Genomic DNA, 57,671 nt, shown 5'->3' with positions numbered 1-57,671 from the left:
AAGGTATTTGAAGCCCGCACCGACCTGGTTTCGGGCTGGCTGCCTGCCGGCATCACGTCAACAAACTGCTCGTTGGCGTAGCGACTTTCGTACAGGGCCTGGAAATCGGTATCCAGCGCGTCATCCTTGATTGTGACGTAAATGGTCGATAGCATGCCGCGAATCATGGGCACCAGGTGGGGAACGAAGGTAAGTTTGACCGCTTCGCCTGCCAGCGCAGTGAGCTGCTCGGTAATTTCCGGATGATGCCTGTGTCCGGCAACCCCGTATGCCTTGAAATTGTCGCCCGCTTCGGAAAACAGCGTGCTCACTTCGGCCTTGCGTCCGGCGCCCGAAACACCAGATTTGCAATCGGCAATAATATTGCTGGTATGCACCAGTTTTTTCTCAAGCAACGGCGCCAGACCCAGGATAACCGTGGTGGGATAGCAACCCGGGTTACCAATGACCTGCGCGCCGGCGATATTTTCCCGGTTCAATTCAACCAGCCCGTAAGCACTTTCGCGCAAGATATCGGGGCAGCTGTGCGGCATTTTGTACCACTTTTCAAATACGGCCGTATCCTGCAGACGAAAATCCGCAGCCAGATCAATGACCTTGACGCCGGCATCAATGAGTTCGCGCGCCTGCGCCATGGCCACACCGTGGGGCGTTGCGAAAAAAACTACGTCACATTCGGTCAGCGCAGCGTTTTCAGGCGTTGAAAAAGCCAGGTCTACATGACCGCGCAGATTGGGGAACATGGTGGAAACCGGCATGCCTTCCTCTTTGCGTGAGGTGATGGCGTGCAACCGAACATTCGGGTGAGCGGACAGCAGACGCAACAGCTCTACCCCGGTGTAACCTGTACCACCAACAATACCGACTTTGACAGTTGAAGAGGAAGAAGCCATTGTGTTTGCATCCATTGAATAATTAAGCGCAGAAAACCATTATAAAGAATTCAAAAGAAAAAGGCCGCAAAAGCGGCCTTTTCGACATGTCGCGAAACAAATTAGCGTTTGCTGAACTGCTTCCGACGACGCGCCTTGTGGAAACCCACTTTCTTACGTTCAACTTCACGGGCGTCACGTGTTACCAAGCCGGCTTTTGACAGCGCGGGCTTAAGTGTGGCGTCGTAGTCGATGAGCGCACGGGTAATACCGTGACGCACAGCGCCAGCCTGACCGCTTTCGCCGCCACCGTGTACATTGATGTGAAAATCAAAAGATTCAACCATCTCTGTGAGTACCAGGGGCTGGCGAACAACCATGCGACCTGTTTCACGAGCAAAATATTGGTCAACAGGTTTACCGTTGACAACAATATTACCTGTACCTTTTTTCAGAAACACACGGGCAACTGACGTTTTACGACGGCCCGTTCCATAATTCCAATTACCGATCATGATTTATCCTTAAAATTCCAGCGTTTTAGGCTGCTGGGCAGTATGAGGATGCTCGGCACCCGCGTACACCTTGAGCTTCTTGATCATGGCGTAACCCAGGGGACCTTTTGGCAGCATGCCCTTAACGGCTTTTTCAATCGCACGACCGGGGAAACGCTCTTGCATTTTCCGGAAGTTTGTTTCGTAGATGCCGCCAGGATAGCCAGAGTGACGGAAGTATTTTTTGTCTTCCGATTTGGCGCCTGTTACAACGATATCAGCTGCGTTAATAATGACGATGTAATCGCCTGTGTCAACGTGAGGGGTAAATTCCGGTTTATGTTTACCGCGCAAACGGCGTGCAACTTCGCTGGCTACACGACCAAGGACTTTGCCTTTTGCATCAATAACATACCAGTCACGTTTGACTTCATGGGGCTTGGCCACAAAGGTCTTCATGATGTATTCCTAAAATTTGAGTTTGAAGCGGATCACTACCGGGGGCACACGGGCTCAAAATCCGAAAAACGGATAAAGATGGCGCCGGCGATCGCAATCCGACGGTTTTATCTGATTCGCCTGAACGTTATATACAAGGGGAACAAACAGCAGCACACCAAAAGATGCAATGACTGTAAATTACCCTGCGACAGTGCAAAGACACAGATAAGCCCGTGATATTAACACGCAAAAAACTTTTTTTCAAATAAAACAATGAAATAGAGGCGATCATGGCCCGCCAAGACGTTTTTTTTCGGGATTTGTCTCCTGGCAGCGACAGTCGCCCGGGCACGCCGGTTGTGCACTGGTTTGTTTCACACCGAACCGGCTCAATCACAAAAAACGCTGGTTATGTCAGGCCAGCTTCTGAAATAGTCCCTTAAACAGCCTCCAGGAAGCCGCACCCCAGATTGCCCGTAACCGGGCGTTCTTAATATAGGTGTTGGTAAGACAAGTGTTCGTAATCGGGCGTTATTAGTAGGGCCATGATAGTAGGACCATAAATAATGAAGCCATGCTCTCGGTATAGCGAGAACATGGCTCGATTTGCTGCCTACCCCTATAAACCGCAGGGCGAAGACATCAACTTACTTGCGTGCCTGCGATATGGCATGCGCCACGTAGCGAGTATATGAGCCTTCCACAACATTGAACCAAGGGATCAAGTCGTCGCGATAGGCCATATAGTCGGTCAAGATAGTCTTGAAGGTCTCGTCCTTGTCCGAATATTTCTTGTAAATTTCAGCAGTAGCCGTGAAAGAAGCGTCCATCATCTCTTTCGGGAATTCCTTGAGCACGGCGCCATTGGCGATCAGGCGACGCAATGCGCCCGGATTCATGGAGTCGTACATGGCCATCATTTCAGTATGGGCCCGAATCACGGTAGACTCCAGGATTGCCTGATAATGCTTGGGAAGTTTCTCAAAGGCGTCTTTGTTGAAATAGGCCGAGACCTGCGCGCCGCCCTCCCAGAATCCTGGGTAGTAGTAATATTTGGCCACTTTGTTAAAGCCGAGTTTTTCATCGTCCAGCGGACCGACAAATTCAACCGCGTCCAACGTGCCCTTTTCCAGCGACGGATAGATATCGCCGCCGGCAATCTGCTGGGGAACGACGCCCAGTTTGGCCAGCACTTCGCCCGCCAGACCGGCAGTACGCATTTTCAGGCCCTTGAGGTCTTCCAGAGACTTGATTTCCTTGCGGAACCAGCCGCCCATTTGCGTGCCGGTATTGCCCAAGGGGAAGTTGACGATATTGACCTTGCCAAATAGATCTCGCATTAGCTTTTTGCCGTTGCCCTCGAGCATCCAGGCGTTCAGCTGACGCGCATTCAGACCAAAGGGAACGGCCGTATCAAAACAAAACGACGGATTCTTGCCTAAATAGTAGTAGCCACAAGTGTGTCCGGCCTGGACTGTGCCATTGGACACGGCATCCAATACCTGTAAGGCCGGCACAATTTCACCCGCTGGAAACAGGTCAATCTGCAAATTGCCGTTTGAGGCTTCTTTGACGTATTTGGTAAAACGGTCTGCGGAACCGAACAATGCGACCAGGCTGCGGGGAAAGCTGGACGCCATGCGCCATTTGACCGCAGGATTTTCCTGGGCAATGACCGGGGCGGCAATGACGCCCGTGCCGGCCACAGCACCCAGGCCTGCTTTTTTGAGGAAGGAACGACGTTGCATAATGGCTACTCCGAAGTATTTCGTTGTTCTTGGAAAAAATTTAACCCGCTAAATATACACGCACTATGTCCATTTACATAGCGCGTTACAGCGGATTAAGTACTTTCCCTGTGGTCGGATTACTGCCCGGCAATCGCCATTGAATCAATCAGGATCGAACCTGTGGTTTTCGAACCCCGTGTGATCACATCGCTACCGACACCGACAATGTTCAGGAATATATCCCTGAGATTGCCGGCAATCGTAAATTCGGTGATCGCATGCTGGATTTCGCCATTTTCCACCCAGTAGCCGAAAGCGCCCCGGGAATAGTCACCAGTGACATAGTTCACCCCCTGGCCAATCAGCTCGGTGACCAGGATGCCAGTACCCATTTTTTTGAGCATGGCCGGCAGATCATCTGTGCGACGGGTCAGCGAAGAGCTCAGCAGCAGGTTGTGCGACCCACCGGCGTTACCGGTGGTGCGCATGCCCAGTTTACGTGCCGTATAGGTTGACAGCAGGTAGCCATTGAGTATGCCATCGGTCAGCAACTGGCGCGCGCGCGTCTGAACGCCTTCGTCATCGAAGGCAGAACTGCCCAGCGCACCTTTGATGAAGGGATTTTCACTGATCTGCAGATGGTCGGCCATCACCTGCTTGCCCAGCGAATCGAGCAGAAACGTGGATTTACGATACAGCGCCCCGCCGCTGATGGCCTGCGTCAGTGCCCCCAGCAGGCCCAGTGCGAGCGGCGCCTCGAACAGGACCGGATATTTGCCGGTGCCGATACGGCGCGCCGACAGCCGTGACAGGGCCCGTTGCGCGGCGTACGTCCCGACATCGGTACCTTTGGCCAGCCTCTCGGGGTAGCGATCAGAGGTATACCAATAGTCGCGGTGCATATTGTTGCCTTTACCGGCAATGGCCGTCACCGACATGCCGTGGCGAGAGTATGGATACCCCCCCATGAAGCCGCGCGAGTTGGCCAGCACGAACCGCCCCTGATAGGTGTCGACTCCTGCGCCTTCCGAATTGGTAATCTGCTTGCTATAGTCCAGCGCAGCGGCTTCGGCCTCGATAGCCAGCTCGGCCGCCTCTTCAGATGAAATATTCCAGGGGCGGTGCAACTCCAGATCGGGCTGCTCGACAGCCAGATCTGCTTCGTCGGGCAGGCCGGCGGCTTCGTCGTTTGCCGTGTACTTGGCGATATTCCAGGCAGCCTGGACCGTTTCGCGGATCGCGGCGGCCGACAGGTCAGAGGTCGACGCCGACCCACGCGCGTTGCCGGCGTAGACGGTCACGCCCAGCGAGCGGTCCTGTGTTTTTTCAACGGTTTCAATATTGCCCTTGCGCACCGAGACAGACAAACCGCCTGATTCGGACACTTCGGCAGCGGCATCGCTGGCGCCCTGTTTCTTGGCATGAGACAGCGCCAGTTGAACAAGTTCTTCAAAGTCGGGTTGGGTATGGGGCATGGAGGTTTTCGGTTTCAATCGGGAATTCATTATGACGGCTTCACGTTAGGCGGTTATCATACTGACATATTAACCATTTTATTGACAGCGATGTATGCAGAATGCAGATCAGAGCGATGACGGACCGCTTTATGACCGTCCCAGCAAATCCCAGGTAAAGCGCGAATTGCTTGCCATACTGGAACTGGGCAAGCAAGTGGTAGAGTTGCCAATGGAAAAAGTCAAGCAATTGGATCTGGACGAAAAAACGCTTGAAGCCGTTCGCATGGCGCAAAAAACCACCGGGCGTGAAGGCCGGCGCAGGCAGATTCATTATGTTGGCAAGTTGCTGCGCACCGCCGATACTGCAGCCATTGCAAAAAAAATGGACGAATGGGAACACGGCTCGCGTGAACAGACCGCAAACATGCACCGCATGGAAACGCTGCGCGATCGTTTAATTGACGAAGACGAGGCCCTGACTCGCCTGCTCAATGACTATCCTCAAGCCGATGCGCAAGCCCTGCGCACCCTGATTCGCGGCGCACGCCGCGAACGCGAGCAGAATGCAGCGCTGCCAGCCGGGCACGAACAGCAGCGCAAACACTATCGGGCCCTTTTTCAGGCCATCAAGCTGTTGCTGACCAAGGAATGAATCAAATGGAAGAATTACTGGACTGCGTGCAAATTGAACACGGCAGCGACAAGACAGCTGCGCCCACTCATTCTGTTATCTGGATGCATGGGCTGGGCGCCGATGCCAATGATTTTGTGCCGGTCATCCCTGAACTGCGCCTGCCCGCCGACAAACGCATCCGTTTTGTGTTTCCGAACGCGCCGGTGCGCCCCGTCACCATCAACAACCAGATGCCGATGCGTGCCTGGTATGACATCATCGCGCTGAGCAATGTCAGTCGTGATGTCGACGAATCCGGCCTGCGCACGTCACAGGCCGCCATTGAAGCGTTGATCAGACGGGAAAACGAACGCGGCGTGCCAACTGAAAACATTATTCTTGCCGGTTTTTCCCAAGGCTGCGCGATGGCCTATCAAACCGGCCTGCGCTCGGAAAAGAAACTGGCCGGCCTGATCTGTCTGTCGGGCTATCTGCCCATGGCGGACAAAACCGTTGCTGAACATAACACTGCACATCTGGACATGCCGATTTTCATCGCGCATGGCACCTATGATCCGGTCGTCGATATCAGTTTCGCCCAGCAAACACGCGAGTGGCTGCTGGCAAACAATTACAGCAATACCGAATGGCGTACATACCCCATGGCGCACTCGGTCAATCTGGATGAGATCAACGATATCTCGGCCTTTCTGCAAAAAATCACGCAATAATATTTTTTACCTCGGGCTGCCGCGTATTTTCCTGCAGGAAAAAAAATTGCCGTCAATAAATATCATTGACGGCAATTGACAATACAAATTGGCAATATATATAGCGGCACATCCATTGCCCAACTCCGCTGTCATTTCAATTGTCATGACCGACGTCGCCAATGGCTACCGCCGGCAATAGTTGCCCGTCCCGTTCAGGGCCCGGCGAGCCTGCGGCCTGTGTCTGCCACCGATATCAACATACCAACTTGCCCCCAGGCTGGAGTCAGGCTTGTTCCGCCATGGTCAGCGGCAACCAGACCCGGCGCATCGACGGATCTTCCGCATCTTCTTCGTTGATAAAGCCCAGAGACGTCATCAGATGCAACATGGGTCGATTGCTCGAGAGCACCACACCCTCAAGATAGCTCAGTTGCTGCTGACGGGCAGCCAAGATAAGCGCTTGCATCAGGCTGCTTCCAAGACCGCGTTTTTGCCATTGGTCGCTAATGACCAGGGCATATTCCGCACCTACACCATCGGCATTACGCAGGTAATGCGCCAGGCCGATAATGATCTCTTGCGGTAAACCGCGGTTGGCGGGATTCGGTATTTGCGTAGTAGCCACCAGGGCGAGTTCGCGATGATAGTCCACATACGTGTAGCGAGTGAGCATCTTGGGGGTGAGTTCACGCATCATGGACACAAAACGCATATAGCGTGATCTTTCAGAAAGCCCGCGGATGAACTCCTGCAATGCATCAGCATCTTCGGGACGAATAGGTCGCAACACCCAGGGCGAGCCGTCTGCAAAAACACGATCCTGAACCAAGTGCGTTGGATAAGGATATATCGCCATATGACTGAAGCCGGTTTTCTGCGGGATCTGCGCAGGCAGCGACTTGGCCAGCCGGATGCGGATTTCGCGAACATGCAGGTCCCGATAGCCAAGGATGATCGGATCCAACTGCATTGACTCAATGGCGGGCAGCTCGCTAACCATTTCGCTGATGGTCTCCAGCAGCCCCTGCAACTTGCGCAGGATTTGCGGTTCGACATAAGACTGCAGTTCCTGGCGCCAGACCCGGCTGCGCTCGATCAGCTTGCCGGCCAAATTCAGGTTCAGCGGCGGCAGGTCCACCCCCCGATCCGAGGCCGAAAAGCGAACCAGATGCCCGCCCTCCCCGAACCAGATCCACGGCCCGAAAATCGGATCGCGACTGACACGGATCATGACAGACGGAACGTCATCCAGCGTACTGAAGCGCTCATCATCTTCGTCACGGTCCCAGCGTACGTCCGCATGAAAACAGTTGACCAGCCCAATGCATTGCTCACGGGTAAGCTCGCTCGCAGCAGCACTACTGGCCGTCTCCAGAATCGCGCGCGCCTGCTCAAGTTCAGCCGGCCGCTGCCCGGAATGCACATAACGGGTTTGCTGCAACAGTTGCTGATTATAGTGGTAAGAAGTAAGCGACAAAACGGCACTGAGCGCCGTTTCGGGCGTGCGAAAGGCAGGCATGCCCGCCTGATCAAGCAACCGGCGCAGAGGGCGCATTTTGGCTTCGCCCAGCAGGCAGGTCACGATCGGCTTCTTCGCGCCAGGTGCAAATGCCGCCAGCGCCTTGACCACTTGCTGCATATCGCAGAATTCGTCTGGCGCCAGAATGACCATGACGGCATCGACCTGGCTATCAGCGATCAGGCACTGCAAGCCATCGATCAGGGCTTCGGGCGTCAGGGGCACATACGGAATGACCGGATTATCAACCAGCGTACTGACGCCAAAGATTTCACTCAGGCACTTGACCGTACTCTGCGTGAGCGGGGCCATCGACATGGAACTGTCGGCAGGAATGGCATCCTGCACCAATTGCGCCGAAGCGCGACCATTGGCAAGCATGGCAATTTTGCCGCCGCGCGGTCTTCTGGCATACGACATGGCCTTGATTGCTGCAAACAGCTCAACGAAATAATTCACGCGAATCGCGCCTGCGCGCCTGAGCGCGGCATCGAGCACCACATCGCTGCCGGACAGTTCCGGATCTGCTCGACCGGCACGCAATACAATCACTGGCTTCACACTGGATGCGGCGCGCAAAGCGCTGATCAGTTCCCTGCCCGAGGTGAGTTTGTCCAGGTACAACGCGATACTGTCGGTGCGCGCATCGGTAGCCAGATACTCGACCAGCTCAGGCAGATCGACATCGGTCACTTCTCCCAGCGATACGGCAGCAGACAATCCCAGGTCGACGTCTTCAGCCCAGTCGATAATCGAACGCAACAGCATTCGCGATTGCGATATCACGGCAATCCGGCCTGCACGTGGCTGCATTTGCGCCAGACTCAGGTTCAGATTCAGATGCGGGCGATAAATACCAAAGGCGCGCGGCCCCAGCAGCATGACCCCATGGTCCCTGCACCAATCCTGGACCAGATCGCGGGTATTTTGCGGTGCCTGGTCAACCACCTGGCCGGGCAACAACAGAACGGCGCGCGGCGGCGCCACCGCCATTTGCTGCAAAACGGCTGCCAACAGTCCGGACCGGACACATATCACAGCAAGATCTCGGCCGGGCGTCATTGTCCAATGCCGCAGTTGCTGCTGTGCCAACGTCAAGTCTTCAGGCAGCGACAGCAGATCGGTGGCTGCCTTCAGGTAGGCGGGAACCTGCGTGAAAATGGCAAGCTCGGTGTCGGCGATGACACATAGCGAGCGTGGTTCAAAAAATGCCGCGAGTCGGTGACGCAACATACATCCTCTTGGGGTTGAATGATTTGAACGGGCCAGATCTTTTTATATAAACAGCTGATTCGTTTGCTCTGGTCATTCATAACATTTTAAACTGACTCTCTTCTGATTTATCCAATTGCCGAGCAATCACAATGAATACGTCCCAATCTGCCCCGACAGCAGTTCGCACCCGGTTCGCCCCCTCTCCTACCGGCTATCTTCACCTGGGAGGTGCACGCACCGCCCTGTTTTCCTGGGCCTTTGCCCGCCATCACAACGGCACATTCGTGCTGCGTGTCGAAGATACCGACGTGCAGCGCTCTACACCGGAAGCGGTACAGGCCATTCTGGACGGCATGAAATGGCTGTCACTGGATGCAGACGAAGGCCCCTTCTATCAGATGCAGCGAATCGATCGCTATAAGCAGGTGCTGGCGTCCATGCTGCAAGCAGGTACGGCCTACTACTGCTACAGCAGCCCGGAAGAAGTGGAGCAGATGCGCGAAACAGCCAAGGCGCAGGGGCGCAAGCCAAAATATGATGGCACCTGGCGACCTGAGCCTGGCAAAACGCTGCCGCCGGTGCCGGAAGGACGCAAGCCGGTTGTCAGGTTCCGCAATCCACAAGAAGGCGCGGTGACCTGGAACGATATGCTCAAAGGCCCCATTTCAATCGATAATGCCGAGCTTGACGATCTGATTATTGCCCGCCCGGATGGCACGCCTACCTACAACTTCTGTGTGGTGGTAGACGATCACGATATGCAAATCACTCATGTGATCCGCGGAGACGACCATGTCAATAACACCCCCCGCCAGATCAATATTCTGAAAGCGCTGGGCGCAACGGTACCGGAGTATGGGCATCTGCCGATGATTCTGGGGCCCGATGGCCAGAAACTGTCCAAGCGCCACGGCGCGGTCAGTGTCATGGACTATGATACGCAGGGCTATCTTCCCGAGGCCATGATCAACTATCTGGCCCGACTGGGATGGAGCCATGGCGACCAGGAACTGTTCACTCGCGATCAGTTCGTGCAGTGGTTCGACACGCGTAATCTGTCCAAGTCTGCCGCGCAATGGGACCCCAAAAAACTCAATTGGGTAAACGCGCACTACATCAGAGAACTGAACGACGACGCATTGGTCGCCCATGTTGCGCCGCGCATTGCCGCACGCGGCGGCAACACTGCAGGCCTGGATCTGGTCGCCATTTTGAATTTGTTCCGTGATCGGGCAGAAACACTTGAACAACTGGCCGATAACGCAATGCTCTTTTGCGCCCCATATCAGCCGGCAGATCCACAGCTTGCCGCTACCGTGTTGACCGAAGAGGCACGCGCAACGCTGAAGAAATTCGCAGCCGCAGCTGCCGCGATAGATTCATGGGATGTGCCTGCACTGGCCGCACTGGTCAAACAGTTTCTGGCCGACAACAGCTTGAAAATGCCGCAACTTGGTATCCCATTGCGAGTTGCCGTCACAGGCCAAAAACAGACGCCCGCCATCGATGCCGTGCTGTCCATTCTGGGTCGCGATATCGTTCTGCAACGGCTCGATAAAGTTTAACGTTCGCTGCAAACCTGGCTGATTGATGTGATGCCGAAAGAAAAAAACGCTGCCTCATTCGCAGCGTTTTTTTCTTTTGAACGCGCATCTTGTTGCGAAAATGTTGGTTTTTAACAAAACCTCTCACAACACATAAGCAGATGCTTTTGCTGTTTTAGCCAAGTCCTTCTGTGGCAAGCGTTCAGACATTCGCATGAACCTGTCCGAAGTCGGATAATCGATTAGACCTGAATACCGTAAACGCACCGCCTGTTCACACGCAATGCGTTTTGAAAATTTACACGCATGCCGCAAAGCGTTGCAAACACTGGCTTTGCGAAATCCGGCATGGGTTTTCAACAAACCGGATGAAGACGATGCGCCACCTGATACGAGCCGATCATGCACTTGCTATTGCGATTAAAGAACACAGTTGAAATCGAGATCTGCAATTTGAAAAATCACCGCGCATGCTCAAGATGAAAATTTCAGATGAATACAAAACACCCGATCAACCGTCCTGAGAGCTCAATAAATTGAGTTAAGCCAATAATATCAATAAGAAATTCTTTCGTTATACGACGTTATGCGTTACCCTTACGCTTATGATGGAATTTGAATTCATTTCATCAGATCCATTTGAGATGTTTCGCACACAGCGTGGGGAACATATCAAATGGTAGTTAAGCCAAGCTCTTTCGTTGCTTGTCTTGAATTATATCTACGTAGATGTATTTTTAATTTGTGATTAGGACCCTTTCTAAGGAGCAATATCATGGCTACTACCGCCAAGAAAGCTGTAAAGAAAGCTGCAGCCAAACCTGCAGCCAAGAAAGCAGTTGCCAAAAAGGCCCCTGCCAAGAAAGCAGTTGTGAAGAAAACACCTGCCAAAAAAGTCGTTGCTAAAAAAGCAGTGGCCAAAAAAACAGTTGCCAAAAAAGCACCAGCCAAAAAGGCAGTTGCCAAGAAAGCCGTAGCTAAAAAGACAGTCGCTAAAAAAGCGCCAGCCAAAAAAGCTGTTGCCAAAAAGGCCGTCGCCAAAAAAGCACCAGCCAAGAAAGCTGTTGCCAAAAAGGCCGTAGCTAAAAAAGCACCAGCCAAGAAAGCTGTTGCCAAGAAAGCAGTGGCTAAAAAAGCTGTCGCCAAAAAAGCGCCTGCCAAGAAAGCCGTTGCTAAAAAGGCCGTAGCTAAAAAAGCACCAGCCAAGAAAGCCGTTGCTAAAAAAGTTGTCGCCAAAAAAGCACCAGCCAAGAAAGCTGTTGCCAAAAAGGCCGTAGCTAAAAAAGCACCAGCCAAGAAAGCCGTCGCTAAAAAAGCAGTGGCCAAAAAAGCACCGGTTAAAAAAGCCGTTGCCAAAAAGGCGCCTGCCAAGACGGTAGCGAAAAAGGCACCTGCAAAAAAGCCGGTCGCTAGGAAGGCACCTGCTGCCAAAAAGCCAGTCGTGAAAAAAGCGCCGGCTGCGCCAGTAGCAGAAACTGTGTCAGCCGATGATGCAAAAACCGCAAGCAATACGTCTGCAGCATGGCCATTCCCAACGGGTGGTCGTCCTTAAGACGCGGCATCACTCCGGTTATAATGATGTTGCCCTCTCGGACAGCTCGTAGATATCCGGAATGCAGGGAGTCCCAGTGACCCCCTGCCTTGCCGCTTCGATCAAGCTCCAATTTTTTGACCGAAGCGGGCCGCAGCAGTATTGATCAAGCCGTCCGGCCTTTGGTTGGGCGGTTTTTTATTTTGTCGGGCCCGTAAATCATGATCTCTTCCATACTCACATTTCTGATCTCAACAGTATTTTCACTATTGATTTCCGTATTCCTGCTCAGAGCCTGGATGTACTGGGTGCGGATCCATCCATTCACCCAGTACGCGCGTCTGATCAATACCATCACCGATTGGGCTGTCGTCCCCTTGCGCACGATCCTGCCAACGGGAAACAAGATCGATAGCGCCTCTTTACTGATGGCGTTTATTTGCGCGGCAGTCGAATTGCTGCTGATGATGTCGGTGAGTGGTTTTGGATTTGCAGACGGCCTGTTACTGCGCCTGCCGGTTGTTGCTTTGCTGATGACGGTCAAGTGGGCGCTAAGCCTGGCCACCTGGGTATGTATTTTTCAGGCAATCCTGTCCTGGATAAACCCCATGCAGCCGGTAATGCCAGTGCTCAATACACTGCTGGCCCCGCTGCTCGATCCCATCCGCCGCTTTATGCCCCGCACGGGAATGATCGATTTTTCACCGCTGGTGCTGATTCTTATCTTGCAAGTATTGCAAATCGCGCTGGCCAGCCTGATGCCTTTTTAAGCCTCACCCGGCCAATATTGGTACTGCCAGCCCGGTTAGATTGGGCTGGCATTTTTTTATCAGTCCGCATTCACCGGCAGTTGCAGGCCATAGGCCGCATCCAGCAGACCTGAAATTTCTTCCCGTGAAGGACTATGATTTTGCGGCCCCTGCGAGGCAATTTTGATAGCACCCATAATGCCGCCCAGTTTGCAGGCGTCTTCAAATGACCAGCCCTGCGTCAGCCCATAGAGCAAACCGCCCCGATGCGCGTCGCCACATCCGGTGGGATCATTCACGGCAACAGCCTTGCAAGGCGCGATGGCTCGCTGACTGCCGTTTTCGTACAGCGTCGCCCCTTCGGCGCCGCGCGTCACAACAATGGCCCGCAACCCTTCAGCCAGCTTGTCGATAGACTTTTCCATGCGCTGCTCAACCACCGAAGCCTCGTAGTCGTTGAAGGTCCAGACATCTGCCAATGCATGCATGTCTTCCAGATCCTGCCGATCAAACAAGGGCATGGCCTGGCCCAGGTCGAAAATAAACGGAATCTTTGCGGCATGCATGGCGCGGGCATGCTTGAACATCCCGTCCTTGGCGTCCGGAGCAACAATGCCCCAGGCCGCAGACTCGCCGCTTACATCGTTTTCAGTGGAGCGCGTCATGGCACCCGGGTGGAAAGCTGCGATCTGATTACCATCCAGATCGGTAGTGATATGGCATTGCGGCGTGAACATATCGTCCAGCACACGCACCAGACGGGTATCAATGCCCTGGCTGCTCATGCGCGCCAGATAGTCGCTTGCATCAGGCCCCACAGTGGCCACAGGCACCGGATTGCCACCCAGCAGCCTGAGGTTGTAGGCAATATTGCCCGCGCAGCCGCCAAATTCCTTGCGCATAGTGGGTACAAAGAAGGACACACTCAATGACTTGATATTGTCCGGCAGGATATGATCCTTAAAATGACCTTCGAAGGTCGTGATGGTGTCAAAGGCCACCGAACCGCAAATAAGAACTGCATTATTCATTGAAAAACCTTCAGGGATAAAACAAACTCAATTCGAAACCGGCTACCTCAGTGCGACTGACCTGCACCGGCAAATTAATGGCGATCTCGTCATTTGGCTGGAATGCGCGCTTTTGCGCTTCGGGCAACAAATACTCTTGCGGTTTGATGATGCGTCGGGCAGAAACGGATTCCGATGCATCCTTCAGACTGAGTACCAGCGATGGCAACGGCTGGGCGATCGTATCGTTATTTTTGATGACGGCGTGCAGGCTGAATGCCCGGGTCTCGGGCGTTGCCGGCGGCGTGTTCACCTGGCGCAAAGCGGGCTTCAGGATGGCCAGGTGGCGTACGGAGCGCGTATAGCCGACCTGACACCCGACAAAACTGCACAACTGTACGAGTTTGGGCCGCAAGGTTGGCGCCACATTGACAATTTGGTTGCGAAACACGATAGCGCCCTGGGCGAACAGAACAATCAGGGCAAACAAGACGGCAAGAAACCAGATCAGGCCACTACCACTACTGTGCTCGGGATCATCGTACTCGGTGTCGCGCTGGACGCGCCGGCGATACTGGCCTTCCACATGAACCTGGGACGATGCGCCCCGCTGGTTCTGATAATACGCGCCACTGCCCGACAGGCTTGGCGCGCCCACCACAAAACGCTCGCCGGCACCCCGGTCTGCGTCCTGCGCCCGGCCTGTTCGCGGCGCCGGCCCGTGATCTTCGTCATCCTCATCGTCCAGCGTCGGCTCAATCGCCTGACTCATGCGTGAATCTGCTGCATCTTCAGGATATCGCCCCCTCGAGACCGAGGAATGCCCCTGATGATCGCCGGCGCGTGCAGCATCATGGTTTACCGAACCTGACTCGGGGCGGATAGAGAATGCATCGTCATCCTCCTTAACAGAGCGCAATACCGGAAAATCGGGCTCTTCTTGCACGGCGTGATCGAAGGCATTGAAAACGGTGGAGCAAACGCCGCAACGCACCTTGCCGTTACGCACATTCAACTGCGCCGGTGTCACATCAAAGCTGGTACTGCAATCTGGACAACGCGTTTTCATACAAGTCTCTCAGGTCTGCTTGCGGGTACCAGCCAGGCATACCCATCCCTCATGGCTGCGCCATACCGACATGTCGATCCATGGCGCATAGGCAGCGGCGACCTCTTGCGCCTGACGCTCCAGGACTCCCGACAGGATAAGCCGGCCAGCCGGCGCCACACGAGCGCACAACATGGGGGCAAGCACTTTCAATGGATTTGACAGAATATTGGCCACCACGACATCAAAGGTACCGGCCTGCAGTCCATCGGGCAGGCATGCCGTGACCTGCACTCCGTTGTTCTGTGCATTGTACTCAGTAGACTGCACGGCCTGTTCATCGATATCGACACCAACAACCTCACGGGCGCCGAGTTTGGCGGCAATGATGGCAAGAATACCGGAACCACAACCGTAATCGAGGACCGTTTGCTGTTGCTGCAAATTGGCCGCGAGCCACTGCGCGCATAAATGGGTAGTTGGATGACTGCCGGTACCAAAGGCCAGACCCGGATCCAGCTCGATCAGGATGGGATTGCCTTGCCCGTCGGCGCTGGGCACCTCAGGATTTTCACGGTGCCAGCTGGGCACGATCCAGATCTGATCGGTAATACTGATGGGTGCAAACTGCGATTGCGTCAGCCTCACCCAATCGGTGTCGGCAACCTCACGCAACATAGCCGAGGCAGCATAGTCTTCACCACTCTGCTGTTTAAGCGCTTGCAGCAAAGCTTCGGGCACGATGTCGTCCGGCAGCAGCGCGACAACACGATTGTGATGCCAGGCCTGAACATCCGGCTCTCCGCCGGGCTCTCCAAAAAGCGGCATTTCGCGCTCCGTGCCTGAATCGGCGTCCTCTACGGACACAGACAGCACGCCGAGTTCGAGCAATACGTCCGACAACGCTTCGGCCCGGTCTTCCGAGCATGATAAAACAAGTTCCCGCATGGCCTATCCTTTTGCGTCATTGCAAAAAAAGGTCCGAAGACCTTTTCTGCTGACTCGATTATTTTGCTCGTTGTTCGAGTTTGTGTTCCAGATAATGGATACTGGTTCCACCCTCGACAAAACGTGCATCGGTCATGAGTTCACGATGCAGTGCGATGTTGGTTTGAATCCCTTCCACCACCATTTCAGACAGGGCCAGGTTCATGCGGGCGATAGCCTGCGCACGCGTGTCCCCGAAAGTAATGAGCTTGGCGATCATGGAATCATAGTTGGGGGGCACCCGATAGCCATTGAACACGTGTGAATCGATGCGAATGCCTGGTCCGCCGGGCACGTGCCAGTTGGTGATCAAGCCGGGCGATGGCATGAAGGTATAGGGATCTTCAGCATTAATACGGCACTCGATGGCATGCCCTTTAAAGGTAATGTCACGCTGGCGCAGTTTGAACGGCTCACCCGCAGCAATAAAGATCTGCTGCTGTACCAGGTCGATGCCGGTTATGCATTCGGTCACGGTGTGCTCAACCTGAATCCGGGTATTCATTTCAATGAAATAGAATTCGTCGTTTTCGTACAGAAACTCGAAAGTGCCCGCACCGCGATAACCCATTTTGCGGCAGGCTTCGGCGCAGCGCTCGCCAATGCGTTCGATCAGCTTGCGCGGAATACCAGGCGCCGGCGCCTCTTCAATCACTTTCTGGTGGCGACGCTGCATAGAGCAATCGCGTTCACCCAGCCAGACCGCGTCTTTTTTGCCGTCGGCAAGGATCTGGATCTCGACGTGCCGTGGATTTTCAAGATACTTTTCCATGTACACTTCGGGATTATTGAATGCTGCCTGCGCTTCTGCCTTGGTCAGATTCACGGCGCTCACCAGGGCAGCTTCGGTGTGGACCACGCGCATGCCGCGCCCGCCACCGCCGCCAGCCGCCTTGATGATGACCGGATAGCCCACCTGGCGGGCCGTTTCCAACAGGACTGCAGGATCGTCGGGCAATGCGCCTTCGGAGCCAGGCACTACCGGCACGCCGGCAGCGATCATGGCCTGCTTGGCGCTGACCTTGTCGCCCATGATGCGGATGGTTTCTGGCCGAGGGCCAATGAACACAAAACCGGAGCGCTCAACGCGTTCGGCGAAATCTGCATTTTCTGCCAGGAAACCATAGCCCGGGTGGATCGCCTCGGCATCGGTGACTTCTGCAGCAGAAATAATGGCCGGCATATGCAGATAGCTCTGCTGGGCCGGCGCTGGGCCGATACATACCGACTCGTCTGCCAGACGTACATATTTGGCATCACGGTCGGCCTCAGAATGCACGACCACCGTTTTGATACCCAATTCGCGGCAGGCGCGCTGGATACGCAGGGCAATTTCACCCCGGTTTGCAATCAGGATTTTTTCAAACATACTCACGCAATCACGAAAAGTGGTTGGCCAAACTCAACGGGTTCGCCATTCTCAACCAGAATTTCCCGGATTACACCGGATTTGTCCGCTTCGATTTCATTGAGCAGTTTCATGGCTTCAATAATGCACAGCGCATCGCCTTCGGCAACCGTGGCGCCCACTTCAACAAAGGGTGGCGAACTTGGGTTGGGCGCACGGTAAAAAGTGCCAACCATGGGAGACTTGACAATGTGGCCTGTGGGTGCGGCCGGTGCCGCAGGCGCGGCAGCTGCGGGAGCTGCCGCAGCGACAGGAGCCGCCTGTGGCTGGGCCGGGGCTACCGGTTGCAGCGTCTGGGAGAATTTGACAATGCGGACCTTGCCTTCACCTTCGGTGATTTCAAGTTCTGCGATGCCAGATTCGGCAACCAGATCTATTAACGTTTTCAGTTTTCTGAGATCCATATTAATTCCATGCTTCGAGTTGATTGTCAGACAGACGCCGTTTTCCGGGCCTGTTTTAAATGATGCTTTATCGCGTATTGCAAGGCGGCCATATATCCATCGGCGCCAAGCCCGCAGATGACTCCGACTGCCTTGTCTGCCAGATAGGAGTGATGCCGGAAAGATTCACGCTGATGTACATTGGAAATATGTACCTCTATGAACGGAATGGCGACGGCGCCAAGGGCATCGCGCAAGGCGACACTGGTATGCGTGTACGCAGCAGCATTGATGACGATGAACGCGGTATTGTTACGCGCAGACTGGATCTTTTCGACCAGCTCGCCTTCATGGTTGCTCTGGAAACATTCGCATTGCACGCCGGCTTCGCTTGCGGCAAGCATTAATGCGTCATGAATGTCCTGCAGTGTCTGCCGACCATAGACATCCGGTTCGCGCGTACCCAGCAGATTCAGATTAGGACCATTAAGAACCAGTACCTTTTGCGTCATTGAGCGCCAGTCTATAAGCAAATAAACTCGTATTTAACGGCAATTTCATGCTTTTGTCTATTAAAATCTACCAATCCGCCAGTCTGGCGCCGCCTCAGGCATGCCTGCGCGCAAATGCAGCCAGGCCATCCATCTCTATTTCACCCAGGATCGTGGCCAGCGGCCTGGCCTTGCTATCGAGCACCAGCGTAAATGGCAACCCGCCCTTGGGATTGCCCAGCTTGCGCATTAAACTGATTTTACCCGCACCTGCGGTCAGTAACGGGTAAGATACCGGCGTCTTACGCGCAAACGCTTCAATATTAGCGACGGTATCAAGCCCAATGCCTACGACATTGACCGATTCCTGTTTTTTATGCAGCGCGTCCAATGCAGGCATCTCCCTGACGCAGGGGGCGCACCATGAGGCCCAGAAATTGATAATGGCCAGTCGACCATCGATCGCATCACGCAGCGACACCGCCGTGCCATCCAGATCGGGCAATGACAGGCCCAGCAGTTCAGTGAGCGCCGCCTCATCTACGACCGATACGTCTTCATTCAGTTTCGCCCTGGCCCACAGCGGCCGGGTCATTAACATAAAGGGCAGGATCACGCCTGCCCCAACTAACTGTCTACGATTCATCCTGTATTACTCGTCTTGTTTTAAACGTTGTATGAAAATAACAGCTTCCTCGGGCGAGAGCAGAGCCCAGCCGTGGGTTCCAGTGACGGGAACAATGCATCCAGTAACGACAACTGTATGACATACGTATTGCTAATTCTACCTACTGAGCGATGCAATTGCCGCGATGTGACTGATTCCGCTTAAAATACCGCTCAGGAGAAATTTATGCATTTACACATCTTGGGCATTTGCGGCACTTTTATGGGCGGTCTGGCCCTGATTGCGCGCGCGGCCGGGCACCAGGTCACCGGCTGCGATACCGGCGTGTACCCTCCCATGAGTACACAGTTGCAGGAACAGGGTATCGAGCTGATCGAAGGGTTCGATGCCGCCCAGACCAGCCTTAAACCCGATCTTTTTGTGATCGGCAACGTCGTCACGCGTGGCAACCCCCTGATGGAAGCGATTCTTGACCAGGGCCTGCCGTACGTGTCCGGCCCTCAATGGCTGGGAGATCATGTCCTGCAGCACCAGCACGTGCTTGCCGTGGCTGGCACGCATGGCAAAACCACCACCAGCTCCATGCTGGCCTGGATCCTGCAGGATGCCGGTCTGCAACCGAACTTTCTGATTGGGGGCATTGCCACCAATTTGGGCATTTCAGCGCGTTACGACCAGGCGCAACGCTATTTTGTCATTGAAGCCGACGAATACGATACGGCTTTTTTCGACAAGCGTTCAAAATTTGTGCACTATCATGCCCGCACGGCGATTCTGAACAATCTTGAGTACGATCACGCCGATATCTTCCCTGATCTTGCCGCCATCGAAACGCAATTTCATCATTTGGTCAGGACCGTACCGCAAAGCGGCTGCATTATCTATCCGCCGCAGGATCAGGCGCTTGCGCGGGTCATGCAGCGTGGTTGCTGGTCACAACAGGACCAATTCGGCCCCGGCGGGCGCTGGACCTTCGAAGCGGATCAGGCCGACATGAGCAGATTTACCGTCTTGTATGACGGCAAACCTCAAGGACTGGTCGACTGGTCGCTCACGGGCGCGCACAATGCCAATAATGCGCTGTCTGCCATTGCCGCTGCCAGCCATGTAAATGTACCGGTAACCGCCGCCATTGCAGCGCTATCGCGATTTTCCGGCATCCGCCGCCGTATGGAACTGCGTGGCACCGTCAATGGAATCCGGGTTTTTGACGATTTTGCCCATCACCCCACCGCCATTGAAACGACCCTGGATGGCTTGCGCAAGCAGGTTGGGTCGCGCCGTATTCTTGCCGTACTCGAACCCCGCTCCAACACTATGAAACTGGGCACGATGGCCGCAAGATTGCCACAGGCCCTGGCCCTGGCCGACCGAATTTACTGTTTCGGCGCAAAAACCGGTAAACATGCGCTTGGCTGGGATCCGGACGAGGTTTTTGGCAACAGCACCGTACCTGCCCAGGGCTACGACGATCTGGATCTGCTGGTTCAGGACGTCAGCAGGCAGGCACAGCCCGATGACGTGATTCTGGTCATGAGCAATGGCGGTTTCGGCGGAATCCACGAAAAACTGCTGCAGGCGCTGCAACAGACGGCGACGCAAACGGTCTCATGATTCTCTATCTGCACGGCTTTCGTTCGTCTTCTCTTTCTGCCAAATCGCAGCAATTGCAGCAAGCGATGGCTGCTGCCGGTCGCGCGCATGAACTGGCTGCGCCCGATCTGCCGGATGACCCGCATGCCGCCATTGCATTGGCCATGGCACATGCAAAGCAATTGTGCCCATCCGGGAACTTGCGGGACCTGACAGTGATCGGCTCATCGCTTGGCGGCTACTACGCCACCTGGCTCAAGGAAGAATTAAACTGCAAGGCAGTCCTTATCAATCCGGCCATATACGCAGTACGCGACCTGTCCACCCAGCTGGGTCATACCACAAAATTTCACAGCGATGCGTCTTTTTCATTTACCGCTGCGTCCATTCGGGCGCTGGCCAGTCTGTATCGGCCCGTTCTGACCGACATGCAGCGCTATTATCTGCTGGCCTGCACCGACGATGAAGTGCTGGACTGGCAGGAAATGACCCACCGCTACGATGGCGCACGCCTCACACTGATACAGGGAGGGGATCACGCATTTTCCATGTTTGAACGCTATCTCCCTGCCATTCTCGATTTCACCGCCTCCAAGTAGGAACTCATATTCATGTACGTGGTTTTTGAAGACGACGGCAGCTTCAAGGCTGAAAAAATTCATTCCGAGGCCGACTCGACATTACAGGTCGAATCAGTCAGCGGTAAACGCAGCAAAATCAAGCGCAACGCGGTCATCTTTACCTTCGATGGCATTGAACCACAAGCCATGCTCGAACAGGCACGGGCGATGAGCGAAGAGCTTGATCTGCAATTTCTATGGGAATGCGCACCGCAAGATGAATTTTCAGCCCAGGATCTGGCTCGCGATTATGTCGGACACGAACCGTCCATTACCGAGAAAACGGCTATTTTATTGCGCCTGCACAGCGCGCCAGCCTATTTTCACCGCAAGGGCAAAGGCCATTACAAGGCGGCACCTGCGGATATTTTGCAGGCTGCCCTGGCTGCCCTGGAAAAGAAACAGCGTCAGGCCGAGCAGCAACAGGCCTGGACCGATGCCATGCTGGCCGGCACGCTGCCCGACGACTTGCGCGATGCCGCCCGTACATTCCTGATTCGCCCGGACAAAAACACGCTGCAGTGGAAAGCCTTCGAGAAGGCGCTGGCCGAAAGCGGCAAGACCGCTGAAACGCTATTACTGGAACTGGGCGTATATCCGCATGCGCTGGCCGTGCATATGGAAAGATTTCTCAAACAGCATTTCCCCAAGGGAACGGCTGTACCCGAGTTGGACATCCCGCCAATCCCCGAGTTGCCCGCCAGCGACGTCATTGCCTATTCCATTGATGACATCAGCACAACAGAGATTGACGACGCGCTGTCGGCGACGCATATTGAAGGCGATCTGTACCGGATTGGCGTGCACATTGCCGCACCGGCGCTGGTAGTCACGCGTGATTCGGATCTGGACAAACTGGCGCGCAGTCGCATGTCCACCCTTTACATGCCCGGCGATAAGATCCCCATGCAAAGCGATACGCTGATCAGCATGTTCTCGCTGGATGCCGGCAAACAGGTGCCCGCCCTGTCGCTGTATGTCACCGCCAACATCGCCACAGGCGAAATTGGCGAAACCGTCACGCGAGCCGAAACCATCACCATTTGCGAAAACCTGCGCATCGACGATTTGGTGGAGCGGGTTACCCGCGAAGCGCTCGAAGACCAGACGGCAGCCCTGCCCTACGCCGAGTTATTCCGGCCGCTCTGGAAGCTGGGACAGCATTTGAAGGCTGCGCGCGAACAGATGCGCGGCAAACCGGAAAACAACAATCGCACGGAATTCACGTTCCGCCTGCACGGGCCAGCCGATGATCCCGATTCGGTCATCGAGCTTATTCCGCGACAGCGCAATGCGCCACTCGATCAAATCGTTGCCGAGTACATGATACTGGCCAACACGCAATGGGGCGGCTATCTCAACGAACACGGCCTGCCCGGCGTATATCGCTCCCAACAGATGGGGCGGGCGCGCATGTCTACCCATCCATTGCCGCATGAAGCTATCGGCGTCCCCCAATATGCCTGGACCACTTCGCCACTGCGCCGCTATGTCGATCTGGTGAACCAGCGCCAAATTCTTGCCGCAGCCGAACACGGCGTGTCAGCGCGCCTGGTCGCGCCTTTCAAACCGAAAGACGCCGATCTGTACGCCATCATCGGCGCCTTCGACTCCCAGTACATGCTCTGGCATGAATTCCAGAGCCGGCTTGAACGCTATTGGTGTCTGCGCTGGCTGACCCAGCAGTCACGCACCAGACTGCATGGCACCTTCATTCGCGATAACCTGGTTCGTCTCGAAGAAATCCCGCTGGTTATCGAAGTGAACGGCGTGCCCGAACTTGAACGCAATGATCGTATTGTCATCAATGTACGCGGCACCGATGAGCTGTCGCTGAATATTGATGCCGAATATGCCGGGCTCGCGCAACCAGACGAAGAGGCAACAGCATCATGAACATGCCACGCAAATTCGCCGTTCTTGGCAACCCGATCAAACACAGCCTGTCGCCGCGCCTGCACGCCCTGTTTGCCCAGCAAACCGGCCTGCAGATCGAGTACAGCAAGCAATGTGTAGAACCGGCGCATTTTCGCGACCACGTGAAGCAGTTCTTTGCCGCCGGCGGCTGCGGCCTGAACATTACATTGCCATTCAAGGAACAAGCCTACGCACTGGCCGATCCTCGCATATCCGATCGCGCCAGGGCTGCCGGTTCAGCCAACACCCTGTGGCAGGAAAACGGCGAAATACACGCCTGCAATACCGATGGCGTCGGGCTGGTCAATGACATGCTGCGCCAGCACATCACGCTGCATGACAGCCGTATTCTATTGATCGGGGCCGGGGGAGCAACGCGCGGCGTCATGCCTGCGTTGTTGCAGGCCGGATGTGCACATCTGCACATTGTGAACCGCAGCGAAGATAAAGCTCATGCACTGGCCGCGCAGGCTGCGGCGCTCCCGGGCCCGCAAGCACAGGTAACTGCCTCGGCATTTTCCGCGCTGCAGGGCACCTGGGACATCATCGTGAACGCCACTTCCAGCAGTCTGTCGGGCCAGACACTGCCCCTGCCCGACAACCTGTTTCGCACCAACAGCGTGGCCTACGATATGCTTTATACCGCAGACGGCGACACGCCGTTTCTGCAACAGGCGCGCAACGGCGGCGCCCGCCAAACCTCAGACGGCCTGGGCATGCTGGTCTACCAGGGCGCCGAGAGCTTTCGCATCTGGAACCAGATTGAGCCCGACGCGGCGCCGGTTCTCACAGCGCTGCGCATGGAACTGACGGGGTCGGTCTGATGCTCGAAGCAGTCGGACGCATCGCCAGCGAGGTTGCTATCGGTATCGCCGAACGCGTGCGCTCGCAGTCGATAGCACGTTCCACGGTCGACCTTGTTGCCCTGCTGATCGCGGTCATTGTGCTGTATCAGATCTATCTGTTTGCCTGGGTGCTCTGGTACAGTGTCTTCAATCCCGGCGGCAGTGCGTACATGCGCGAACAAGCAGACCGTCTGGCAGCCCTGGACCCGCCAGTGAGCATTCAATATGAATGGACACCTTACGAGGCAATCAGTCCTGCCTTGAAAAAGGCGGTCATTGCCGCCGAGGACGCCCGCTTTACCGAGCACGGTGGCGTGGAATGGGAGGCAATCCGCAAGGCCTGGCGCTATAACGAACGCCAGGAAGACGCTGGCCGCAATCGCCGCCGCGGAGGCTCCACGCTGACGCAGCAACTTGCCAAAAACCTGTTTCTATCGGCCGATCGCACCTATATACGCAAGGGCCAGGAACTGGTCATTGCCTATATGATAGAAGCGGTCATGTCCAAGCGGCGAATTCTGGAACTGTATCTGAATGTTGTGGAATACGGCAACGGCGTCTTCGGCGCCCAGGCTGCCGCCCGCCACTATTTCAACGTGGATGCCGCGCGCCTGTCCACGTATCAGGCCGCGCGCCTGGCCGCCATTCTGCCAAATCCAAGGGTTTATGGAAAGAACATGCAATCGCGCTACGTGCAATCTCGCGGTCGGACAATTTCGGCCCGCATGCGCAGCGCTGTGCTGCCAGAATAAATCATGGCCGCAGTTGTTCATTGGCCTGCATCGTGCACATACAATGACGGTATCCTTGGTTATCAACCCGTTACTTTATCGCACGACAATCGACGCTAAAATACAGGAGAACAACAGCCGGGATACAACCGACAATACAGACAGGCGTGCCAGGTCAACTGCATTTGCACGGTCTGCAAAAAGGATCGCCAATTTATTGGCGATAAGCTGTTATGCTGGAACAGGCCTGCAAACAACAGTAAAATCAACGCTTCTGAGGCCAGTCGCAACACTGCTGCGTCTGACCGGACACTAATAAGACACATGCGCACAGCAAGAAAATACCTAGGGACAGAAATCTACCGCTCCACCGTGGCTGTACTGGTGGCGCTCGTGGGCCTGTTCACCTTTTTTGCCCTGATAGACGAGCTGGACAGCATCAGCGATAAATTTCCGCTGCTCTCGCTGTTGTATTTGCAGGTATTGCAATTGCCAACGCGTCTGTATGATTTGTTGCCCATCGGCCTGTTGATCGGGTCGGTACTGGCGCTGGCCAGTCTGGCGCAGCGTAACGAACTGGTAATACTGCGCGTTTCAGGCGTCAGCAGCATTTCGTTGCTGCTCATGCTCTGGACCATTACCATCCCGCTCATGCTGGGCGCATTCGTCCTGTCGGAATTTGTCACGCCTCGCGCCGAACTGATGACCAGCGAAGCCAGCCTGAAGTACCTGGGCAAAGCCAGCGGCGGACAGATGAACTCGGGCCACTGGTTTCGCGAACCCGATGACGACGGCAATATCCGCACCATTAACATTGCACAACTTCGCGATCAGGGCAGCGTTCAGGACATTCGCATCATCACCTACAACGTAGACGAGAGCCGGTTTATTTCTCTTGATCATGCAAAAACCGGGCACTTCAGCCAGAATACCCTCACGCTGACCGATGTGGTACATATCACCAGCCTGATCGATGCCAAATCCGCCCTGGCCGATCCCAACAAGCCGGTCGCCGATGTGGCCAGGCGCACGGTGTTGCCAACGCTGGAATTGAAAACGACGCTCACTCCCAATCGCCTGCTCGCGGGTCAAATGCAGCCGGACCGCATGTCGACAGTGTCGCTGCTCGATTACATTTCATACCTGGAAGAGAATAAGCTGCAAACCAACCGTCAGGTTGTTGCACTGTGGCGCAAACTGAGCTATCCGTTCACGTTGCTGGTCATGATTACCATTGCGGCACCTATCGGATTCATGCAAACTCGCAAGGGTGGTGTGGGCGGCAAGGTGTTCCTGGGTATTTTACTGGGCGTAGCATTCTATATGATCAACCAGCTTGCACTGAATGTGGGCATGTTGAAGAATCTGCCACCATGGTTTACCGCGCTCATGCCCAACACGATAGCGATGCTGATCGCCATGCTTGCCCTGTACTTCATGGAAGCCAGGCGGACCCCGCGTATGCAGCGTGCACCACTTTCAGGAAAGGCTGTAACGTAATGAATATCTGGGCTGTAGGAGATTTACAGGGTTGTTGTGGTGCGCTGGACGAACTGCTCGAGCATCCATTGATTCAGAAAGACCCCGATTGCCGGTTCTGGTTCGCGGGCGATCTGATCAACCGCGGGCCGCAGTCGCTGCGTACGTTAAAGCGCATTATCAAGCTGGGCGATCGCGCCGTCAGCATCCTGGGCAACCATGATCTGCATATGCTTGCCGTCCATGCCGGCATACGCAACGAGAACAAATCAGACACCTTCGACGCGATTCTCAAGGACAAACATGTCAATGAGTTGATTGACTGGCTGCGCCATCGCCCACTGGCCCATTACGAGGCAGGACATCTGATGGTTCATGCCGGCGTCATGGCCAAATGGGATCTGGACAAGACGCTGGAGCTGGCCGAGGAAGCGCATCAGGCGCTGATCAGCGACAAATGGAAAAAGAACCTGCAGAAAATGTACGGAAATGAACCCGTCCAGTGGAAGGACCGGCTATCGGGCGCAAAACGGCTGCGGGTGATTATTAACGCTTTTACCCGCATGCGACTGTGCACAATGCAGGGCGAAATGGATTTTGCATCCAAGGATGCGCCCAATGGCCATCCGGGGCTGGTGCCCTGGTTTGACGTACCCGACCGGAAAACCGCCGATATTCCCATCATCTTTGGGCACTGGTCAACACTGGGTCTGTTGATTCGCAAGAACCTGCTGGCCCTGGACACGGGCTGCGTGTGGGGCGGAAAACTGACCGCGCTGCGCCTGAGCGATCGCAAACTTATCCAGATCGACTGCAAACAGCACGGCAAGCAATAAGCGACTACGCACACGCAAGCGCAGCAATCTCGCCGCAACCGGCAGGAGCTGCCCCCTGCCAGAACATACGCATCTAGCCCTGAGCCACTTTGGCCCGAATGGCGTCACGCACTTGTGCTGCCAATTCGGCGCGACCCAATGGCGATGGCTGACCATTTTGCGTGACCGCGGGCAGACAATAAACCTCAACGCAGACATGCCTGGCGCTGAGCAGAACCCAGATATTGCCAATCAGGGTCTGATCGCCGATGAAAGCCATTTTCCCGCTGCGCTGACCTTCATACCAGAACACCAATGCGACCGGTTGAATCGCCACATGGGCACGCATGGCGGGCTCAAATAGACTGGTACTAAATGGCTTGACGTCCAGGCCATCGGAGGTCGTGCCTTCAGGGAACAATCCGACGCAGATATTGCGCTCGAACAGCCGCTTCATACTCTCACTGACCCGGCCAATAGCCTGACGCTGCCCTCTGTCGATAAACACCGTGCCCACCCGGGCCACCAGCCAGCCGATCACGGGCCATCTGCGGATTTCCTGTTTGGCGATAAAAGACGTGGCCCGCCAGCTGTTCAGAATAAAAATATCAATCCATGACACATGATTGGCAACCCACAAGACAGGGCCGCTCATGATCGGCGTGCCATGGCGCACCACTTTGACGCCGCAAACAAGCATCAGGCAACATGACCAGGCTTTGGTCACGGCATCCTGCACCGGTCGATTCATGAACGGCAATGCGATAGCGGCCGTCAGGAGCCCCGAAAGTAACAGCAGAATCAGAAAGATCGCTCTGACAAAAAACCGTAAATACGCGATCACACAGACTCCCACACGCTGCGACCACTGACCAGCGTCATGACAATTTTGCCGGGCAGTTCATAACCGACAAAGGGCGTATGTGCGCTTTGGCTAAGCAGCGTGTCGCGCCCCACTGTCCAGGCAGCGTCGGCATCCGCAATGGCGATATCGGCCGGCGCGCCCACAGAGAGCGTGCCGCAGCCCGGCAATGACGGCGCGCCCGCTTTCAGAATGGCGGCAGGCCCGGTGGTAATGAGTCCCAGCGCCTGTACCAGTGACAGTTTTTCTTCCTGGGCCCATTTGACCACCAGTGAGAACAGCAACTCTACGCCCGTAGCGCCTGGCTCGGCCTCGGCAAAGGGCATCAGCTTGCCATCGTCATCCACCGGCGTATGATCCGAGCAGACGGCGTCAATTGTTCCATCGGCAAGCCCGGCACGAATCGCGTCACGGTCCCGCTGGCCGCGCAAGGGCGGATCCAGCCGATAATTGCTGTCGAAAAAGCCGATATCCAGGTCTGTCAGGTGCAGATGATTGAGCGATACATCGCAGGTGACCGGCAGGCCCTGCGCCTTGGCCTGGCGCACCAGTGCAATCCCGGCTGCGCTGGACAGGCGGCATATATGCAGGCGGGTGCCCGTGACTTTTTGCAATTCGAACAGGGTATGCAGCGCAATCGTTTCTGCCTGCTCCGGCACGCCCACCAGCCCCAGACGCGAGGCAAAGGGCCCGCTGGCCGCCACGCCCTTGGACAGGGAAGCTTCCAGCGGTGTGAGCCACAAGGTGTAGCCATAGGTTTTCGCGTACTGCATGCTGCGCAGCAGAACGCCGGTATCGATCAGTGGCAGTGAGGCTTGGGAAAAGGCAATGCAACCGGCTTCGGTCAGCTCGGCCATTTCGGTAATGATTTTGCCTTCAAGGCGATTGGTCATTGCACCCAAGGGATACAGATTGGCCTGATGCAACTGGCGGGCGCGATGCTTAAGCATTTCGACCAGACCGGGTTCATCCAGTGCCGGTTCGGTATCTGGCGGCAACACCAGGCTGGTGACGCCACCTGCGAGCGCGGCCTGCATTTCCGACTCCAGCGTTGCCCGATGCTCAAAGCCGGGTTCGCGCAGACGGACAGCAAGGTCGATCAGGCCGGGAATGACCAGTTTGCCGGTGGCATCAATGGTGCGTGCCGATTCAAATCCGTCCGGTTCCTGGCCCATGCCAACAATGCGTCCGGCTGCGATATAAAGATTACCGGTCTGGTCCGTACCGGAAGCCGGGTCAAGCAGCCGGCCACCTTTAATTACTATTTTCACTGAGAAGCTCCAGCTACGATGCTCATGACTGCCATTCTTACAGCAATCCCGAACGTTACCTGATTGAGAATAACCGCCTGTGGTCCGTCCGCGACGGCAGAATCAATTTCTACCCCGCGATTCATGGGGCCCGGGTGCATGACGATGGCATCCGGCTTGGCATAGGCCAGCTTTTCGTGGGTCAATCCGTAATGCTTGAAATATTCCTGCGAAGACGGCAGCAATGCGCCCTTCATGCGCTCGTTCTGCAAGCGCAGCACCATGACCACATCCACATCCCGCAGGCCTTCTCGCATATCGGTGAACACCTTGACGCCCATTTGTTCAAGCCCGCCCGGCAGCAGCGTGAGCGGACCGATGGCGCGCACTTCGGCCGCGCCCAGCGTGGTCAGGGCGTGAATGTCGGACCGTGCTACCCGGGAATGTAAAATATCGCCCACGATGGCCACCGTCAACCCGGAAAAATCCTTCTTGAAATGTCGGATGGTGTACATGTCCAGCAAGCCTTGCGTGGGGTGCGCATGGCGTCCGTCTCCCGCATTGATAACGTGGATATGCGGTTCAACGTTGCGGGCAATAAGATAAGGGGCGCCGCTGGCTTCATGCCGCACGACAAAAATATCGGCCTGCATGGCCGTCAGATTACTGATGGTATCGAGCAGCGACTCGCCTTTGGCGGTAGACGATACATTGATGTTCAGGTTATAGACGTCAGCCGAGAGCCGTTTGGCGGCTATTTCAAATGTGGTACGGGTGCGGGTGGAGTTTTCAAAAAACAGATTGAACACGCTTTTGCCGCGCAGCAGCGGCACCTTTTTGATGTCGCGTTCAGCCATGGGCACGAATGTCTGGGCCGTATCCAGGATGTGGGTCAGAATGTCGCGCGGCAGACCCTCGGTTGACAGCAGATGGGTCAGCTCGCCATGCCGGTTCAATTGCGGGTTAAACATGGCGTGGTTCCTCTTCCATGGTCAGGGTAAAACGGGAATCATCATCGGCAGCCAGAACATAATTGCTGCCGCGCGGCAACGGCAGCACGCCGCCGCAGATGTCGGGCGCAATGGGCAGCTCGCGGCCGCCCCGGTCGATCAGCACGCCAAGGCGAACCGAAGCCGGCCGGCCATAATCGTACAGCTCATTGAGCGCTGCCCGGATTGTGCGGCCGGTAAAGAGAATATCGTCGATCAGAAAGATGTGCGCGCCTTCGACCTCGAACGGTACGTGACTTGGCTGCGTTTGCGAATGCAGCCCGATGCGACTGAAGTCGTCGCGATGCAGGCTGGTATTGAGCGTGCCCGGCTGATTGGGCAGATTCAGATCGCCACAGAGTCGCCGTGCCAGCCAGGCGCCCCCTGAATAAATACCCACTAGATAAGTGTTGGCCGGGTCGGTGCCCTGTAGCTTTTCGCTCAGGGCGTCTTTCAGATGCGCGTAAAGTTCTTCGGCGCTGGGCAGGCTGCCTGTCATGGTTTTCCTATCCTGTTGGCAAAAGTGCCGTTATCAAAGATGCCGTTATTTTAAGCTATCCAGATAGCGTTGAAGAATAACTGCGGCTGCCACGGCATCATCTTCTTCATTGTTGCCAAGAATCGCCTGCGCTTCCATGCTGGAACCGCGTTCGTCCACCAGCTCGACCTGCAGGCCAAAGCGGCCGTACAACTGGTTGGCAAAGCGCCGGGCAAATTTGGAAGCTGGCTGCTCGTCGCCCGCGCTGGTTAGCGGCAGACCCACCACCACCCTTTCGGGCTGCCATTCATGCAGCAATGCAGCAATACGGGCAAAGCGCCCATCGCGCGTCACCTCGCGGATGATGCACAAAGGGCGCGCCTGTCGCGTCAAGGTATTGCCCAGGGCCACGCCGGTTTTTTTCATGCCGGCATCGAACGCCAGCAGGGTTTCTTCAGGCATGGCCGGCATCACCGGACAATGCAGCAGGTTCGATGCCAAGCAGCGCCAGCGCTGCGGTGTAACGGTCAGCCGCTCGCTTGTTGAAAATGATATTGCGGTCTGCGTTGACATTGAGCCAGGTATTGGCGGCGATTTCCTGCTCCAGCTGACCCGCAGACCAGCCGGCATATCCCAGCGTGATAAAGATTTGCTGCGGACCTTCGCCCCGCGCCAGGTCTTCCAGCACGTCGCGCGAGGTGGTCAGCGCCATGTCGCCCAGCACGACACTGGAACGATAATGGCCTGCCGGGTGATGCAGCACAAAACCACGATCAGTCTGGACCGGCCCACCATAAAATACGGTCTGCGCAGCCAGGTCGGCGTTGACTTCCAGCTCCAGCCGTTCCAGCAACTGCTCCACCGACAGGTCGGTGGGCCGGTTCAGCAACAGGCCCAGCGCACCGTCTTCGGAATGTTCACAAACATATACCACGCCACCTTCGAAAATATCGGATGTCTGAGAAGGCATGGCCATAAGGAACTGGTTCGCCATACTGACAAATTCAGATTCTTTTTTGTCTTCGTCTTCGGTCATGGTCCTTCCTTTTGTGGATGCGCGTCAGATTTCCATCATTTCAAAGTCTTCCTTGCGCGCACCGCATTCAGGACAGACCCAGTTGGGGGGAACGTCTTCCCATTTGGTACCCGGCGCAATGCCCTCTTCGGGAACGCCGGTTTCCTCATCATAAACCCAACCACAAATTAAACACATCCAGGTACGCATAATACGGTTATTTCCTAACATTCAAATGTAACTTCACGAATCGGATGGAACAGGCCCGTCGGGCTTGTTCCCGAAAACATGCCTGCGCACGCTTTAGTACCCATTTTAATTTAAAATGATACCTTTGGCCCGATTTCCCAAAAACCGCGCCGTGCTTTTTTTGCACCGGCAATTTTCACCGCTTTTGTTTTTCGCTTAAGACGCCTCGTGTCCCCTGATCATGCCCCTGCAGTGCTGTTTTTCAACCATCTGGATCCAACCGGACGCTCCGGACTTGCCGGCGATGTTCTGACGGCCGCGCAATTCGGTTGCCAGGCGGTCACCGCGCTGACCGCCATTACAGTCCAGGACACCGGTGTCATAGAGGAAATCCATCCCATTTCCGAAGAAATCCTGGACAATCAGGCGCGCTGCCTGCTTGAGGACATCCCGGTACATGCCATCCGGGCCGGCGGCCTGTACAGCCCAGACCATGTCAGTGTGATTGCGCAAATAGCCGCCGATTATGACAGCGTCCCACTCGTTTTGTATCTTGGACCGCAATACGCATCAGTCATTGAAGACAGCTCCGATGACGAGATCGAAGCCTTGCTGCAGGCGACCTGGGAAACCCTTATCCCACAGGCCAGCTGCGTTGTCGTCGACTGCAGTTACCTGAACTTATGGGCCCCCGAAGACGACCATGACGACGAGAACCCGATCCCGATGGTGCTCGAAGCCATTCTGGCAGCAGGGGCAAAATCCTGCCTGGCGCTGTTTTGCCCTTCCCCAGACGACGTCCATCAGCATGTCTTGCTCGAAGGCGGCGATCGCAGTCTTGCTTTTGGCTTTTTCCCGCTGGCCGGACAATCTGAAGCAGGCGATATGATCAGCGCTGCCCTCGCCTGCGAACTGACGCGGGGCCAGGCATTGCCCCTGGCCTGCGAGCATGCCATTACCTACGCCCACAAGGCGCTGGCCGACGGGCGCAAGCTGGGCATGAGCAAGCTGATTGCGCAAAGGCTGCAAAAGCCCTGATCCTCTGGCTGATACAGCGTTGCGGACAACCGTCAGCGCTTTCTCGCTATACTTCTTATAGATAACTGCATTCCTCCAGGCATAACAGCGCAATGACAGCAAACACTTTTCCCTCCGGTCTCTACGGCATTACGCCCGAATGGCATGACGCCGAGCGCCTGCAACAGGCCGTTGCACTGGCCTGCGAAGGCGGCATGCGAGTGCTGCAGTGGCGACAGAAAACCATGCCGCCTGAACAGGCGCGCACGATCGCTGCGTCACTGCGGGCGATCTGTCGTGCAACCGGCGTGCTGTTCATTGTCAATGACGACTGGCAACTGGCCCTTGAGCTGGATGCAGATGGCGTTCATCTGGGCAAAAACGATGCAGCCATCGCAACCGTTCGTGCACAATTGCAACAACGGGCTCAGGCGCCCTTGCTGATCGGCGTTTCCTGCTATGACAGCCTGGAACTGGCCGACAGCGCCATGCAGGAGCAGGCAGATTACATCGCCTTTGGTGCGCTTTTTCCTTCCATGGTCAAGCCCGACGCTGTCCGTGCACCGTTGTCGCTGTTTCAGGCAGTAAGAAAACCGGCGGGTGCGCAGCGCAAGCCGGCAATGGTCGGGATTGGCGGAATCAACAGGCAAAATGCCCATCTGGCGGTAGAGGCCGGCGCCGATAGCATTGCAGTCATCACCGGCCTGTTCGGCGAACCGGATATCCGCAGCGCCGCTGCCTATTACGCGTCGCTGTTTGAGCAGCGTGCCTCGCCATCGTCATGATTGGCTTTTTCCCGCCTGGTCATGTCTGCGGCGCCGCCCGCAACAAGCCCTGACACAATCGGCTCCTTTTTCACTCATTTTTCAGATAAAGATTTCATTATGTCCCAGAACGAAGTTCTCTTTAAACGTGCCCTTAAATCCATTCCTGGTGGTGTCAATTCGCCGGTACGGGCGTTCCGCTCGGTAGGCGGCACGCCGCGCTTTATCAGCAAGGCAAAAGATGCTTATATCTGGGATGCCGATGGCAAACAATATATTGATTACCTGGGCTCCTGGGGTCCGGCCATTGTTGGCCATGCGCACCCGGAAGTTGTTCAGGCGGTGCAGCGGGCCGCAGAATCAGGCCTGTCTTTCGGTGCGCCGACCGAGGCCGAATCTTTACTGGCCGAAGCGATTATTTCGCGTATCCCGTCCATTGAAAAGGTCCGCCTGGTCAGCTCGGGGACCGAAGCGACCATGAGCGCCATTCGCCTGGCCCGTGGCGCCACCGGTCGCAATAAGATCATCAAATTCGAAGGCTGCTACCATGGCCACGCCGATAGTCTGCTGGTCAAGGCCGGCTCGGGGCTGCTGACTTTTGGCAATCCGACCTCTGCCGGCGTACCGGCCGAATTCGTCGCGCATACGCTGGTACTTGACTATAACGACCTGGATGCGGTCAAGGCTGCATTTGCCGAATTCGGCCCCGAGATTGCCTGCATTATTGTTGAACCGATAGCCGGCAATATGAACCTGATCAAGCCGGTAGAAGGATTCCTGGCCGGCCTGCGCGCATTGTGCACGGAATATGGTGCACTGCTGATTTTCGACGAAGTCATGACGGGCTTTCGCGCTGGCCCGCAGGGGGTACAGGGCCTGTCGGGCGTAACGCCCGACCTGACCACACTGGCTAAAGTCATTGGCGGGGGCATGCCCGTGGGCGCCTTCGGTGGCCGCGCCGACATTATGGACCAGATTGCGCCGCTGGGACCGGTCTATCAGGCAGGCACGCTGTCGGGCAACCCGGTATCCGTCGCCGCCGGTCTTATCACACTTGAAATACTGTCGCGCCCCGGTTTCTACGAGCACCTGCAGACACAATCGGCCAAATTGGTTGCCGGCCTGCAGGAAAAGGCCGCAGCCGCAGGCGTCGCATTCTGCGCCGACTCGGTCGGTGGCATGTTCGGCCTGTATTTCCGCGAAACCGTTCCCACCACTTTCGCGCAGGTGTCCGACGTCAACCATGACGCCTTCAAGGTCTTTTTCCATGGCATGCTGGACAATGGCGTTCATCTGGCGCCATCGGCTTTTGAAGCCGGTTTTGTCTCGGCCATGCATAGCGACGAAATTCTGGAAAAAACGCTGGATGCAGCCGCTCGCGCCTTTTCACTGATATAGCAATAAACGGCACCCGATCGCTTGCGCGCCCCGCGCCATCGATCCGGTGCCCAATCCCCGGCAGGCCCAGTTTCCGTGTCTGGCACAGGGAAAACGCCATGCCGGGCCCGCTGAGAATTTTTTTCCAGATATCCCGGTTTTCTCAATGTGAAATAAAAAAGACGCTACACTCAGGGTTATCCATAATATGTTAAAGGTGTTGAAGCTGTATGGCTGTAAACTTAAATATACCTGACGAATCAGCTATTTATCCGGTAGCAGGGGTTGAAATTGGCATTGCGCAAGCCGGGATCAAAAAGCCCGGCCGTGATGACCTCACATTATTCAAATTCACGCCAGGCACCTCAGTTGCCGGCGTTTTTACCCGCAACCGTTTCAGAGCCGCCCCGGTGCAAATCTGTGAATCGCGCCTGGCCAAAAGCAATGCCATGCGTGCCCTGGTCATCAATACCGGCAATGCAAATGCCGGCACCGGCGCCGACGGCCTGGAACGCGCCTTTGAGACCTGCCGCGTGCTGTCCAAGGAACTGGGCCTGCTGGAAGAAGAAATCCTGCCATTTTCAACAGGGGTTATTCTTGAGCCCCTGCCGGTAGACAAGATTACAGCAGCGTTGCCTCAGTGCATCCGGTCCCTGGAAAAAATTGCCTGGCTCAAGGCAGCGCACAGCATCATGACCACCGATACGCTGCCCAAAATCTGTTCAAGGCAACTGACACTGGACGGGCGTAAAGTGAGCATTACCGGCATCAGCAAAGGCGCTGGCATGATTCGCCCAAATATGGCCACCATGCTGGGCTTTGTTGCGACCGACGCGGAAATCGCCCCGACACTGCTCAAAGAGCTGGTCAAGGATATTGCCAACCGCTCTTTTAACCGTATCACGGTAGACGGGGACACCTCGACCAATGACTCTTTCATTGTGATCGCGACAGGTCAAAGCGGCATACAGGTACAGGACGCTCAAAGTCCGCATTACCAGACCATCAAGGCAGAGCTGATTGAAGTCGCCCGCGAGTTGGCGCAAAAAATTGTGCGAGACGCCGAAGGCGCCACCAAATTCATCACCATCCAGGTAGAAGAGGCCGAAAGCAGCCAGACTGCGCTAAAAATTGCTTACGCGATCGCGCACTCCCCGCTGGTCAAAACCGCCTTCTATGCATCGGATCCGAACCTGGGTCGCATTCTGGCCGCCATCGGTTACGCCGGCGTCGATGACCTAAATGTAACCGCCCTGCGCCTGTGGCTTGACGATGTGCTGGTTGCCACCGGCGGCGGCCGCAATCCTGACTACCTCGAGGAAGACGGCCAGCGCGTCATGCAGCAGCCCGAGATTCTGGTGCGTGTAGCGCTCGGCCGCGGCAATGTATCGGAAACGGTATACAGTTGCGACTTCTCGCATGAGTACGTCAGCATCAACGCAGACTACCGTTCCTGAGATAAAACCCGGGCAGCGTAGCCAGGCCTGGCATGATCTTCATTGGCTGACGCATGCGCCGGATCTGTTGGCGCCAGCGGCAGATCTGCCACTGGCAAGCTGGCCGCCCACCGCGCTGCGCGAGATTGACCGCTGGCTGCAGCAGCAAGGCAATGAAGGCAATGCGCCCGAGGCCCTCGCCAGCGATTTTGGCGCACACTACCGCCGGCTTGGGCTCTATGCCGAAGCCCTGCTGCATACCGCCTTGCAGCATGCCGACAGCATTGAACTGCTGGCGCACCATACACCCATCCACATTACCGTTTCCCCAGCCCCTCGCACCAGGCGGCAGACCATTGGCGAGCTTGACTATATCTGGTGCGATCGCAGCAACAACCTGGTGTGGCACTGGGAGCTGGCCGTCAAATATTATCTTTATGTGCCGCAGGCAAGCCGGATCCAGGACGCCGACCGGTTCGTCGGCCCGCAACAGCGCGATACGCTGGCCCGCAAAACCGCAAAATTACGCAATCGGCAGTTGCCGCTGTCCGCCATGCCACAGGTCACCCGACAACTTGGCCTGCGAGTCGACGCCGCTGCAGCGTATGTCAAGGGCTGGCTGTTCTACCCCTTGCATGGCGAGCGCTGGGACGATTATGTCCTTGCCGAACCGGCCACCCGGGCGATGCTCAACCCTCTGCACCCAAAGGGCTGGTGGCTGACGCAAGCCGATTTTGCAAAGCGCCTCGCTCGGCAAACCAGTGCAGGCGCAGGCACGCTGCGCTGGCGCATTCTATCGCGTATGCAATGGCTATCGCCGCACCAGGCAGATGTCGCCGACACGCTTGAGGCCACCGCGCTTCTGGCACAACTTGAAGCCTGGTTCGGTTCAGACGTTTCAGTGACTGGCCCAAAACCAGGGCTGTTAATCGTTGCCTTGGCCCCGTCGAGCGTTGGCGCAACAGTCAGCGCCACAGGCGCACCGGCACCGCTCGCAACAGGGCGGTCGTCTGCTGCGCCGGTGCTTGTGCCCGAAACCGGGACCGGGCAACTGCCGCAGGCGTCTTCCGGACAGGTGTACACGGAAGTACATCGCGGCTTTGTGGTGGCCAATGACTGGGGCAACGCAGTATTGTGATCGCGTCCAGGGCTGGCATCTGTCGGCAAAAATACCACATTTTATTCCGGCTTTCCCCCTCGCCTGCTGGCTTTATTGGAACAAGCGATTGATTCTTTTGACTTTTTATCTGTTTTCACAGTAGAATAACGGGCTTAGCGTTGAAATATGCTAATTCCAAATTTATTTTTAGAGGTTAACCCATATGTACGCGGTCATAAAAACCGGAGGCAAGCAGTATCGTGTTGCCGAAGGTCAAAAACTCAAGGTAGAACAGATACCGGCAGACATCGGGCAAGAAATCTCGCTAGACCAAGTTTTGTCAGTAGGCGAAGGTGAAACACTCAAAGTGGGTGCACCCCTTGTCGAAGGCGCTGTGGTTAAAGCCAAAGTTCTTGCACATGGACGTCACGACAAGGTGAAAATTTTCAAAATGCGCCGTCGCAAGCATTATCAGCGGCACCAAGGCCATCGCCAGAATTACACCCAGATCGTCATCGAAGCAATCACTGCTTGATCCGTTCGTTAACAGCACAACAGGAGCTTAAACATGGCACAGAAAAAAGGCGGCGGCTCGACCCGCAACGGCCGCGACTCGGAATCCAAACGACTGGGCGTAAAAGCCTTTGGCGGTGAAGTTATTCCAGCCGGTTCAATCATTGTTCGTCAGCGTGGCACACGTTTTCATCCGGGAACCAATGTTGGTATCGGTAAAGACCACACTCTGTTCGCACTGGTAGACGGCAGTGTTTCCTTTTCGCATAAAGGCGCACTCAACAAGCATACCGTTTCCGTCACAAAGGTAGACTAAACCTTTCCCCGGACATCATGCAGTGCCGTTCACTTGTCGCCAGGTGAACGGCATTTTTTATTCCGCAACGCGCTCTGATATGCTCAGACCTGCCTGCGTGAATGATAATAAAGCACTTACACGGCGACCTCACTTATTACAGACCACAGGAATCCATCATGAAATTCGTTGACGAAGCGACGATCGAAGTCATTGCCGGCAAGGGCGGCAACGGGGCGGCGAGTTTTCGTCGCGAAAAATTCATCCCCAAGGGCGGCCCCGATGGCGGCGATGGCGGACGTGGTGGCAGTATTTATGCTATTGCCGACAGAAATATCAACACCCTGATTGACTTTCGCTATGCCCGGCTGCATCGCGGCAAGAACGGCGAAAACGGCCGAGGATCAGACCAATACGGCGCCGCTGCCGCCGATATCACGCTGCGCGTCCCTGTCGGCACGGTCATCTATGATGCCGAAACCAACGAGCAGTTGTTTGACCTGAACCATCATCAGATGCAAGTCACGCTGGCTGCCGGTGGCCAGGGAGGCATGGGCAACCTGCACTTCAAGTCCAGCGTCAATCGTGCGCCGCGCCAGTTTACCTATGGCAAGGAAGGCGAACAGCGCAAGCTGCGTCTGGAACTCAAGGTGCTGGCCGATGTCGGGCTGCTGGGCATGCCCAACGCCGGCAAATCCACGCTCATCACGCGCATATCCAATGCCAAACCCAAGATTGCAGACTACCCTTTCACCACCCTGCATCCGAACCTGGGCGTAGTGCGGACATCGCCCTCACGCAGTTTTGTCGTTGCCGACATTCCCGGCCTGATCGAAGGCGCCTCTGAAGGCGCCGGGCTGGGCCATCTTTTCTTGCGCCACTTGTCGCGCACTCGGGTTTTACTGCATCTGGTGGACGTTGCGGGCCTTGATCCAGACCAGGATCCAGTGGAGGTCGCCGCCCATAATGTGCGCGCCATTGCCGAAGAACTGCGCAAGTACGACGCCGAGCTGCACGCCAAGCCCCGCTGGCTGGTGCTCAACAAGCTGGATATGGTCAACGATCCGCAAGACATACAGCAACGGCTGTGCAAGCAACTGCAATGGGACGGACCGGTCTTCGCCATTTCGGCCTTGTCGGGCGATGGCACGCAGGCATTGATCTGGGCGCTGCAGGATTATCTGGACGCAGAAAAAGGTCGTGAAATGGCTGAACAGGACAAAGCGGCAGAAGCCTATGTGCCGGAAGATCCGCGCTTTGACGAATCACGTCGCAATCTGAACGACGTCGACAAATAACGGCGCTGCGCCCTATCACTCCTTCGTTTCCTTCTTCTGGATTTTTTGCAACATGAGCGATTTCGTTTCTTCAGTGGCCACAGCAAGGCGTATCGTCGTCAAAGTGGGCTCATCCCTGCTCACCAACAATGGCCAGGGCCTGGACCCGCAGGCCATTGGAGAATGGTCATCGCAAATTGCCACACTGTGTCGCCAGAACAAGCAACTGATTCTGGTGTCCAGTGGCGCCATCGCCGAAGGCATGGCACGCCTGAAGTGGAAAACCCGACCCAAAGCCATGAGCGAACTGCAGGCCGCTGCAGCGGTAGGCCAGATGGGCCTGATCCAGGCCTATGAATCAGCCTTCGCTGCGCACAACCTGCGTGCAGCGCAAATTCTATTGACCCACGAAGATTTGACCGATCGCCTGCGCTATCTGAATGCACGGTCGACCATCTTTAAACTGCTCGAGCTCGGCGTCATCCCGATCGTCAATGAGAACGATACAGTGGTCACGGACGAAATCCGCCTGGGTGATAACGACACACTGGGTGCCGTGGTCAGCAATCTGATAGAAGCGGACGCGCTGATCATTCTGACAGACCAGCGCGGGCTATACGACAGCGATCCGCGCAGCAACCCCAATGCCCGCTTCATTCACCTGGCTACTGCCGGTGATCCGGCGCTGCAGAAGATGGCCGGCGGCGCCGGCAGCCACATTGGCACCGGCGGCATGCTGACCAAGGTACTGGCGGCACAACGCGCAGCCAGTAGCGGCGCCACCACCATTATCGCGTCCGGCCGCGAAGAGCGCGTCCTGGAGCGCCTGGGCCAGGGCGAAGCCATCGGCACCGAATTGCGCGCCTCCCCATCTTTGCGCTCCGCACGCAAGCAATGGATGGCCGACCATTTGCGCCTGCCTGGCAAGCTGGTGCTGGACGAAGGCGCATGCAAAGCGCTGGTCGACCAGGGTAAAAGCCTGCTGGCTGTTGGCGTGATCGATGTCATTGGTGAATTTGAACGTGGCGATGTCGTGGCCTGCACCGACCAGCAGCATAGAGAAATCGCGCGCGGACTGACCAATTACTCCTCGGCCGAGACCCGCCGAATCATGCGGCACCCCACCCGCGAAATCGAAAGCATCCTTGGCAATTGCCGTGACGAAGAACTGATCCACCGCAATAACATGGTGCTTGTTCACCCGCCGCAAAGCGCCACTTCCGATGCATCCCAAATTTAACTCATTGCTGCCGCACCGCCCGGGCAGCAGCAAATAGAAGGCAGCGCGCCCAGTTGTTGTTTGTCACTCTGCGGCTTGCCCACGGTGGCGCTAGCAATTGACAATGGGCGCCGTTGCAGCAGAAGTCAGTCCGATGTCACATGAGCCTGCCTCCCGCCAGTGACAGCCTTGTACTGTTGCAGGCCGATTGCGAAACACAACAGCACGGCCGCCGCAGCAAATGCCCCCGCCAACCAGAGATTGGCCGTCAATCCAACCGAATCGACCATCTGACCTCCCAGCCAGGACCCTAGCGCTATGCCGACATTGAAAGCGCCCACGTACAGTGCGGTGGCCACTTCCACAGCGCCTGCTGCAACTTTCATCATCCAGGTCATCAGACCAACCGACACGCCGCCATAAGCCAGCCCCCAAATCAGTAACGTCATGCCGCCACCCAAAGGAGAACTTCCGACAAGCAGGAACAGGGCCGGCGTAAGCAATAGCCCCAGCGCGATCGCCAGCAGCGTTTGCTCCGTATAGCGCGCAGCAAGGATGCCCATCAGGAAGTTGCCGGCAATGCCCGCGATACCGTAAGCAAATAGCAAGCCCCCAATCCATTGCCCATCAAAACCCGCAACAGACAGCAACAATGGGCGCACGAACGTAAAGGCCATGAAGTGACTGGCCACCAGTAGCAGCGTCAAAACCAGCCCAACTAGCAATTGACGATTACCAAGCTGCACGCCGAACTGACGTAGCGATGCCGAACTGGCCACCGGTAATGCCGGAATGACCATCACATGCAGCACCAACACGAGCCCGCTAAGCACCGCCATCCCACCAAAGGCCCAGCGCCATCCCCACATCTGGCCGATCAGCGCGCCTAGCGGCACACCCAGCACAGATGCCGCCGCTACCCCACCGAAGATGATTGATGTCGCCAATCCGACAGCATGCTCGGCGACCAGACGGCGAGCCAGGCCAGCGGCAATGGCCCAGATGCCACCAATACAAAAACCGACCAGAATGCGGGTTGCCAGCATCCAGGCCATGCTGGGGGCAAGTGCCCCGGCAATATTGGCGATCACCAGTAGCCCCAACAATCCACACAATATCCTGCGCCGGTCGGCGCCGCCTGCCGCCATGACCACCAGCGGCGCAAATATGGCTGCCAGCAGTGCGGGCAGCGAGATCATTAAGCCGGCGGTGCCGGTAGACGTATCCAGTGTCTGGGCAATGGGCGTAAGCAAGCCGACTGGCAGCATCTCGGTGGTCACCACGCAAAAGGTCGCAAGGCCTACAGCGACTACGGCCAGCCAGGGATGCGGGGCGTTCGCCTGTTCAGAAACGGTTGGCGACGAATTCATGTTATTGATCCTTGAATGTGTATAAAAAATCCTGCAGCCATTACGCGGCTTCGGATACGGACAGAGATTGATCAGATGCGCGCAGACGCAGATACCCCAAAAGCGCCAGCAGCAATACCAAGACTCCCGCACCCAGCGCAATAGCAAAGCCAGTCTGCGCAGCTGCGTCGTCCACGATCTGCCCCGAGGCAACCGCGCCCAGCGCCACGCCCACATTCAGACCGGCCAGTAGCCAGGTCATGCCTTCGGTCAGTTGATGCTCCGGTACCAGACGCTCCACCAGCGTCATCGCCACGATCATCGTTGGTGCGAAGAACAGGCCAGCCACCAATACCGCCGTGGCCAGGGCGGCAATACTGCCAGCCAGCATCAGAGGAAGCGTGGTTATGGCCGTTGCCAGTCCGCCCAGCAGCAATAAGCGATGCAAGGGGGCTCGCCATTTCATTGCACCAAAGAGCAGGCCCGCCAGAAACGATCCGACAGCATAGGCTGCCAGCACCAGGCTGGCCGCCGCCGGCTGTCCCAATTGCTCAGAGAGCGCCACACTAACGATGTCCACGGTGCCGACAATAACGCCCATAGCCACCATCAGCAGCGTCAATAAGCGCACATTGGCCAGCCGGATAACCGACCCTGCCCTGCCCCTACCTTTCGGCCGCAGTTGCACCTGGGGTTCAGTACCACGCTGGGTGGTCAGCGCCCATACGCCGAGCACCAGCAACCCGAGCGCTACCAGTGGCCCGGCCTGGGGAAATGCTGCTACCGACAATCCAACGGACAATGCAGGCCCGACAATATAGGTAGCTTCATCAAGCACCGTCTCCAGGGAATAGGCAGTGCTTAACTGTGCCTGACCTCGATAAATCGCCGTCCATCGTGCCCGCAGCATTGCCGAGATACTGGGCATGAAGCCGGCCAGCAAGGCGCCAGCGTACAAAACCCAGTCTGGTGCCTGCCAACGGGAGGCGGCAAGCAATATCAGCATGCCGATAACGCTGATCATTGTCGCTGCGGGCATTACCCGGCTTTGTCCGTAGCGGTCTACCAAACGAGAGGTCTGCGGTGACAACAATGCATAGGTCAATACGAACGCCGCAGACACGGCGCCGGCCAAAGCATAACTTGCGCGCAGTTGCGACAGCATGGTGATGATGCCAATACCGGTCATGGGCAGCGCCATCCGCGCCAACAGGCCTGCCAGGGCAAAGCTCCTGGTGCCAGGCGCAGTAAAAAGTTCTCGATACGGATTAACCAATTCATTCTCCAGAGCGCGACCCGCTTGCCAATGCATCACGACGCGGCGATAATACATACAACACGTATGAATAGAATTATATATTCATACGCATTGAATGTAAACAATCATACGCAACGTATGAAAAGGAAATGCACAATGGTTCGTCGAACCCGCGCCGAAACAGAAGAAACGCGCGCTACGCTACTGGCGACGGCAAGAAAGGTATTTACTGAGCGTGGCTATGCCGACACGTCGATGGATGAGCTCACAGCGCAGGCAAACCTGACGCGCGGCGCGCTCTATCATCATTTTGGCGACAAAAAAGGGTTACTCGCAGCTGTAGTGGAACAGATCGATGCCGAGACGGATGCCCGCCTTCGAGTGATTTCTGACTCGGCCCAGGACCCGTGGGAAGGTTTTAACAATCGCTGCCGCGCCTATCTGGAGATGGCGCTGGAGCCTGAAATGCAGCGCATTGTGCTACGCGATGCCAAAGCGGTGCTGGGTGGCCCTTCGCCTGACTCGCGCCGCCATTGTCTGGACACGATGCAGCAATTGATCGAAAATCTTATGCAACAGGACGTTGTAGTCAAAACTGACCCGCAAGTGTTGACTGCACTCATTTACGGCGGGCTGGCCGAAGCTGCTGTCTGGATCGCGCAAGCCGAGGACGGCAAGGCGCGATTAGAACAGGCCAAGTCCACCTTGCAATTGCTGCTTCAAGGCCTGTTGATCAGGGCATAGGCAAGGCAAAGACTGATATCGCCGCACCCGGAAGATTCATATTCCGATACCGATATTATTGTCCCATACTGACCAGATATGACCGGCGTTATACCATGAACGTGATATCGCATATTTGATACCAAGAACGTCATAGGCCTTTGGCAATAGGCCAAATAAATGTGGATTTGACGCTATTGCCGCCGTAAAACATAAATAAAAGAAAAGTTTCGATGAAAAAAAACGTCAAAAAATGATAATTGTTAAAGCAAAGCGTGGAAACCCGGCTATTATTGAAAATTGTTATTTACCACTTGTAACATTTTTGGTCTTTCTGATATGGCTACTCGAAAACATTATGAATCCTTGCCTGACCTGCGCGCAGCGGCAAAACTGAGCACCTTCGCCGAGCGGCTGCACTTTCTTCGCAAAATTCATCACGGCATGAATCAAAACGAACTGGCGCTTGAGCTCGGGGTGTCCCAAAGCACGATCGCCAACTATGAAATGGGTAATCGTAAAGTCAGCCCATCGGCGCAAATTGTCAGCCGGCTGGCAGTATTCTTTGGCGTCAATTCCGATTGGCTGATCAATGGCACACTGCCCATTCTCCCGGAAAAAAGTTTCGTTCCTCCGGAAGTGGCCGCACGCGACGCCTTGTTCAAATCCCTAACTCAAAAGGAAACGGCTGCGCTTATTGCCCTTACCGGCAAACAGCGCAAAGAGCTGACGGCTCAGATCAAGTCATACCTGAAAAATGCCTGATCAGCCCAACTGATGCCCTGCTCAGTACCAACAAAAAAGAGCCGTGTGCGTTATATATTGCACATGGCTCTTTCCGTTTTTGCCAGGGCCTGTTGATTGAGCCCCGCTCTGCGCCAACACGCTTATCAGCACGTATCAATCGTCATCGATCGGTACATGATGGTCAGCGCCACGCCGCAACTTCGTTAAACGATTGCGGCAGCGTCGGGCACCTTGCTGGCATCATGAAAGTCAACTGACGGATTGACCACCGGCTTGATAAAACCGGTACGAATCAGAAAATCGCCAAAACCTTCCTGATCCTGCCGTCCGGCAGCCCAATGACCGATCTGTTCATCCAGGATTTCCAGAATTTGCTCTTCGGTAATATTCTCCTTGTACAGCCTTGGAATGCGAGTACCGACACGATTGCCGCCCAGGTGCAGGTTATAGCGCCCTACTGCTTTGCCCACCAGCCCAACCTCGGCAAGCATGGCTCTGCCGCAACCATTCGGACAGCCCGTCACGCGCGTGACAATAAAGTCATCCTGCAGGCCATGACGAGCCATGATGGCATCCATCTTGTCAATAAAAGACGGCAGGAAGCGTTCCGCTTCAGCCATGGCCAGCGGACAGGTGGGCAAGGCCACACAAGCCATTGAATTTTCCCGCTGGGCAGTCACGCTGTCGTTGATCAAACCGTGGTCACGCGCCAGTTTTTCTATTGCTTTCTTGTCTGCCGCACCCACGTTGGCCACGATCAGATTCTGGTTCGCCGTCAGACGAAAATCACCTTTGTGAATTCTTGCGATCTCACGCAAGCCGGTTTTCAGCAACCGGCCGGGATAGTCCAGCACGCGTCCGTTTTCAATGAACAGCGTCAGATGCCATTTTTTATCAATGCCGTGAACCCAGCCGATCCGATCGCCCCTATCGGTAAATTCGTATGGGCGGATTGGCTCAAAGGCAAAGCCCATGCGTTGTTCCACTTCCGCCTTGAACGCCTCCAGGCCCACGCGTAAAATCGTGTAGCGGGTTTTGGCCGCTTTCCTGTCGCTGCGATTACCCAGATCACGTTGCGCCGTCACCACTGCTGCTGCGGTGTCCAGTGTTTTGTCCAGGGGAATGAAACCGAACTCATACGCCGTAGTGGGAAACGTCGCGGTATTGCCATGCTCCATGGACAGACCACCACCGATCAGTACATTGAACCCAATCAGCTTGCCTGCCTGTTCTATCGCAACAAAATTCAGATCATTGGCATGCAGATCCACATCGTTCTGCGGCGGTATGATAACGGTGGTTTTGAATTTGCGAGGCAGATAGCTTTTGCCCAGAATCGGCTCCAGCGTATCGGTATCGGTGCTTTGCACCTTTTCGCCGTCCAGCCAGATTTCGGCGTAAGCCTGGGTCTTGGGCAACAGATGCTCGGAAATTTTCTTGGCCCATTCCCAGGCTTGCACGTGCAGCTCGGACTCTACCGGATTGGACGTGCACAGCACATTGCGATTGACATCGCCCGCCGTGGCGATCGAATCCAGGCCCAGTTGATGCAGCCATTGGTGTACCGAACGAATGTTCTGCTTTAACACGCCGTGATACTGAAAGGTCTGACGATTGGTAATGCGGATGCTGCCATACATAGTATGGCTGGCGGCAAACTCGTCAATCCCCAGCCACTGGGCTGGTGTAATAACACCGCCGGGCATCCGGCAGCGCAGCATCACATTTTTCAGCGGCTCCAGTTTCTGCTCTACGCGTTCTGCCCGAATATCACGATCGTCCTGCTCATACATGCCGTGAAAGCGAATCAGGTTGAAATTATCGCCTCGAAAGCCGCCGCTCAACGGATCCTGGAGATCCTCAACGATGGTGCCGCGCAGATACTTGCTGTTGCTTTTCAGACGTTCGTTATCCGACAGCTTGCCTGCCGGTGCTTTGATGTCACTCATGATCATTCCTCAATATACGTCGCGCTGATAGCGGTGCGACTCGCGCAGCTCATCCAGATAGGCATCGGCATCATCAACACTGAGCCCGCCCTCGCTGGCGATCACCTCAAGCAAGGCCGCCTCAACGTCTTTGGCCATACGACTGGCATCACCGCACACGTAAAGATGCGCGCCCTTCTGTAGCCACTGCCACAGCTGCGTGCCTTCCTGCAGCAACTTGTGCTGGACGTAAATTTTTTCCTGCTGATCCCGCGACCAGGCAAAGCTGTAGCGTGACAAACGTTCCGACTTGGCCAACTGCTGCCATTCGAGCTGGTATAGAAAATCATCCTTGAAAGACTGGTTGCCAAATATGAGCCAGTTGGCGCCTTCCTGATCTTCGGCATCGCGCTTCTGCATAAATGCACGAAACGGTGCAATGCCAGTGCCGGCCCCAATCATGATAATGGGCGTTTGTGCGTCCTGGGGCAAGCGAAAGTGCGCAGATGGTTCGATAAAAATATCCACTTCATCGCCCGCTTCCAAACGACGATTCAGGTAACCAGAAGCCCCTCCCTGATACTGTATCGTATCCTGTTCGTACTCCACCAGGGCTACCGTGATGTGGACCTCATCGCCCACCTCTTCCTGCGCCGAGGCAATGGAATACAGGCGCGGGGTAAGCGGGCGCAGCAAATCGCACAACTGCTGGGCGGTTAGCTCCTGTGGCACCCTTCTGAGCACCACATCTATAGGTGTCTCGGCGATATAGTCCTGCAGCGCCTTGGTGTTGGCAACCAGCTCCAGAAGACCCGGATCCTGGGTAATCTGTGCATATCCCTTCACAAAGGCCGGTGTGTTCTGGGTAATTTCCAGATGATGAATAAGTGCGTCGCGAACTCCCAGCGTCTTGCCGTTGGCCAGCGTCACATTTGCGGCACCATCGACCCCGGTCGAGGACAAAATGGAATCGGCCAGCGCCGGGTCATTGCGAAACCAGACACCCAGGGCATCGCCAGGCTGATACCGGATACCGGAGTCACCCAGATCAAATTCCAGATGCCGTACATCCTTGAGCGAATCGCGGCTGGTGATTTTCTGGTTGGTCAGAATGGTCGCGGTAAACGGTTTTTCGCGCGTGTAAATTTGCGCATGCACCTGCGGTTCATTGACCAGGGCACTGACACTGGCGGGGGTCGACGTCGCTGCCGTATTGCGGCTTTCATGTTCAACCAGCCACGCCACTGTTTTTTCAACCCACTGATCTGCCGTTGCCTGGTAATCCAGGTCGCAGTCCACACGTTCAAACAGCCGCTTGGCGCCCAGTTGCTCCAGACGCGAATCGAAATCCTTGCCCGCCTGACAGAAATCAGGATAGGAACTGTCGCCCAGCCCCAGCACTGCAAACTGCAGGGATTTGACCTCGGGTGGCTTCTTGCCGAACAAAGCCTTATGCAATGTCAGCGCTTCTTCCGGTGGCTCACCGTCGCCCTGGGTCGAGGCGACAATCAGGACAAGCCGCTCTGAAGCGAGCTGCCGGCTCTTGTAATCTCCTGAATTTTTCAGTACCGATGCGACCCCGGCGGCCTGCAATTTATCTTGCAACGACTGTGCAACCCGGCGTGCATTGCCGGTTTGGGATGCCGATAATATCAGCACTGGACTGGCCTGTTCCGGCGTGCCGGGCGTAGCTGCAGCACCGGCGCCAACCGCGACAGGTGCATCCATCTGCTGGCTGCGCGCCCATAAATAGCCGGACAGCCACGCTGTCTGTAACGGATTCAACCCCGAAAGGTTTTTCTGCAATTCGGATAGCGTATCCGAATTGATCGGCAACCCCGATAGTGGTGGATAACTCATTTGTCTGATTTCCCTGCGCACGGACAATACTCACCCAGTAGAAAAGTGGTCGTCAGACCCGTGCCATGGGCGGCTTGTCACTCATTGTTTACTAATTATGTGGACGATTTACCATTTATACGGGTTTCATCCTAGCAACGATTGCGCACTGCACGAACGACAGATATGTCATTTCAACATTACCTCTATCTATATAAGCCTGTCGCGTATGTGATACCTTCTTATTACTAAAAGGTCTAAGCTACAAGCAGATATATATTTTTCGATTATTTGTAAAAACACTACGATTACAGATGTAATAACCATATAACCGCTCTTCTTTCACATTTGGCTCGAAACACGATGCAGACCTTTCCCTTATTTGCCAATCTCACAGGACGTCCCGTACTGGTGATTGGCGGTGGCACAGTGGCCGAGCGCAAGACCCACGCCCTGCTGGATGCCGGCGCCCAGGTACACCTGGCAGCCCCGGAACTGACGCCACAACTGAAATTATGGATAGAACAGGGCAAAGTATTGCTGCGCGGGCAGCAATTTGAGGCGCAATGGCTGGACGATGTATTCCTGGTCGTTGCAGCCACCGACGATGCTGCTGTCAACCAGACCGTATCGGATGCCGCCGAAGCACGTAAAAAACTGATCAACGTGGTGGACAATCCACAACTGTGTTCGTATATCGTTCCGTCGGTAATCGACCGTTCGCCCGTGCAAATTGCCATTAGCAGTAATGGCACGGCGCCGGTGCTTATCCGGCAATTGCGCCAGCAACTGGAAACCCTGATTCCCCAGCAGTTCGGCAATATGGCCCAGATTGCCGGACGCTGGCGTGGCAAGGTCAAGCAACAGCTTGGTTCCCTGACGGAACGACGGCGTTTCTGGGAAATGCTGTTCAGCAGCCGCTTTGCCGATGCTGCGCAGGCGGGCGACACGGCAGGCGCCGAGGCGTTGCTGCAGGCGCAACTGGCTAGCGGCGTGCCGCAACAGGGCGAAGTCACGCTGGTGGGTGCCGGCCCGGGAGACCCCGGGCTGCTTACCCTGAACGCCCTGCAAGCCATCCAGCAAGCCGACATTGTCTTTCATGACGCACTGATTTCAGATGAAATAATGACGCTGATCCGCCGCGATGCCGAGCGAGTGCCGGTAGGCAAACGCGGCGGCCACCATTCGGTGCCACAGGACCAGATCAATGAACTGTTGATCAGCCACGCCAGAAAAGGCCTGCGCGTGGTGCGGCTCAAGGGCGGGGATCCTTTTATTTTCGGACGTGGCGGCGAGGAAATGCAGGCAGTCACAGACCAGGGCATTGCCTGTCGGGTGATCCCGGGCATCACTGCCGCACTGGGCGCCTCTGCCTATGCCGGCATCCCGCTGACCCATCGCGACCATTCGCAATCGGTTCTGTTTGTTACCGGCCACACCTGTCGTGACGATAATGCGATTGACTGGGATACCCTGGCTCGGCCGCGCCAGACCATTGTGGTCTACATGGGCACGGTGAATGCGGCAAGGATTACCCGCGAACTGACGCAGCGCGGTCGTCACGCCGACACACCGGTTGCCGTGATCAGTCATGCCACACGCCGCTCACAAAAAGTATACGCGGGCACATTGGCTGATCTGGACGCGCTGGCAGCACAAGCTGCAGCGCCGGCCCTGTTCATCATTGGCGAAGTCGCTGCAGTACAACATGAATCCCGGCTTTCAGGCGCAAACAGCGTGGCTGGCACCATCAACACGGTCATTACAGACGCCGCCTGAACTTGCTGCGTAGCAGCAATGCACGATGCGCGCTGCGGCGGCATGCCGGCACCGTTTGCCGGGCAGCGCATTTTAATTGCCTGCACAATTGCTGGATCCATCGGATTTACTTGTCTGGATCCGCATAAGCTCCTATACTTCCCAGTTCAAGCAGGGGTACTGCGCCTTCGGCGTGGTTGAGAGAGTCCCTTTGTACCAGTACGGATAATGCCGATGCTGGGAGATCATTCGTCTACACGAAGGCTGTCCCGTATTCGGCTCCAATTTCAATTGTTTTGGAGCAAACATGAGTGCAAACCCAAAATTCCTGGCCGCGACGGCTCAGGTTGATTCCGCCGCCATTCAGGCACTTCCCCAGTCACGCAAAATTTATGAGCAGGGTTCTCGCCCGGACATCCGCGTGCCATTTCGTGAAATCAGTCAGGATGACACGCCTACTCTTTTTGGCGGGGAATCCAATCCACCGCTGACTGTGTATGATGCCAGCGGCCCATATACGGATCCCAAGGTACATATTGATATCCGCAAGGGCCTGCCCGAAGTTCGCCGCGCCTGGATCGATGAACGGCAGGACACCGAAGTGCTGTCCGGCCCCAGCAGTATCTATGGGCAGGAACGCCTGACCGATCCGGCCCTCACTGCCATGCGATTCGAACTGCAGCGCCCGCCCCGGCGTGCATTGGCAGGTCGCAACGTGAGCCAAATGCACTACGCGCGCAAAGGCATTGTCACACCAGAGATGGAGTTTGTAGCTATCCGCGAGAACATGCGCATTGAGCAGTACATCGAAAGTGTGCGTCAAAGCGGCCCTGAAGGCGCAAAGCTGGCTGCACGCATTCTGCGCCAGCATCCGGGACAATCTTTTGGCGCTTCCATTCCAAAAAAAATCACCCCTGAATTCGTGCGGGACGAGATCGCTCGCGGACGCGCCATCATCCCGGCCAACATCAATCACCCGGAAATTGAGCCCATGGCCATTGGCCGCAATTTCCTGGTCAAGATCAATGCCAATATCGGCAATTCGGCGCTTGGCTCAAGCATCAATGAGGAAGTGGAGAAAATGACCTGGGCCATCCGCTGGGGTGGCGATACAGTGATGGATTTATCCACCGGCAAGCATATCCATGAAACCCGCGAATGGATCATCCGCAACTCGCCGGTTCCCATCGGGACCGTGCCTATTTATCAGGCGCTGGAAAAAGTGGACGGCAAAGCCGAGGAACTGACCTGGGAAATTTTCCGCGACACGCTGATCGAGCAGGCCGAGCAAGGCGTGGACTATTTCACCATTCATGCGGGCGTGCGCCTGCCGTTCATTCCCATGACTGCCGATCGCATGACCGGCATCGTGTCACGGGGCGGTTCCATTATGGCCAAATGGTGTCTTGCCCACCACGAGGAAAGCTTCCTGTATACCCACTTTGAAGATATTTGCGACATCATGAAAGCCTACGATGTCAGCTTCTCTCTGGGCGATGGACTGCGACCCGGCTCTGGCTACGATGCCAATGACGAGGCCCAGTTTGCCGAACTCAAAACGCTGGGCGAACTGACCAAAGTGGCATGGAAGCACGATGTGCAGGTCATGATTGAAGGCCCGGGCCATGTGCCCATGCATTTGATCAAGGAAAATATGGACCTGCAGCTCAAGCATTGCGATGAGGCCCCCTTCTATACTCTTGGTCCATTGACGACCGATATCGCCCCCGGCTACGACCATATTACCTCCGGTATTGGCGCGGCGCTGATCGGATGGTACGGAACAGCCATGTTGTGCTACGTAACCCCGAAAGAACACCTGGGGCTGCCCAACAAGAAAGATGTGAAAGACGGCATTATCACTTATAAAATTGCCGCGCACGCTGCTGATCTTGCCAAGGGCCACCCAGGCTCCGCCATCCGTGACAATGCACTGTCCAAAGCCCGCTTTGAATTCCGCTGGGACGATCAGTTCAATCTGGGCCTGGACCCGGATACCGCCAAGGAGTTCCACGACGAAACACTGCCAAAGGACTCAATGAAAGTGGCTCACTTCTGTTCCATGTGCGGGCCGCATTTTTGCAGCATGAAGATTACCCAGGATGTGCGTGAATACGCGCAGAAGCAGGGTCTGACGGCAGACAAGGCCTTGCAACAGGGCATGCAGGAAAAGTCGATTGAGTTCATGAAGAAAGGCGCCGAGTTGTATCACAAAACCTGATGGCGAGCACCGGCAAAAACGTGCTACCTAATCCGGCAGTACGACGTTGGGTTGGTAGCATGTGTCGTGCGGTGCACGTATCCCTGTTGTGATGCTGTCGGTAAAACTGCTTGTGCTGACAATTGACAGCTATGGATATATTTTGTAAATTAAAACCTGAAACCGGTGGGATCCTAGCCCACCGGTCCCTGATCAATAAGCTGGTGTGCTATACGCTGGCAATATCAGCGATATACCGATCAGGATAAGTTGTAATACGATTCGACGCATCGTATCCTCCTTATCAGGTAAGGCCCGGCCTCGGTCGGGCTTTTTACCGTCTGTGCTAACCATCAGCACAGCGCAGATATTTTGCATTTATCGCGGGCGTGTTCAGACCGGGTTTGATTCAAATGATCGCTTCGTAATCGCCGACAGTTCCATTCATATGGACTATCTGCGGGGAGCTTTGCCCATTATCTTATTGACTTCAACTACATCGCTTTATTTTTAGTATCTGTAATGCAGGACGGTATGTTTACCTGAAAAAAAATGAGCAACGCAATCGGGGTCTATTTGTGCCCTCGGAAAATACGAAGTTGACATACCAATCATGATTAAGTAAATTAAAACCTGAAACCGGTGGGGTCCTAGCCCACCGGTCCCTGATCAATAAGCTGGTGTGCTATACGCTAGCAATACCAGCGATATACCGATCAGGATAAGTTGTAATACGATTCGTCTCATCGTATCCTCCTTATCAGGTAAGGCCCGGCTTCGGTCGGGCCTTTTTACCGTCTGTACCAACCATCAGCACAGCCGTGGTATTTTGCATTTATCGCAGGCATGTTCAGACCGGGTTTGATTCAAATGATCGCTTCGCAATCACCGATAGTTTCGTTTGTTTTTTAGGCCGGCACGGGCTTTCTACATTTCTACATTTCTACATTTCTACATTTCTACATTTCTACATTTCTACATTTCTACATTTCTACATTTCTTCATTTCTTCATTTCTTCATTTCCTCATTTTTTTATTCTTCGACTTGTTGACCTCTGCTGCATCGCTGTGTTGTTCTATCTGCAATGCAAACCGATACGTTTACTGGGAGAAATGAACACGGAAGTTCAGTCCAAACTACATCTTTACCCTCGGAAAATACGAGGTTGACATACTAAACACGATTAAGTAAATTAAAACCTGAAACCGGTGGGGGCTAAGTCCACCGGTTCCTGATCAATAAGCTGGCGCGCTATACACTAGCAACACCAGCGATATACCGATCAGGATAAGATGTAATACGATATGCTTCATCGTATCCTACTTATCAGGCAGGGCCCGGCTTCGGTCGGGCCCTTTTACCGTCTGCACTGACCATCAGCACAGCGCAGATATTCTGCATTTATCGCGGGGGTGTTCAGACCGGGTTTGATTCAAATAATCACTTGGGAATTCCCGTTAATCTGTGCCAGCAACATCAACACTGATATCTAAAATACGCACTAAATGTCTGCATCAGCAATGACAGCTGAGCGCACAGCAGCACGGTTTATTCGCGGCAATATCCACAGATTGGCACGTAAGGGCGTCCTGCGTGTGCAGTGCTTATTATTGTTCCCGTCTCGCTGCATGCGAGCACGCACTATTTTGAAATAGGAGACATCCGAAGCGCCTGATTCACAGACATGCCGCTTGAACGGTCATCGCATCAAATATGCCTTGCGTCGCACATTCTGCTTGCGCCCGGGCCTGTGCCCGATGCGCCACCGCCCTGCCGATAATCAGCAACGCAGGACTACCTAATTCAGCGGCGCTAATGTCTGCCGACATGGCTTGCAGCGTCGTAAACAGACGGCGTTCATTTCGACAGGTCACGCGCTCAACGACAGCGACGGGCAGATCGCCGGCAAAGCCGGCCTGCAACATATCCTGCTGCAGTTGTTCGTTTCGGCTCATGCCCATATAACAAACCAGCGTGAGCTCACTTTGCGCCAGGGCCCGCCAGTCGGGGGCAGCGCCATCGGCAGTATGGGCCGTCACAAAAACCACGCCGCGCGCAATCGCGCGATGGGTCAATGGCAGGCCCAGCGCGCTGGCCGCAGCCAGACCGGCAGTTATGCCACCCACCGCTTCAGCGGCAATACCCTGTTCGGCAAGCCATGCCAGTTCTTCACCGCCACGACCGAAAATAAATGGGTCGCCCCCCTTGACCCTGGCCACCTGCAGCCCTGAGCGAGCATAGCGCGCCATCAGGCGCAAAATAAAACTTTGCGCAGTGGAAGGACAGCCCCCACGCTTGCCTACAGGGACGATGCGGACATGGGTGGGCGCCAGCGCCAGAATATCCTCGCTGATCAGATCGTCCACCAACCAGACATCTGCGCCTTGCAATATCCTATAGGCCTTTAGCGTGAGCAGTTCTGCATCGCCCGGGCCGGCGCCGACCAGCCAGACCTTGCCCACGGCAGCATCGCTTGCCGACATCCGCTTTATGATATTTGTCATAGTGCCTCCGTACCGGCATACCGGTTGATCATTTGATTGATTTGCACGACACAGGATCCACACCCTGTACCACAATTGAGATTTTGCTTGAGCGCTGGCAGATCCATGCCGTTGCGAATACCGTCAACAATCTGTGCGTCGGTCACGCCATTACAGGCACACACAATGCGTGCCCGCGGTTTCATTTGTGATTTGCCCAATAGCACCGCCAGTAGCGGCTCGGGCCGTACACCAGTATCGGCCCAGTCATTCAGGGCATCCTCGGCATTCAGACCTGTACCGGCCAGGCAATAGACGGCCACCCGACCGTCAATGCAGCGCACTCGCCGATAGATGCCTCGCGCAGGATCATCAAATGCCACGTCCGTATCGGCAATACCCAGATCCATCAACAGTTGTTCCAGTCGCGCCCGTTCAGGTACGGCTCTGGCGGCCAAGCGCAGGCGCAAGCCACCGTCACCGGTAGCCACGGGCACGGCAATGGCGTAATCAAATTCATTTAGCCAGCCAGACAGCGTGCGCTGCAGTGCGACCGCATCGCCGCGTACCCATGCCACCGCCTGCCATAGTGGCTTGTAAAGCGCCACGCCAACGACGCAGTGCTTGAGCTCAGGCTGCCCTGAATCCGGATCGGTTGCGCCATGGGTCAGCCCGTTGATACCGACTCCGGCCATAAAACGACTACCCCAGTGCATCGGCACAAAGGCGCAACCGGGTTTAAGCGTGTCGTCGGCTTGCGCCGGCAACACCAGCTGGGCGCGCCGGGATTTGACTGTGACCAGCGCCTGGCTGCCAATGCGATAGCGCGCCATATCGGACGGATGCAGGTGAATCACGGGCTCTTCCACGTGACCGATCAGCGTCTGCGATAGAGCGGTCCGGGTCATGGTATGCCAGTGATCACGCAAGCGTCCGGTCGTCAGGCGCAGCGGGTAATGCGCCGAGATATTTTCAACAGGCGCAACGTAGCCTACATCGGCAAAGCGGGCTCGCCCGTTTGCCGTAGCAAAGACGTGATCGGTATACAGGCGGGGGGTGCCCGTCTGCACGAACGGCCACTGCACCGGGCCAAGCTGCTCCAGCAGATCAAAGCTGACCGCGCTATAGTCCAAATCGCGCCCGGCCGTCAGCGCCGCGTGCTCGGCAAAAATTTGCGCTTCGTCGGCGTAATTGAACAGGGCCTCCTTGGCCGGTGCAATCAGGCGGGCCACGCGCTGCGCCACCTGTTGCACAATCTTCCAGTCTGCCAGCGCATCGCCCGGCGCCGAAATGGCTGCCCGTACACGACTGATTCGGCGCTCAGAATTGGTGACCGTGCCTTCCTTTTCAGGCCAGGTCGCAGCCGGCAGAATCAGATCAGCATAGGCCAGCGTTTCCGAATCGGCATACGCTTCCTGCACAATCACGAAGTCTGCATTCTGCATTGCCCTGCGAACCCTGGCCTGATCGGGCAATGACTGTGCCGGGTTCGTGGCCGCAATCCAGAGCACCCGAATACGTTTTTCCAGCAACGCATCAAACATGGCAATGGCAGGATATCCCGGCGCCTCCGGTAAACTATCGGTCCCCCACAAGGCGGCAACCTCCTGGCGATGCCTCGCATTGGCCGGGTCGCGATGTCCTGGCAACAGGGTCGCCATGGCGCCGGCTTCGCGCCCTCCCATAGCATTGGGCTGGCCGGTCAGCGAAAATGGACCTGTGCCCGGTCGGCCGATATGACCGGTAGCCAGATGCAAGTGAATCAACGACATGTTCTTGGCCGTGCCGCTGCTGGACTGGTTCAGGCCCATGGTGTAGAGCGATAACGTCGCGGCGCTTTGGGCAAACCATCGGGCCGCAGTCACAATATCGGCGGCAGCGACACCACATACATCCTCGGCTGCTGCAGGCGTAAATTCCCGAATGCGATCCTTCAGCGCCGGGAAACCCTCCGTGTAGCGCGCAATATAGTCGCCGTCGATCAGGTCTTCCCAGACCATGACGTTGAGCATCGCATGAAACAGCGCCACGTCTGCCCCCGGCGTCACGGCCAGGTGCAGATCAGCTGCCTGTGCTGTGTCCGTATTGCGCGGGTCGATCACAATAATCTTCATGTGCGGGCGCGCCTGCCGTGCCAGCATCAGCCGCCGAAACAATACCGGATGTGCATAGGCCATATTCGAACCGGCGATCAGGACCGTATCGGCCAGCGCGATATCCTCATAGCTTGCCGGTGGCGCATCGGCGCCAAGCGTCATTTTGTATCCGGTCACGGCGCTGGACATGCACAACCGAGAGTTGGTGTCGATGTTATTGGTTCCCACCAGGACCCGGGCCATTTTGTTGAAAATGGCGTAATCCTCGGTCAGCAACTGGCCCGACAAATAAAAGCCCATGGCCTGCGGCCCGGCTTCACGCACGGTACTGCTGATCACCCTTGCCGCAACATCAAAGGCCTCGGACATATCGATCTGGCGATAGTTGCCCGTCTGCCTGTCGCGCAGGCGCGCGTGCAATACCCTTGTCGTATCCCGTCGTATCGTGCCGGGCAGCGCCATGCCCTTGCTGCACAGCAGCCCCGCGTTGGATGGATGATCCATATCACCATCCACAGACAGCACCTGCTCACCCTTGCTGTGAATACGCACACCGCAGCCCGTGCCACAATAGCAGCAGATCGAACGGGTAACGCGTATCTCATCTGTCATAGTCTGAACCAGCTGGACGGGCACCGGGGTATCCATGGCTACTGTCCTTCACCCAGATCCAGGC

The 57,671-nt window shown here is 55.8% G+C and carries 52 protein-coding genes (2 of these 52 cut by a window edge); 25 read left to right on the top strand and 27 right to left on the bottom strand.

Annotation, left to right across the window (positions count from 1 at the left end; translation table 11 throughout):
• From argC to pmbA, 5 genes are all read right to left on the bottom strand, one after another.
• Positions 1-893, bottom strand: the 5' portion of a protein-coding gene (gene argC, locus EV681_RS05975; protein ID WP_128395836.1) for an N-acetyl-gamma-glutamyl-phosphate reductase. Its footprint begins 163 nt before the window's first position; the window shows 893 of its 1,056 coding nt (coding positions 1-893); the start codon lies at positions 891-893; its stop codon lies beyond the left edge, outside the window.
• 101 nt (positions 894-994) lie between these two features.
• Complete coding sequence (gene rpsI, locus EV681_RS05970; RefSeq protein ID WP_128395835.1) at positions 995-1,387, bottom strand: 30S ribosomal protein S9; 393 nt, start codon at positions 1,385-1,387, stop codon at positions 995-997.
• Between the two features lie 9 nt (positions 1,388-1,396).
• The gene (gene rplM / locus EV681_RS05965) at positions 1,397-1,825 is read right to left on the bottom strand and encodes a 50S ribosomal protein L13 (RefSeq protein ID WP_014749815.1); all 429 of its coding nucleotides are present in this window, start codon (positions 1,823-1,825) and stop codon (positions 1,397-1,399) included.
• A 629-nt stretch (positions 1,826-2,454) separates the two neighbouring features.
• A complete protein-coding gene (locus EV681_RS05960) occupies positions 2,455-3,555 on the bottom strand; it encodes a TRAP transporter substrate-binding protein (RefSeq protein ID WP_128395834.1) in 1,101 nt (366 codons plus the stop codon).
• Between the two features lie 119 nt (positions 3,556-3,674).
• Positions 3,675-5,012 (bottom strand): metalloprotease PmbA, encoded by a 1,338-nt coding sequence (gene pmbA, locus EV681_RS05955; protein WP_128395912.1) that lies wholly within the window; start codon positions 5,010-5,012, stop codon positions 3,675-3,677.
• Positions 5,013-5,106: 94 nt separating this feature from the next.
• Here pmbA and yjgA point away from each other — a divergent pair, with 94 nt between their 5' ends.
• Positions 5,107-5,646: a ribosome biogenesis factor YjgA gene (gene yjgA, locus EV681_RS05950; RefSeq protein WP_128395833.1), complete on the top strand. Its 540-nt coding sequence runs from the start codon at positions 5,107-5,109 to the stop codon at positions 5,644-5,646.
• Positions 5,643-6,338 carry an alpha/beta hydrolase gene (locus tag EV681_RS05945; protein ID WP_165392954.1) on the top strand — a complete coding sequence of 232 codons (696 nt, stop codon included), beginning with the start codon at positions 5,643-5,645 and terminating at the stop codon, positions 6,336-6,338. Before yjgA ends, EV681_RS05945 begins: the two co-directional genes overlap by 4 nt.
• 265 nt (positions 6,339-6,603) lie before the next feature.
• On the opposite strand, the gene EV681_RS05940 is transcribed toward EV681_RS05945, so the two are convergent.
• Positions 6,604-9,072, bottom strand: a complete 2,469-nt coding sequence (locus EV681_RS05940; protein ID WP_130303505.1) for a bifunctional acetate--CoA ligase family protein/GNAT family N-acetyltransferase — start codon at positions 9,070-9,072, stop codon at positions 6,604-6,606.
• Positions 9,073-9,203: 131 nt separating this feature from the next.
• On the opposite strand from EV681_RS05940, the gene gltX reads away from it, so the two are divergent.
• From gltX to EV681_RS05925, 3 genes are all read left to right on the top strand, one after another.
• Complete coding sequence (gene gltX, locus EV681_RS05935) at positions 9,204-10,619, top strand: glutamate--tRNA ligase (protein WP_128395830.1); 1,416 nt, start codon at positions 9,204-9,206, stop codon at positions 10,617-10,619.
• 754 nt (positions 10,620-11,373) lie between these two features.
• Entirely contained in the window at positions 11,374-12,150 is a 777-nt protein-coding gene (locus EV681_RS05930) for a histone H1-like DNA-binding protein (RefSeq protein ID WP_130303504.1), read from the top strand.
• A gap of 200 nt (positions 12,151-12,350) precedes the next feature.
• A complete protein-coding gene (locus EV681_RS05925) occupies positions 12,351-12,899 on the top strand; it encodes a YggT family protein (protein ID WP_128395828.1) in 549 nt (182 codons plus the stop codon).
• A 59-nt stretch (positions 12,900-12,958) separates the two neighbouring features.
• Here EV681_RS05925 and EV681_RS05920 read toward each other — a convergent pair whose 3' ends face one another.
• The 7 genes from EV681_RS05920 to EV681_RS05890 form a co-directional block, all read right to left on the bottom strand.
• Complete coding sequence (locus EV681_RS05920; protein ID WP_128395827.1) at positions 12,959-13,909, bottom strand: carbohydrate kinase family protein; 951 nt, start codon at positions 13,907-13,909, stop codon at positions 12,959-12,961.
• Between the two features lie 10 nt (positions 13,910-13,919).
• Positions 13,920-14,957: a DUF3426 domain-containing protein gene (locus tag EV681_RS05915; RefSeq protein WP_128395826.1), complete on the bottom strand. Its 1,038-nt coding sequence runs from the start codon at positions 14,955-14,957 to the stop codon at positions 13,920-13,922.
• 9 nt (positions 14,958-14,966) lie between these two features.
• Positions 14,967-15,884: a 50S ribosomal protein L11 methyltransferase gene (gene prmA / locus EV681_RS05910; RefSeq protein WP_128395825.1), complete on the bottom strand. Its 918-nt coding sequence runs from the start codon at positions 15,882-15,884 to the stop codon at positions 14,967-14,969.
• 58 nt (positions 15,885-15,942) lie between these two features.
• A complete protein-coding gene (gene accC / locus EV681_RS05905; protein ID WP_128395824.1) occupies positions 15,943-17,292 on the bottom strand; it encodes an acetyl-CoA carboxylase biotin carboxylase subunit in 1,350 nt (449 codons plus the stop codon).
• A gap of 2 nt (positions 17,293-17,294) precedes the next feature.
• A complete protein-coding gene (accB, locus tag EV681_RS05900) occupies positions 17,295-17,735 on the bottom strand; it encodes an acetyl-CoA carboxylase biotin carboxyl carrier protein (RefSeq protein ID WP_128395823.1) in 441 nt (146 codons plus the stop codon).
• 26 nt (positions 17,736-17,761) lie between these two features.
• The gene (aroQ, locus tag EV681_RS05895; protein WP_128395822.1) at positions 17,762-18,226 is read right to left on the bottom strand and encodes a type II 3-dehydroquinate dehydratase; all 465 of its coding nucleotides are present in this window, start codon (positions 18,224-18,226) and stop codon (positions 17,762-17,764) included.
• Between the two features lie 94 nt (positions 18,227-18,320).
• Entirely contained in the window at positions 18,321-18,851 is a 531-nt protein-coding gene (locus tag EV681_RS05890) for a TlpA family protein disulfide reductase (RefSeq protein ID WP_130303503.1), read from the bottom strand.
• Between the two features lie 207 nt (positions 18,852-19,058).
• On the opposite strand from EV681_RS05890, the gene mpl reads away from it, so the two are divergent.
• The 7 genes from mpl (at position 19,059) to EV681_RS05855 (ending at position 26,854) form a co-directional block, all read left to right on the top strand.
• A complete protein-coding gene (mpl, locus tag EV681_RS05885) occupies positions 19,059-20,447 on the top strand; it encodes a UDP-N-acetylmuramate:L-alanyl-gamma-D-glutamyl-meso-diaminopimelate ligase (RefSeq protein ID WP_130303502.1) in 1,389 nt (462 codons plus the stop codon).
• Positions 20,444-21,025, top strand: coding sequence for a YqiA/YcfP family alpha/beta fold hydrolase (locus tag EV681_RS05880; protein ID WP_128395819.1), 582 nt, complete (start codon positions 20,444-20,446; stop codon positions 21,023-21,025). The genes mpl and EV681_RS05880 overlap by 4 nt, the downstream gene beginning before the upstream one ends.
• 12 nt (positions 21,026-21,037) lie before the next feature.
• Positions 21,038-22,942, top strand: a complete 1,905-nt coding sequence (locus EV681_RS05875) for a ribonuclease catalytic domain-containing protein (RefSeq protein ID WP_130303501.1) — start codon at positions 21,038-21,040, stop codon at positions 22,940-22,942.
• A complete protein-coding gene (gene aroE / locus EV681_RS05870; RefSeq protein ID WP_128395817.1) occupies positions 22,939-23,787 on the top strand; it encodes a shikimate dehydrogenase in 849 nt (282 codons plus the stop codon). Before EV681_RS05875 ends, aroE begins: the two co-directional genes overlap by 4 nt.
• Positions 23,787-24,560, top strand: coding sequence for a monofunctional biosynthetic peptidoglycan transglycosylase (gene mtgA / locus EV681_RS05865; protein ID WP_128395816.1), 774 nt, complete (start codon positions 23,787-23,789; stop codon positions 24,558-24,560). Before aroE ends, mtgA begins: the two co-directional genes overlap by 1 nt.
• Before the next feature lie 303 nt (positions 24,561-24,863).
• The gene (lptG, locus tag EV681_RS05860; RefSeq protein WP_128395815.1) at positions 24,864-26,039 is read left to right on the top strand and encodes an LPS export ABC transporter permease LptG; all 1,176 of its coding nucleotides are present in this window, start codon (positions 24,864-24,866) and stop codon (positions 26,037-26,039) included.
• Entirely contained in the window at positions 26,039-26,854 is an 816-nt protein-coding gene (locus EV681_RS05855; RefSeq protein ID WP_128395814.1) for a symmetrical bis(5'-nucleosyl)-tetraphosphatase, read from the top strand. Before lptG ends, EV681_RS05855 begins: the two co-directional genes overlap by 1 nt.
• A gap of 73 nt (positions 26,855-26,927) precedes the next feature.
• Here the strand turns inward: EV681_RS05855 and EV681_RS05850 are convergent, their stop codons facing one another.
• From EV681_RS05850 to EV681_RS05820, 7 genes are read right to left on the bottom strand one after another with little or no spacing between them, the layout of a single operon-like run.
• Positions 26,928-27,677: a lysophospholipid acyltransferase family protein gene (locus EV681_RS05850; RefSeq protein WP_321196639.1), complete on the bottom strand. Its 750-nt coding sequence runs from the start codon at positions 27,675-27,677 to the stop codon at positions 26,928-26,930.
• On the bottom strand, positions 27,674-28,966 hold the full coding sequence (locus EV681_RS05845) for a dihydroorotase (RefSeq protein ID WP_014749791.1): 1,293 nt from the start codon (positions 28,964-28,966) through the stop codon (positions 27,674-27,676). Before EV681_RS05845 ends, EV681_RS05850 begins: the two co-directional genes overlap by 4 nt.
• Entirely contained in the window at positions 28,963-29,916 is a 954-nt protein-coding gene (locus EV681_RS05840) for an aspartate carbamoyltransferase catalytic subunit (protein WP_128395813.1), read from the bottom strand. The genes EV681_RS05845 and EV681_RS05840 overlap by 4 nt, the downstream gene beginning before the upstream one ends.
• Positions 29,909-30,433: a bifunctional pyr operon transcriptional regulator/uracil phosphoribosyltransferase PyrR gene (pyrR, locus tag EV681_RS05835; RefSeq protein ID WP_128395812.1), complete on the bottom strand. Its 525-nt coding sequence runs from the start codon at positions 30,431-30,433 to the stop codon at positions 29,909-29,911. Before pyrR ends, EV681_RS05840 begins: the two co-directional genes overlap by 8 nt.
• A gap of 45 nt (positions 30,434-30,478) precedes the next feature.
• Positions 30,479-30,874, bottom strand: coding sequence for a Holliday junction resolvase RuvX (gene ruvX, locus EV681_RS05830; RefSeq protein ID WP_130303500.1), 396 nt, complete (start codon positions 30,872-30,874; stop codon positions 30,479-30,481).
• Positions 30,867-31,448, bottom strand: a complete 582-nt coding sequence (locus EV681_RS05825; protein ID WP_128395810.1) for a YqgE/AlgH family protein — start codon at positions 31,446-31,448, stop codon at positions 30,867-30,869. Before EV681_RS05825 ends, ruvX begins: the two co-directional genes overlap by 8 nt.
• A 24-nt stretch (positions 31,449-31,472) precedes the next feature.
• The gene (locus EV681_RS05820; RefSeq protein ID WP_014749785.1) at positions 31,473-31,637 is read right to left on the bottom strand and encodes a rubredoxin; all 165 of its coding nucleotides are present in this window, start codon (positions 31,635-31,637) and stop codon (positions 31,473-31,475) included.
• A 207-nt stretch (positions 31,638-31,844) separates the two neighbouring features.
• On the opposite strand from EV681_RS05820, the gene thiD reads away from it, so the two are divergent.
• The 9 genes from thiD to proB all read left to right on the top strand — a co-directional run bounded on the left by thiD (position 31,845) and on the right by proB (position 40,634).
• The gene (thiD, locus tag EV681_RS05815; RefSeq protein WP_165392953.1) at positions 31,845-32,654 is read left to right on the top strand and encodes a bifunctional hydroxymethylpyrimidine kinase/phosphomethylpyrimidine kinase; all 810 of its coding nucleotides are present in this window, start codon (positions 31,845-31,847) and stop codon (positions 32,652-32,654) included.
• Positions 32,655-32,746: 92 nt separating this feature from the next.
• Positions 32,747-33,418, top strand: a complete 672-nt coding sequence (gene thiE, locus EV681_RS05810) for a thiamine phosphate synthase (RefSeq protein WP_130303498.1) — start codon at positions 32,747-32,749, stop codon at positions 33,416-33,418.
• A 99-nt stretch (positions 33,419-33,517) separates the two neighbouring features.
• Positions 33,518-34,795, top strand: a complete 1,278-nt coding sequence (gene hemL, locus EV681_RS05805; protein ID WP_128395807.1) for a glutamate-1-semialdehyde 2,1-aminomutase — start codon at positions 33,518-33,520, stop codon at positions 34,793-34,795.
• 209 nt (positions 34,796-35,004) lie between these two features.
• Positions 35,005-36,231, top strand: a complete 1,227-nt coding sequence (gene argJ / locus EV681_RS05800; RefSeq protein ID WP_130303497.1) for a bifunctional glutamate N-acetyltransferase/amino-acid acetyltransferase ArgJ — start codon at positions 35,005-35,007, stop codon at positions 36,229-36,231.
• Positions 36,194-37,348 carry a DUF1853 family protein gene (locus tag EV681_RS05795; protein ID WP_165392952.1) on the top strand — a complete coding sequence of 385 codons (1,155 nt, stop codon included), beginning with the start codon at positions 36,194-36,196 and terminating at the stop codon, positions 37,346-37,348. Before argJ ends, EV681_RS05795 begins: the two co-directional genes overlap by 38 nt.
• 184 nt (positions 37,349-37,532) lie before the next feature.
• Positions 37,533-37,844 (top strand): 50S ribosomal protein L21, encoded by a 312-nt coding sequence (gene rplU, locus EV681_RS05790; protein ID WP_025373688.1) that lies wholly within the window; start codon positions 37,533-37,535, stop codon positions 37,842-37,844.
• A gap of 33 nt (positions 37,845-37,877) precedes the next feature.
• Complete coding sequence (gene rpmA / locus EV681_RS05785; RefSeq protein ID WP_128395804.1) at positions 37,878-38,138, top strand: 50S ribosomal protein L27; 261 nt, start codon at positions 37,878-37,880, stop codon at positions 38,136-38,138.
• Positions 38,139-38,296: 158 nt separating this feature from the next.
• Positions 38,297-39,415, top strand: a complete 1,119-nt coding sequence (gene obgE / locus EV681_RS05780) for a GTPase ObgE (RefSeq protein WP_128395803.1) — start codon at positions 38,297-38,299, stop codon at positions 39,413-39,415.
• Between the two features lie 52 nt (positions 39,416-39,467).
• Positions 39,468-40,634 (top strand): glutamate 5-kinase, encoded by a 1,167-nt coding sequence (gene proB, locus EV681_RS05775; RefSeq protein ID WP_128395802.1) that lies wholly within the window; start codon positions 39,468-39,470, stop codon positions 40,632-40,634.
• Between the two features lie 125 nt (positions 40,635-40,759).
• Here proB and EV681_RS05770 read toward each other — a convergent pair whose 3' ends face one another.
• The gene (locus tag EV681_RS05770) at positions 40,760-41,983 is read right to left on the bottom strand and encodes an MFS transporter (RefSeq protein WP_130303495.1); all 1,224 of its coding nucleotides are present in this window, start codon (positions 41,981-41,983) and stop codon (positions 40,760-40,762) included.
• A gap of 40 nt (positions 41,984-42,023) precedes the next feature.
• On the bottom strand, positions 42,024-43,238 hold the full coding sequence (locus EV681_RS05765; RefSeq protein ID WP_128395800.1) for an MFS transporter: 1,215 nt from the start codon (positions 43,236-43,238) through the stop codon (positions 42,024-42,026).
• Between the two features lie 138 nt (positions 43,239-43,376).
• Here EV681_RS05765 and EV681_RS05760 point away from each other — a divergent pair, with 138 nt between their 5' ends.
• Together EV681_RS05760 and EV681_RS05755 are read left to right on the top strand one after the other, a co-directional pair.
• Entirely contained in the window at positions 43,377-43,964 is a 588-nt protein-coding gene (locus EV681_RS05760; RefSeq protein WP_130303494.1) for a TetR/AcrR family transcriptional regulator, read from the top strand.
• Between the two features lie 318 nt (positions 43,965-44,282).
• Positions 44,283-44,708, top strand: coding sequence for a helix-turn-helix domain-containing protein (locus EV681_RS05755; protein WP_128395798.1), 426 nt, complete (start codon positions 44,283-44,285; stop codon positions 44,706-44,708).
• Positions 44,709-44,893: 185 nt separating this feature from the next.
• Here the strand turns inward: EV681_RS05755 and cysI are convergent, their stop codons facing one another.
• Together cysI and EV681_RS05745 are read right to left on the bottom strand one after the other, a co-directional pair.
• The gene (cysI, locus tag EV681_RS05750) at positions 44,894-46,639 is read right to left on the bottom strand and encodes an assimilatory sulfite reductase (NADPH) hemoprotein subunit (protein ID WP_128395797.1); all 1,746 of its coding nucleotides are present in this window, start codon (positions 46,637-46,639) and stop codon (positions 44,894-44,896) included.
• A gap of 9 nt (positions 46,640-46,648) precedes the next feature.
• Complete coding sequence (locus tag EV681_RS05745; RefSeq protein ID WP_128395796.1) at positions 46,649-48,478, bottom strand: assimilatory sulfite reductase (NADPH) flavoprotein subunit; 1,830 nt, start codon at positions 48,476-48,478, stop codon at positions 46,649-46,651.
• Positions 48,479-48,820: 342 nt separating this feature from the next.
• Between EV681_RS05745 and cysG the strand changes: the two genes are divergently transcribed.
• Together cysG and thiC are read left to right on the top strand one after the other, a co-directional pair.
• Entirely contained in the window at positions 48,821-50,236 is a 1,416-nt protein-coding gene (gene cysG / locus EV681_RS05740; RefSeq protein WP_128395795.1) for a siroheme synthase CysG, read from the top strand.
• Between the two features lie 286 nt (positions 50,237-50,522).
• Entirely contained in the window at positions 50,523-52,436 is a 1,914-nt protein-coding gene (thiC, locus tag EV681_RS05735) for a phosphomethylpyrimidine synthase ThiC (protein ID WP_130303493.1), read from the top strand.
• Between the two features lie 1,656 nt (positions 52,437-54,092).
• Here the strand turns inward: thiC and cobA are convergent.
• The 3 genes in view from cobA to nirD are tightly spaced (at most 2 nt apart) and all read right to left on the bottom strand, a layout consistent with a single transcriptional unit that may run on beyond the window.
• A complete protein-coding gene (gene cobA, locus EV681_RS05730) occupies positions 54,093-54,920 on the bottom strand; it encodes a uroporphyrinogen-III C-methyltransferase (protein ID WP_130303492.1) in 828 nt (275 codons plus the stop codon).
• Positions 54,917-57,643: a nitrate reductase gene (locus EV681_RS05725; RefSeq protein WP_207227011.1), complete on the bottom strand. Its 2,727-nt coding sequence runs from the start codon at positions 57,641-57,643 to the stop codon at positions 54,917-54,919. The genes cobA and EV681_RS05725 overlap by 4 nt, the downstream gene beginning before the upstream one ends.
• Positions 57,644-57,645: 2 nt before the next feature.
• Positions 57,646-57,671: the final stretch of a nitrite reductase small subunit NirD gene (nirD, locus tag EV681_RS05720; protein WP_128395792.1), read on the bottom strand. Its footprint extends 322 nt past the window's final position; 26 of the gene's 348 nt are visible here — the last part of the coding sequence; the start codon falls outside the window, past its right edge; it ends in the stop codon at positions 57,646-57,648.

Source organism: Advenella incenata (assembly GCF_004217095.1).
Lineage (GTDB): Bacteria > Pseudomonadota > Gammaproteobacteria > Burkholderiales > Burkholderiaceae_B > Advenella > Advenella incenata.
This window is presented reverse-complemented; position numbering and strand designations above follow the sequence as displayed.

Coding starts and splice junctions, on each gene's coding strand:
- prmA (WP_128395825.1), bottom strand. CDS start 15,884: ATGCGGGAACTTGTTTTATCATGCTCGGAAGACCGGGCCGAAGCGTTG.
- EV681_RS05880 (WP_128395819.1), top strand. CDS start 20,444: ATGATTCTCTATCTGCACGGCTTTCGTTCGTCTTCTCTTTCTGCCAAA.
- EV681_RS05855 (WP_128395814.1), top strand. CDS start 26,039: ATGAATATCTGGGCTGTAGGAGATTTACAGGGTTGTTGTGGTGCGCTG.
- rplU (WP_025373688.1), top strand. CDS start 37,533: ATGTACGCGGTCATAAAAACCGGAGGCAAGCAGTATCGTGTTGCCGAA.
- proB (WP_128395802.1), top strand. CDS start 39,468: ATGAGCGATTTCGTTTCTTCAGTGGCCACAGCAAGGCGTATCGTCGTC.
- accB (WP_128395823.1), bottom strand. CDS start 17,735: ATGGATCTCAGAAAACTGAAAACGTTAATAGATCTGGTTGCCGAATCT.
- cysI (WP_128395797.1), bottom strand. CDS start 46,639: ATGAGTGACATCAAAGCACCGGCAGGCAAGCTGTCGGATAACGAACGT.
- thiC (WP_130303493.1), top strand. CDS start 50,523: ATGAGTGCAAACCCAAAATTCCTGGCCGCGACGGCTCAGGTTGATTCC.
- rpsI (WP_128395835.1), bottom strand. CDS start 1,387: ATGATCGGTAATTGGAATTATGGAACGGGCCGTCGTAAAACGTCAGTT.
- ruvX (WP_130303500.1), bottom strand. CDS start 30,874: ATGCCTGAAGAAACCCTGCTGGCGTTCGATGCCGGCATGAAAAAAACC.
- EV681_RS05820 (WP_014749785.1), bottom strand. CDS start 31,637: ATGCGTACCTGGATGTGTTTAATTTGTGGTTGGGTTTATGATGAGGAA.
- EV681_RS05725 (WP_207227011.1), bottom strand. CDS start 57,643: ATGGATACCCCGGTGCCCGTCCAGCTGGTTCAGACTATGACAGATGAG.
- hemL (WP_128395807.1), top strand. CDS start 33,518: ATGTCCCAGAACGAAGTTCTCTTTAAACGTGCCCTTAAATCCATTCCT.
- EV681_RS05915 (WP_128395826.1), bottom strand. CDS start 14,957: ATGAAAACGCGTTGTCCAGATTGCAGTACCAGCTTTGATGTGACACCG.
- rpmA (WP_128395804.1), top strand. CDS start 37,878: ATGGCACAGAAAAAAGGCGGCGGCTCGACCCGCAACGGCCGCGACTCG.
- EV681_RS05825 (WP_128395810.1), bottom strand. CDS start 31,448: ATGACCGAAGACGAAGACAAAAAAGAATCTGAATTTGTCAGTATGGCG.
- obgE (WP_128395803.1), top strand. CDS start 38,297: ATGAAATTCGTTGACGAAGCGACGATCGAAGTCATTGCCGGCAAGGGC.
- mtgA (WP_128395816.1), top strand. CDS start 23,787: ATGCTCGAAGCAGTCGGACGCATCGCCAGCGAGGTTGCTATCGGTATC.
- EV681_RS05745 (WP_128395796.1), bottom strand. CDS start 48,478: ATGAGTTATCCACCACTATCGGGGTTGCCGATCAATTCGGATACGCTA.
- pmbA (WP_128395912.1), bottom strand. CDS start 5,012: ATGCCCCATACCCAACCCGACTTTGAAGAACTTGTTCAACTGGCGCTG.
- yjgA (WP_128395833.1), top strand. CDS start 5,107: ATGCAGAATGCAGATCAGAGCGATGACGGACCGCTTTATGACCGTCCC.
- EV681_RS05890 (WP_130303503.1), bottom strand. CDS start 18,851: ATGAATCGTAGACAGTTAGTTGGGGCAGGCGTGATCCTGCCCTTTATG.
- gltX (WP_128395830.1), top strand. CDS start 9,204: ATGAATACGTCCCAATCTGCCCCGACAGCAGTTCGCACCCGGTTCGCC.
- EV681_RS05875 (WP_130303501.1), top strand. CDS start 21,038: ATGTACGTGGTTTTTGAAGACGACGGCAGCTTCAAGGCTGAAAAAATT.
- accC (WP_128395824.1), bottom strand. CDS start 17,292: ATGTTTGAAAAAATCCTGATTGCAAACCGGGGTGAAATTGCCCTGCGT.
- EV681_RS05930 (WP_130303504.1), top strand. CDS start 11,374: ATGGCTACTACCGCCAAGAAAGCTGTAAAGAAAGCTGCAGCCAAACCT.
- EV681_RS05960 (WP_128395834.1), bottom strand. CDS start 3,555: ATGCAACGTCGTTCCTTCCTCAAAAAAGCAGGCCTGGGTGCTGTGGCC.
- EV681_RS05925 (WP_128395828.1), top strand. CDS start 12,351: ATGATCTCTTCCATACTCACATTTCTGATCTCAACAGTATTTTCACTA.
- cysG (WP_128395795.1), top strand. CDS start 48,821: ATGCAGACCTTTCCCTTATTTGCCAATCTCACAGGACGTCCCGTACTG.
- rplM (WP_014749815.1), bottom strand. CDS start 1,825: ATGAAGACCTTTGTGGCCAAGCCCCATGAAGTCAAACGTGACTGGTAT.
- EV681_RS05945 (WP_165392954.1), top strand. CDS start 5,643: ATGAATCAAATGGAAGAATTACTGGACTGCGTGCAAATTGAACACGGC.
- aroQ (WP_128395822.1), bottom strand. CDS start 18,226: ATGACGCAAAAGGTACTGGTTCTTAATGGTCCTAATCTGAATCTGCTG.
- argJ (WP_130303497.1), top strand. CDS start 35,005: ATGGCTGTAAACTTAAATATACCTGACGAATCAGCTATTTATCCGGTA.
- pyrR (WP_128395812.1), bottom strand. CDS start 30,433: ATGACAGGCAGCCTGCCCAGCGCCGAAGAACTTTACGCGCATCTGAAA.
- EV681_RS05840 (WP_128395813.1), bottom strand. CDS start 29,916: ATGTTTAACCCGCAATTGAACCGGCATGGCGAGCTGACCCATCTGCTG.
- EV681_RS05940 (WP_130303505.1), bottom strand. CDS start 9,072: ATGTTGCGTCACCGACTCGCGGCATTTTTTGAACCACGCTCGCTATGT.
- EV681_RS05770 (WP_130303495.1), bottom strand. CDS start 41,983: ATGAATTCGTCGCCAACCGTTTCTGAACAGGCGAACGCCCCGCATCCC.
- EV681_RS05795 (WP_165392952.1), top strand. CDS start 36,194: ATGAGTACGTCAGCATCAACGCAGACTACCGTTCCTGAGATAAAACCC.
- aroE (WP_128395817.1), top strand. CDS start 22,939: ATGAACATGCCACGCAAATTCGCCGTTCTTGGCAACCCGATCAAACAC.
- EV681_RS05760 (WP_130303494.1), top strand. CDS start 43,377: ATGGTTCGTCGAACCCGCGCCGAAACAGAAGAAACGCGCGCTACGCTA.
- thiE (WP_130303498.1), top strand. CDS start 32,747: ATGACAGCAAACACTTTTCCCTCCGGTCTCTACGGCATTACGCCCGAA.
- EV681_RS05920 (WP_128395827.1), bottom strand. CDS start 13,909: ATGAATAATGCAGTTCTTATTTGCGGTTCGGTGGCCTTTGACACCATC.
- lptG (WP_128395815.1), top strand. CDS start 24,864: ATGCGCACAGCAAGAAAATACCTAGGGACAGAAATCTACCGCTCCACC.
- mpl (WP_130303502.1), top strand. CDS start 19,059: ATGCATTTACACATCTTGGGCATTTGCGGCACTTTTATGGGCGGTCTG.
- cobA (WP_130303492.1), bottom strand. CDS start 54,920: ATGACAAATATCATAAAGCGGATGTCGGCAAGCGATGCTGCCGTGGGC.
- EV681_RS05755 (WP_128395798.1), top strand. CDS start 44,283: ATGGCTACTCGAAAACATTATGAATCCTTGCCTGACCTGCGCGCAGCG.